The organism is Pseudomonas monteilii NBRC 103158 = DSM 14164 (assembly GCF_000730605.1).
GTDB lineage: Bacteria > Pseudomonadota > Gammaproteobacteria > Pseudomonadales > Pseudomonadaceae > Aquipseudomonas > Aquipseudomonas monteilii.
Map to the genome: position 1 here is coordinate 1 of NZ_BBIS01000036.1, position 55,081 is coordinate 55,081.

The window sequence follows — 55,081 nt, forward strand, 5'->3', positions numbered from 1 at the left end:
GGGGTCTACGGCGTTTATGCCTGCTGGATCAGAAGTCCTTGCACAGGCGCAAGGCGTCGTAGATCGCCGCATGCACGTTGCGCTGGGCCACGCAGTCGCCGATGCGGTACAGCAGGTAGCCTTCGCCCGGCTGGCTGAGGATCGGCTGTGGCTTGATGGCGAACAGCGCCTCCACGTCGATCTGGCCTTTGTTGCGCGAACCTTCCTTCAGGGCGTAATACAGCTGCTCGTCAGGGCGCACGCCGTTCTCCACCACCACCTGGTCGACCACCCGCTCTTCCTTGGCGCCGGTGTATTCGTTCTCCAGCACCGCCACCAGCTTGTCGCCTTCGCGGTAGACCTTTTCCAGCATCATGTCGCCGGTCATGATCACTTCTTTGGGGTACATGCTGCGGTAGTAGGTCGGGAAGGTAGTACCGCCCATGGCCACGCCCGGCTTGATGTCGTCGGTGACGATTTCCACCTGGCTGCCCTTGTCAGCGATGAAGTCGGCCACCGACATGCCGGTGAATTCGCAGATGGTGTCGTACACCAGCACGTTCTTGCCCGGCGCAACCTTGCCGTCGAGCACGTCCCAGCTGCTGACCACTAGCCCTTCGGCAGCGCCCCAGTGTTCGTTCTGCTCCAGGAACGAGTGCCCACCCACTGCCAGTACGATCACGTCCGGGCGCAGGTCCTGGATGGTGGCCACGTCAGCGGCAGTGCCCAGGCGCAGGTCGACTTTCAAACGCGCCAGCTCCAACTGGTACCAGCGGGTGATACCGGCAATCTGGTCACGCTGCGGTGCCTTGGCGGCGATGGTGATCTGCCCGCCAATCTGGTCTTTCTTCTCGAACAGGGTCACGTCGTGGCCACGTTCGGCCGCTACGCGGGCAGCTTCCATACCGGCAGGGCCCGCGCCAACCACCACCACCTTGCGCTTCACGCCGGTGGTTTTCTCGATGATGTGCGGCACGCCCATGTATTCACGGGAGGTCGCGGCGTTCTGGATGCACAGTACATCCAGGCCCTGGTACTGGCGGTCGATGCAGTAGTTGGCACCGACGCACTGCTTGATCTGGTCAATCTGGCCCATCTTGATCTTGGCGATCAGGTGCGGGTCGGCCATGTGCGCACGGGTCATGCCCACCATGTCCACATAACCGCCTTCAAGGATGCGCGTGGCCTGGTTCGGGTCCTTGATATTCTGCGCGTGCAGCACCGGGACCTTGACCACTTCCTTGATGCCGGCCGCCAGGTGCAGGAACGGCTCCGGCGGGTAGCTCATGTTGGGGATAACGTTGGCCAGGGTGTTGTGGGTGTCGCAACCCGAGCCGACCACGCCGATGAAGTCGAGCATGCCGGTGGCGTCGTAGTACGCGGCGATCTGCTTCATGTCTTCGTGGCTGAGGCCATCGGGGTGGAACTCGTCACCGCAGATACGCATGCCCACGCAGAAGTCGTCACCGACCTCGGCACGCACGGCTTTGAGCACTTCCAGGCCGAACTTCATGCGGCCTTCGAAGGTGCCGCCCCATTCGTCGGTACGCTTGTTGACCCGTGGGCTCCAGAACTGGTCGATCATGTGCTGGTGCACCGCCGACAGTTCCACGCCGTCCAGGCCGCCCTCTTTGGCGCGACGTGCCGCTTGCGCGTAGTTGCCGATCACCCGCCAGATCTCTTCCACCTCGATGGTTTTGCAGGTGGCGCGATGCACGGGTTCACGGATACCCGACGGCGACATCAGGGTCGGCCAGTTGAAGCCGTCCCAACGCGAGCGACGGCCCATGTGGGTAATCTGGATCATGATCTTGGCGCCATGCTTGTGCATGGCGTCGGCCAGGTTCTGGAAGTGCGGGATGATGCGGTCGGTCGACAGGTTGACCGACGCCCACCATTCCTGCGGGCTGTCGATGGCCACGACGGACGAACCACCGCAGATCGCCAGGCCGATGCCGCCCTTGGCCTTTTCTTCGTAGTACTTCACGTAGCGGTCGGTCGTCATGCCGCCGTCAGTGGCGTAGACCTCAGCGTGCGCGGTGCTGAGCACGCGGTTGCGGATGGTCAGTTTGCCGATCTGGATCGGCTGGAACATTGCTTCGAATGCCATGACGCTATCTCCGGCTTACAACGGCTTGGTAACGAACAGGCCATCTTCGTGGCCTTCTTCCGACCCGCCGTAGACCTGCTCGGCCACGGTGCGGATCTTGCTGCCGCGGGCAGCGAGAATCTGGTCCATGGCGCCGGCGAACCAGCCGGTGAACATGTAGTCGACTTTGCGGCCGCATTTGCCATACACGTATACGAACGCCGAGTGCTTGAGCTTGACGCTGCAGGTGCCTTTGTCCAGGTCGATGTCCTGGATTTCGAACAGGCCCCAGCCACGCTGGCTCAGGCGCTTCATGTAGTGCTCGAACACCGCCACGCCTTCCAGGCCATGGCATTCAGCTTCTTTTTCACACCAGTGCCAGGCAGACTTGTAGCCGGCCTTGTAGAGGATTTCGGCGTAGGCATCGGCGCCCAGCACTTCCTCGATACCCATGTGGTTGTTGACGAAGAAATGGCGCGGCACGTACAGCATCGGCAAGGCGTCACTGGTCCAGACACCGGTCTCGCTGTCGACTTCGATTGGCAATTGCGGGGCGATCTTGGCCATGGAAACTCAACTCCATAAAATTTTTATGTGGGTGCCCCGGCGTTGCTGGCAGGGGCTATCAGGCTTGGAGAGCGGCTTACTCGCCCCAGACGTCCTTGAGGACGTTGACCCAGTTCTCGCCCATGATCTTGCGTACCACGCGCTCGGAGTGGCCGCGCTTGAGCAGGGTTTCGGTGAGGTTGGGGAACTCGCCGACAGTGCGGATGCCGAGCGGGTTGATGATCTTGCCGAAGTTGGTCAGGCGACGGGCGTAGCCCTTGTCGTGGGTCAGGTACTCGAAGAAGTCCTGCCCGTGGCCTTGGGTGAAGTCGGTACCGATACCGATGGCGTCTTCACCCACGATGTTCATGGTGTACTCGATGGCTTCGGCGTAGTCGTCGATGGTGGAGTCGATGCCCTTGGCCAGGAACGGCGCGAACATGGTCACGCCAACGAAGCCGCCGTGGTCGGCGATGAACTTCAGCTCTTCGTCCGACTTGTTGCGCGGGTGCTCCTTCAGGCCTGAGGGCAGGCAGTGGGAGTAGCACACCGGCTTTTTCGATTCGAGGATGACTTCTTCAGAGGTTTTGGAACCCACGTGGGACAGGTCGCACATGATGCCGACGCGGTTCATTTCCGCCACGATCTCGCGGCCGAAGCCCGACAGGCCGCCGTCACGCTCGTAGCAGCCGGTGCCTACCAGGTTCTGGGTGTTGTAGCACATCTGCACGATGCCCACGCCCAGCTGCTTGAACACATCCACGTAGGCGATCTGGTCTTCGAAGGCATGGGCGTTCTGGAAGCCGAAGAGGATGCCGGTCTTGCCCAGTTCCTTGGCCTTGCGGATGTCGGCGGTGGTGCGCACCGGCATCACCAGGTCGCTGTTGTCGCGGATCAGCTTCTGGCTGGCAGCGATATTGTCGACGGTTGCCTTGAAGCCTTCCCAGACCGACACCGTGCAGTTGGCCGCAGTCAGCCCGCCTTTGCGCATGTCTTCGAACAGCTCGCGGTTCCACTTGGCAATGATCAGGCCGTCGATGACGATGCTGTCGGCGTGAAGTTCGGCTGGGCTCATCAGGCTGTCCCCTTTTATTGAGTTGGGCTGCGCCAAACCTTCTGCCGGCGCTTTGGGGCCAGCATATGCCTGTGCCCAATGACGCCCCGATGCAAAAACGACAGGGGGTTTGCCGAAAGCGTCAATGCGCGACAACACGCCCTCTGGCATGCGGCGTGGCGATGAGAGACAGTCTCGATAGCGACGTTTCTGGCCGTTTTATGAACATTTCGTCAGAGAGCTACCGCCTTGCCTTCGGCTGAGCGAGAATCCTTGCGATTCGTCAGCCTGTTGAGGAGAAAACGGATGAAATCATTGGCATGGCTGGTACTGCTGGCTGTCGTATCGGGCGCCCAGGCCGGCGAGGAAGAAAGCACCCCGTGCGACAACGTCGAGACCGACCAGCAGACCTACGCGTGCGCTGCGTTCAACAAGCAGACTGCCGAGCGTGAGCTGAAGTCCGCTTACGATGACTTGATCCAGCGTATTCGCGACCAATATGCCGATGAGGGCGACCAGGCTACCGCTCTGGTCGGGCGTATGGATGCGGCCGAGAAGCTGTGGACACAGCTGCGCGATGCGGATTGCAAGGTTGAGACCTACGCCGAGAAGCCCGGTAGCAAGGCGTTCGAGGCGGCGTGGGATACCTGCGTGGCGCAGCGTAGTGATGACCGCTCGGAGTACTTGCAGTCCATTGGCCAACAGTAGTCCTGGACCGGCCTCTTCGCGGGACAAGCCCGCTCCCACAGGTGCTGCGTATCCGTTGGGACCACACCTTTCTGTGGGAGCGGGCTTGTCCCGCGAAGACGCCAGCACAGACAAACATCAAACTGCCCTGGCCAACCTGTCCTCCCGCGGACAACGCTGGTACCGCGCCCTATAGCAGCGGGTAAAGTACGAAGCCGACTCAAACCCGCACGCCACCCCCACCTCCAGCACACTCATGTCGGTCTGGCGCAACAATTGCCGCGCCTTGTCCAGGCGCAGTCGCAAATAGAACCCACTGGGCGTGTCGTCCAGATGCACGCGAAACAACCGCTCCAGCTGCCGCCGGGTCACCTGCACCGCCTCAGCCAGCACTTGGGTATTGAGCGGCTGTTCGGTGTTGCGCTCCATTTCACCAATCACTTTCACCAGTTTCTTGTTGCTGATGCCATAGCGGCTGGCGATCTGCATGCGCTGGTGGTCCTGTCGCTGACGGATACGCCCGAGCACGAACTGCTCCGACACCTGCACTGCCAGCTCACTGCCGTGGGCCTGGGCAATCAGATCGAGCATCAGGTCGATCGAGGCCGTACCGCCAGCACACGTAATGCGCCGACGGTCGATCTCGAACAACTCCTGGGTCGCCTGCAAGCTTGGATAGTTTTCCTTGAACGCCTCCAACGCCTCCCAGTGCACGGTGGCGCGGTGACCGTCGAGCAGCCCGGCTTCAGCCAGCACCACGGCGCCGGTATCAATACCGCCCAGGGTTACCCCGTCATGGTCCAGGCGGCGTAGCGCCTGCTGTAGTACTGGCCCATAGCATGCCAGGGGGTCGAAGCCTGCCACTATCAGCAAGATGCCGACAGGCTCGCCCGCTGCCAACGCTGCATCGGCATTCACCGACATGCCATTGCTCGCCTGCACCGCGCCGCCATCCAGGCTCAAGACCTGCCAGCGATACGACGGCCCCTTGAAGCGGTTGGCCACCCGCAGGGGTTCCAGGGCACTGATGAATCCCATGGCCGAAAAGCCGGGTAACAGCAGGAAATGAATGTTTTGCAGCATTGCATGCTCCACGGCAAAGGTGGTCGCCTCCGTGCAAATGTTGGTCGCCAGGGTGCGATTTTTCACCCCTTCAGCAGCGTAGCGTGTTCACACGGCCCAGAGAGGTCGAAACCCCATAACAATATGCACTGCCGATGGAGAGCCACCATGCACAGCTTGATCCGCCGCAGCCTGTTGACCCTTGCCCTGAGCAGCATCGCCACCTCCCCGCTTTACGCCGCCGAACCTGCGGCCTGCAAGAACATCCGCCTGGGCGTGGTCAACTGGACCGACGTCATCGCCACCAGCGCCATGGCCCAGGTGCTGCTCGATGGCCTGGGCTACCAGACCAAACAGACCAGTGCCTCGCAGCAGATCATCTTCGCCGGCATCCGCGACAAACGCCTGGACATGTTCCTGGGTTACTGGAACCCGATCATGACCCAGACCATCACGCCGTTCATCGACGCCAACCAGGTCAAGGTACTGGAGAAACCAAGCCTGGAGGATGCCCGCGCCACCCTGGCCGTGCCGAAATACCTCTACGACAAGGGTTTGAAGACCTTCGCCGACATCCATAAGTTCGAGAAAGAGCTGGGCGGCAAGATCTATGGCATCGAACCGGGCTCCGGCGCCAACACCCAGATCAAGGCAATGATCACCAAGAACCAATTCGAACTTGGCAAGTTCCAGCTGGTCGAGTCCAGCGAGGCTGGCATGCTCGCCGCTGTCGACCGCGCCGTGCGGCGCAAGGAAGCCGTGGTGTTCTTCGGCTGGGCGCCGCACCCGATGAACGTGAACATCGACATGGCCTACCTGGGCGACAGCCAAGACGCGCTCGGCCCGGACGAAGGCCGCGCGACGGTATGGACGGTGACCGCGCCGGACTACGCCGAACGCTGCCCCAACGCCCACCGCCTGCTGGCCAACCTGAAGTTCAGCGCCGAAGACGAGAGCCGCATGATGCAGCCGCTGCTCGACCACAAGGACGCGCTGGAATCGGCCCGCCAGTGGCTGAAAGACCATCCCGAGGACAAGGCCCGCTGGCTGGAAGGTGTGACCACCCTCGATGGCAAGCCGGCTGCGGACAACCTCAAGCTCACTGCCAACTGACTGGGCCCTTTCGCGGGCGCGCCCGCTCCCACAGGTACAGCTCCACACTCAGGATCACATTGATCCTGTGGGAGCGGGCATGCCCGCGAAAAGCCAAACACAGACACCACAAGGAACACACCATGAACCACGACGTCATCATCACCTGCGCCCTCACCGGCGCTGGCGACACCGCCTCGAAAAGCCACCTGGTCCCGGTCACCCCCAAACAGATCGCCGAAGCCGCCGTAGAGGCTGCCAAAGCCGGCGCCACCGTCGTCCACTGCCACGTCCGCGACCCGCAAACCGGCCGTTTCAGCCGCGACGTGGCGCTGTACCGCGAAGTCATGGAACGCATCCGCGAAGCCGACGTAGACATCATCGTCAACCTCACCGCCGGGATGGGTGGCGACCTGGAAATCGGCCCTGGCGAAACGCCGCTGGAGTTCGGCCCAGGCACCGACCTGATCGGCCCGCTGGAGCGCCTGGCCCATGTCGAGGCGCTGCTGCCGGAAATCTGCACCCTCGACTGCGGCACGCTCAACTTCGGTGACGGCAACTCAATCTACGTTTCCACCCCCGCGCAACTGCGCGCTGGCGCCAAGCGCATCACCGAACTGGGCGTTAAAGCCGAACTGGAAATCTTCGACACCGGCCACCTGTGGTTCGCCAAGCAGATGATGAAAGAAGGCCTGCTTGAAGACCCCCTTTTCCAGCTGTGCCTCGGCATCCCGTGGGGCGCGCCGGCCGACACCACCACCATGAAGGCGATGGTCGACAACCTGCCCGCCAACGTCACCTGGGCCGGCTTCGGCATCGGCCGCATGCAGATGCCGATGGCGGCGCAAGCCGTGCTGCTGGGCGGCAACGTGCGCGTGGGCCTTGAAGACAACCTGTACCTGGACCGTGGCGTGCTGGCCAGCAACGGCCAGTTGGTCGAACGCGCGAGCGAGATCATCACCCGCATGGGTGGCCGTGTACTCACCCCGGCAGAAGGCCGGGAAAAAATGAACCTCAAGCGCCGCTGATCCCTTCAGGAGACCGATATGCCCTTCATCACCGAGATCAAGACCTTCGCCGCTCTGGGTAGCGGCGTAATCGGCAGCGGCTGGGTTGCCCGCGCCCTCGCCCACGGCCTGGACGTGGTCGCCTGGGACCCGGCGCCGGGTGCCGAGCAAGCACTGCGCAAGCGCATCGCCAACGCTTGGCCGGCACTGGAAAAACAGGGGCTTGCGCCAGGCGCGACGCAGGACCGCTTGAAGTTCGTTGCCACCATCGAGGAATGTGTCCGCGACGCCGATTTCATCCAGGAAAGCGCGCCAGAGCGGCTGGACCTCAAGCTCGACCTGCACGCGAAAATCAGCGCTGCCGCGAAGCCTGATGCCATCATCGGCTCCAGCACTTCAGGCCTGCTGCCCAGCGAATTCTACGAGTCGGCTACCCACCCCGAGCGCTGCGTGGTCGGCCACCCGTTCAACCCGGTGTACCTGCTGCCGCTGGTCGAGATCGTCGGCGGCAACCGTACCGCGCCTGAAGCCATCGAGGCGGCAAAGACCATCTACACCACTCTTGGCATGCGCCCGCTACATGTGCGCAAGGAAGTCCCCGGCTTCATTGCCGATCGCCTGCTGGAAGCGCTGTGGCGCGAGGCCCTGCACCTGGTCAACGACGGCGTGGCCACTACCGGGGAAATCGACGACGCGATCCGCTTTGGCGCGGGCCTTCGCTGGTCGTTCATGGGCACCTTCCTCACCTACACCCTCGCGGGTGGCGACGCCGGTATGCGCCACTTCATGTCGCAGTTCGGCCCGGCGCTGAAGCTGCCCTGGACATACCTGCCGGCACCGGAGCTGACCGACAAGCTGATCGACGACGTGGTCGACGGCACCTCGGAGCAGTTGGGCGACCGCAGCATCGCCGCGCTGGAACGCTATCGTGATGACACCCTGCTGGCGGTGCTGGAAGCGGTGAAGACCAGCAAGACCAACCACGGCATGTCGTTCAGCGATTGAGGAGGTAACGATGCCCGCATTGATCACTTACCGCACCCAGATCCAGGAAGATTGGGTCGATTACAACGGGCATCTGCGCGATGCCTTTTACCTACTGATCTTCAGCTATGCCACCGATGCGCTGATGGAGCGCATCGGCCTGGATGCTGATAGCCGTGGGCAAAGCGGCCACTCGCTGTTCACCCTGGAGGCGCATATCAACTACCTGCACGAAGTGAAGCTAGGGACTGAGGTGTGGGTGCAGACGCAGATCATCGGTTTTGATCGCAAGCGTCTGCAGGTGTACCACAGCCTGCACCGGGCAGGGTTCGATGAGGCGCTGGCAGCCAGTGAGCAGATGCTGTTGCATGTGGATTTGGCAGGGCCGACGTCGGCGCCGTTCAGCGAGAACAGCACGGGGTTACTACAGGGGCTAGTGGACGAACAACGTCAACTTCAAGCGCCCGTTTATGTAGGCCGCGTGATCGGCCTTGCAAAAAAATAACCCCGGAAAGCCGTGAGCATCCGGGGCCAAGAGCGAGCAACATCCACTGTGCATGAATGAGGGTGACCAAACCCTCGGTTGCTGTAGATGGCTTGAGTGTGCGCAGTTCCCGCCAGGTGGATTTAGCCGTAAACGACCTGTTCTTAGCCAAAGCAGCCATGCCGGCATCTTGTTGTTGCGGGCATGTCGCGGGCGTCACAGAATCGGTCGTAAATCACAGCAGCACTCTCTTAGCGATAAAAGGGACAACAGCCATGATGCATGCGGATTTGATTGATCAGGACGACCTCGCCGGCCACCTGCGCGCACGCGGGTTCGAGATTCCGGCGGGCGCCAGTGCCGAGCAGGCTTGCGAAGCGGTGGTGCGTGGGCTGACCGAGCCTAATGCTCGGGCGCTGAAGGGGATGGTGGAGCAGATGTATACAGGTAGCGCGACCATCCTTCCGGCGGTACGCCAGGCGATCGACAAACAGCTGTTACCCGCGCTGGCGCAATTCAACAAACGCGCTTAACTGATTTTCCTGTACTGGCCTCTTCGCGGGCAAGCCCGCTCCCACAAGTACTGCACCGGATTCAAAAGCGGTGCGATACCTGTGGTAGCGGGCTTGCCCGCGAAGGGGCCCGCGCTGTTTCAGAGCCTTACACTGGCAAACGTCGACTCGTTGCGCGCCTGGCTCAGAGCGGCCATAGGCCCACTGTGCGGCGACAGTGTCATGGCCTGCGGGATCGGCATCATCGCCACCTGCTGCGCAGTGTTGGAGCCCACGCGCTCGTCACGCGGCGGAATGCCGAAGTACTCGCGGTAGCACTTGGAGAAGTGTGGCGTGGACACAAAACCGCATACCGACGCCACCTCGATGATCGACATCGGCGTTTGCTTGAGCAATTGCCGTGCACGAATCAGGCGCAGTTTCAGGTAGTAGCGCGATGGCGAGCAATGCAGGTACTTCTGGAACAACCGCTCAAGCTGCCGACGCGAAACCGACACGTATACCGCCAGTTCGTCCAGGTCGATCGGCTCTTCGAGGTTGGCCTCCATGAGCGCGACGATTTCCTGCAGCTTCGGCTGATTGGTGCCGAGCATGTGCTTGAGCGGCACGCGCTGATGATCCTGTTCGTTGCGGATGCGCTCGTAGACGAACATCTCGGAAATCGCCGCCGACAGTTCACGGCCATGGTCGCGGCTGATCAGGTGCAACATCATGTCCAGCGGCGCGGTACCGCCAGAGCTGGTGAAGCGGTTGCGGTCGAGGGTGAACAGGCGGGTGCTCATGTTTACGCGTGGGAAGGCTTCCTGCATTGCCGCCAGGCACTCCCAGTGCACGCTGCAATCGAAGCCGTCGAGCAGACCGGCACAGGCCAGTGCCCAGCTGCCGGTGCACACCGCACCAAGACGGCGCGACTGGCGAGCCTGAGCTTGCAGCCAGGTAACGTGCTCACGGGTGACCGAACGCTGAATACCAACCCCCCCGCAGACAATCACGGTGTCGATGGGCGGCGCATTGCTGATTGCAGCATCCGGAGTGATCTGCAAGCCATCGCTGGCCCACACCTGGCCGCCGTCGACGGTCAGGGTATGCCAGCGGTAAAGCTCTCGGCCGGACAGCTGGTTGGCCATACGCAGCGGCTCAACGGCTGATGCCAGTGAAATCAGGGTGAAATTGTCCAATAGAAGAAACCCGATGGACTGGGGTGTTGTGCGGTTCTGGGTTGGGTTCCCGGAGGTGTACGACGTCATCGCGATTTCTCCTCACACAAATGCAGGGTGTGCCTCAGGCGGGCACTGATTTCTTGTTATGGCCCCGGTTCATGTGCTGGGGCTTGGTTGCCAATCTCAACGCAAACGCCGTGCCTGAAATTGAACGGCTGTCCAAAAAAACCTGAAAACGACGCCTTTGTTCGGCAAATCAGGTGCTTTGGTCGAGTTGGCTGGGTGTTCGCAAATGGGCGTGCTAGGCGCCGTGCGTGTAACGGCTGAGCAATTTGGTGACAAGCGCAGTGTAAGTTGCCCAGAAACGACACTCTTGAGTGTCACCGACAATCCAGGCACTGATAACGACACCCGACGATCGGTAGGCGTCGCTTGCACCATTAGGGAGCATAGGTGATCAAGTTGCACCTGCATCAACCTCAAGGGCCCCTTCGCGGGCGTGCCCGCGAAGGGGTCCTTGAGGGCGGATCAAGCAATCAGCATTCGATGGCGCTGACCGCCAGGCCACCGCGCGAGGTCTCTTTGTACTTGTCGTGCATGTCGGCCCCGGTATCACGCATGGTGCGGATCACCTGGTCGAGGGAGATGAAGTGTTCGCCGTCACCGCGCAGGGCCATCTGCACCGCGTTGATGGCTTTTACCGCCGCAATCGCGTTGCGCTCGATGCACGGCACCTGTACCAACCCGCCGACCGGGTCGCAGGTCAGGCCAAGGTTGTGCTCCAGGGCGATTTCAGCGGCGTTTTCCACCTGTGGCGGTGTGGCGCCAAGCACTTCGGCCAAGCCAGCAGCGGCCATGGCGCAAGCGGAGCCAACCTCGCCCTGGCAACCGACTTCGGCACCGGAAATCGACGCGTTCTTCTTGCACAAGATGCCCACAGCGGCCGCCGCGAGGAAGTACTCCACCACGTTGGACTCGTTTACCGCGTCGCTAAAGCGCATGTAGTAATGCAACACCGCCGGGATAATGCCGGCCGCGCCGTTGGTAGGTGCGGTGACCATGCGCCCGCCGGCGGCGTTTTCTTCATTGACCGCCAGAGCGAACAGGTTGACCCACTCCATGGCGCTCATGGTCGAGCCGATCACATTGGGCTTGCCGACTTCCTGCAGGCTGCGGTGCAGCTTGGCGGCGCGGCGGCGCACGTTCAGCCCGCCGGGCAGCGTGCCTTCGTATTTGAGGCCGTTGTTGACGCATTCCTGCATGGCTTCCCAGAGCTTGTGCAGGCCGGCACGGATCTCTTCCTCACTGCGCCAGACCTTCTCGTTGGCCATCATCAATTGCGACACGCTGAGGTCGTTTTGCTTGCACAGACGCAGCAGCTCGGCGGCGCTGTTGAAATCGTACGGCAGCACCGTCTGGTCGGCGTCCAGCACGCCACTGGCGGCCTGGGCGGCATCGACCACGAAGCCGCCACCCACCGAGTAATAGGTATCGCGGTGCAGCTCGCCCTGCTCGCCTTCGGCAATCAAGGTCATGGCGTTGGGGTGGTACGGCAGGTTCTCGTCCAGCAGCAGCATGTCGCGAGCCCAGACAAACTCGATGGGCAGGCGGCTATCAAGCTGCAGGGTGTTGGTTTCACGCAGGTCGGCGATACGCGGCACGATCTGGGTGGGGTCGATGGCGTCAGGCCATTCGCCCATCAGGCCCATGATGGTGGCGTTGTCGGTGCCATGCCCGATACCGGTGGCCGACAGCGAGCCGTACAGGCGCACTTCGATCCGCTTGACACGCTCCAGCTCGCCGCGCTCGCGCAGGCCCTGGACGAACAGGGCGCCAGCACGCATGGGGCCGACGGTGTGGGAGCTGGAAGGCCCGACACCGATCTTGAACAGGTCGAACACGCTGATGGCCATTGTCGAATCACCTCTTGATGGGCTTGTCTCTGCGCGCCATGCGCAGGGCGGGGCAGCTGCTAGGCTCAAACAGCGGGCCGCCTTGAATGCCAGCATCATCGGGCTTTTAACGCCACCCTCGCCGTCTGCAACCGACGTACTTTTGTCCAGCAGCGCCGCGCGTTTTTTACAGGGAGAGCAGCGCTCACCTCGCCGTTTTCCGGCGGCCTGGTGACGTAAAAATGCGGCTGAGGGGGTGGAAAAATCCATAAGCGACATCGCCCATACTGGATACGACCCGTTCCGTACTGGTTACGACCCCACCAGTAGGCGATTGCCCGGCGCTGGAGGATTATCGAAAGCGACTCGTAAAGCACGGCCACGCATCCTGCCCTCTGCAGGCCTGGTCGACCGGACCCTGAGAAAGCCCGGCGACCCACGCGAACCCGAAGACAAAATCACAGGAGTCCATCCATGAAAGGTTCACCCTCGCTGTTGCTGGTTGCGTTGCTGTCCGCACCGTTGCTGGCCCAGGCCGCCGAGCCCGAACAGTGCCGGACGGTACGTTTCTCCGATGTCGGCTGGACCGACATCACGGTCACGACCGCCACCACCAGCGTTGTGCTTGAAGCACTGGGTTACAAGACCCACACCACCATGATCTCGGTACCGGTGACCTACAAGTCGCTGGCCACCGGCAAGGACCTGGACGTGTTTCTCGGCAACTGGATGCCGACCATGGAGAACGACATCAAGCAGTACCGCGACGCTGGCACAGTAGAAACCGTGCGCGCCAACCTGGAAAACGCCAAGTACACCCTGGCGGTACCCCAGGCGCTGTACGACAAGGGGCTGAAGGATTTCAGCGACATTGCCAAGTTCAAGAAGGAACTGGACGGCAAGATCTACGGCATCGAGCCCGGCAACGATGGCAACCGCACCATCCAGAGCATGATCGACAAGAACGCCTTCGGCCTGAAGGACGCCGGTTTCAAGATCGTGCAGTCGAGCGAGGCCGGCATGCTGTCGCAGGTCGACCGCGCACAGAAGCGCGGCGAGGCGCTGGTGTTCCTGGGCTGGGAACCACACCCGATGAACACCCGCTTCAAGATGCAGTACCTGACCGGCGGGGACGAGTTCTTCGGCCCCGACTTCGGCAAGGCGACCGTGTTGACCAACACCCGCAAGGGCTATGCGCAGGAGTGCAGCAACGTCGGCCAGCTGTTGAAGAACCTGTCGTTCGAGCTCAAGGATGAAAGCACCATGATGGGCTATGTCCTGGACGACAAGATGAAACCCGATGCCGCCGCCAGGAAATGGCTCAAGGACAACCCGGGCAAGCTGGATGCCTGGCTGGCCGGCGTAACCACCGTGGATGGCAAACCGGGCCTTGAGGCAGCCAAGGCCAAGCTCGCGCAATAACGTACTACGCAATAGCGCTACCTCGGGGCAGGACCGTGCCTGCCCCGGGTTGATTTCAATCTATGCAGGTGGAAGCTCGCTATCATGCTTATCGATCAGAAAATACCCCTGGGGCAGTACATCGCCTCATTTGTCGAGTGGTTGACCCAGAACGGCGCCAACTATTTCGATGCTATCGCCCAAGGCCTGGAATTCATGATCCATGGCGTCACCAGTGCCCTGACCTGGTTCAACCCATTCGTACTCATCGCCCTGTTCGCCGCCCTGGCGCACCTGATCCAGCGCAAATGGGCGCTGACCGTGTTCGTTGCCCTGTCGTTCCTGCTGATCCTCAACCTGGGTTACTGGCAGGAAACCATGGAAACCCTGGCGCAGGTTACCTTCGCCACGGTGGTATGCGTGGTCATCGGCGTGCCGCTGGGCATCCTTGCCGCGCACAAACCGATGTTCTATACCGCCATGCGCCCGGTGCTGGACCTGATGCAGACGGTGCCGACCTTCGTTTACCTGATCCCTACCCTGACCCTGTTCGGCCTGGGCGTAGTGCCGGGGCTGATCTCTACCGTGGTGTTCGCCATCGCAGCGCCTATTCGCCTGACCTACCTGGGCATCTGCGACGTACCACAAGAGCTGATGGACGCGGGTAAAGCGTTCGGCTGCTCGCGCCGCCAGTTGCTCACCCGTATCGAACTGCCGCACGCCATGCCAAGCATCGCTGCCGGCGTCACCCAGTGCATCATGCTGTCGCTGTCGATGGTGGTGATTGCCGCCCTGGTCGGCGCGGACGGCTTGGGCAAACCTGTGGTCAACGCACTGAACACCGCCGATATCTCCTTGGGCTTCGAAGCGGGCCTGGCGATCGTGCTGCTGGCGATCATGCTCGACCGTATCTGCAAGCAACCGGAACTGCCGGTAAGGGGTGAGGCATGAGCATTATTCGTTTCGAAGACGTCGACGTCATCTTTTCCAACAAGCCACGCGAAGCGCTGTCGCTGCTGGACCAGGGCAAGACCCGCGAGCAGATCCTCAAGCAGACCGGCCTGGTGGTGGGCGTCGAAAAGGCCAACCTGGACATCAACAAGGGTGAGATCTGCGTGCTGATGGGCCTGTCCGGTTCGGGCAAGTCGAGCCTGCTGCGCTGCATCAACGGCCTGAACACCGTCAGCCGCGGCAAGCTGTTTGTCGAGCACGAAGGCAAGCACATCGACATTGCCCACTGCACCCCGGCCGAACTGAAGATGATGCGCACCAAGCGCATTGCCATGGTGTTCCAGAAATTCGCCCTGATGCCCTGGCTGACGGTGCGCGAGAACATCAGCTTTGGCCTGGAAATGCAGGGCCGCCCGGAAAAGGAACGGCGCAAACTGGTCGACGAGAAGCTGGAGCTGGTGGGCCTGACCCAATGGCGCAACAAGAAGCCGGACGAGTTGTCTGGCGGCATGCAGCAGCGTGTGGGGCTGGCCCGGGCGCTGGCGATGGATGCCGACATCCTGCTGATGGACGAACCGTTCTCGGCCCTCGACCCGCTGATCCGCCAAGGCCTGCAGGACGAACTGCTGACCCTGCAGAGCAAGCTGAACAAAACCATCGTGTTCGTCAGCCACGACCTGGACGAAGCGCTGAAGCTGGGCACCCGCATCGCCATCATGAAAGACGGGCGGATCATCCAGTACAGCAAGCCGGAAGAAATCGTGCTCAACCCGGCCGACGAGTACGTGCGCACCTTCGTTGCCCACACCAACCCGCTGAACGTGCTGTGTGGCCGCAGCCTGATGCGCAGCCTGGACAACTGCAAGCGGGTCAATGGTTCGGTGTGCCTGGACCCGGGTATCGATTCGTGGCTGGACCTGGGCGAAGGTGGCGCGCTGAAGCGTGCACGCCAGGGCCAGAACGGGCTGGACATGCAGAACTGGGCACCGGGGCAGGATGTGGAGCTACTGCAGCGCAGGCCTACCGTGGTGCACGCCGACATCGGCATGCGCGAGGCGCTGCAGATTCGTTATCAGACGGGCAACAAGCTGGTGTTGCAGGATAACGACCGGGTGGTCGGGATTCTTGGGGATACCGAGCTTTACCACGCGTTGCTTGGCAAGAATCACGGGTGATGCAATTGGGGCCGCGTTGCGGCCCCAATCACTGGATCAGCGAACGACGATGCCGCGCGAAGCCATATAAGCCTTGGCCTCAGGCACCGTGTACTCGCCAAAGTGGAAGATACTGGCCGCCAGCACCGCACTGGCATGCCCTTCCAGAATGCCGTCCGCCAGGTGCTGCAGGTTACCCACACCACCCGAAGCAATCACCGGAATACCCAGCGCATCGCTGATAGCACGGGTAACGCCCAGGTCAAAGCCGTTCTTCATGCCGTCCTGGTCCATGCTGGTCAGCAGGATCTCGCCAGCCCCCAGGCCTTCCATCTTCTTCGCCCACTCGACTGCATCCAGCCCGGTCGGCTTGCGCCCGCCGTGGGTGAAGATTTCCCAGCGCGGTGCTTCACCCGGCCCGGACACCTTCTTCGCGTCGATCGCGACAACGATGCACTGCGAACCGAAACGGTCCGCCGCCTCGCCCACGAACTCCGGGTTGAACACCGCCGCCGTGTTGATCGATACCTTGTCGGCACCGGCATTGAGCAGGTTGCGGATGTCCTGTACGGTGCGCACGCCACCGCCCACGGTCAGCGGTATGAACACCTGGCTGGCCATGCGCTCGACGGTATGCAAGGTGGTGTCGCGGCCATCGACGCTGGCGGTGATGTCGAGGAAGGTGATTTCGTCGGCACCCTGCTCGTCGTAGCGACGGGCGATTTCCACCGGGTCGCCGGCATCACGGATGTTCTCGAACTTGACGCCCTTGACCACCCGGCCGTTGTCCACGTCCAGGCAAGGGATGATGCGCTTGGCCAGTGCCATGGTTCAGTCCTCAGCCTTGGTAGTTGTCGCAGAAGGCCTGAGCCTCGGCGACATCGAGGGTGCCTTCGTAGATGGCACGGCCGGTGATGGCGCCGATAATGCCGGGGGCCTTGGCGTCCAGCAGGGCCTTGATGTCCCCCAGGTTGTGGATGCCGCCCGAGGCGATTACCGGAATGCGGGTGGCTTCGGCCAGTGCCTTGGTGAACGGCACGTTGCAGCCCTGCATCATCCCGTCCTTGGCGATGTCGGTGTAGACGATCGACGACACGCCATCCGCCTCGAAACGCTTGGCCAGGTCGATAACCTGTACCGCGCTGACTTCGGCCCAGCCATCGGTGGCAACGAAGCCGTCTTTGGCATCCAGGCCAACGATGACCTTGCCCGGGAAGGCCTTGCACGCTTCGGCCACAAACTCAGGCTCTTTGACCGCCTTGGTGCCGATGATGACGTAGCTGACGCCCGCCTTGACGTAGTGCTCGATGGTTTCCAGCGAGCGGATGCCGCCGCCGATCTGGATCGGCAGGGTCGGGTAGCGCTTGGCGATGGCGGTGACCACTTCACCGTTGACCGGCTGGCCTTCGAAGGCGCCGTTGAGGTCGACCAGGTGCAGGCGGCGGCAGCCACCCTCGACCCACTTGGCGGCCATGCTCACCGGGTCGTCGGAAAATACCGTGGAGTCTTCCATGCGGCCCTGGCGCAGGCGCACGCAGGCACCGTCCTTCAGATCGATAGCGGGGATAATCAGCATCTTGGGAACCTGTCTGTTCTTGGGGTTTCAGGGCTTTTCGAGCGCCCACAGATCACTTTCGATGCTCTCGAACCGCTCCTTGAGGTGCAGCTGAACATCGGCAATCGCCCTGTTGTAGTAATGGGGTGCAATTTCTTTGCTGAACAGCTCGAGGACCTCGGCCACCTCGAACGACCCCAGCTGCAGCTCGAAACGGTCTTCGAGGAAGCGCTTGAGCGTGTCGAGCGCATCGCGCTCCTGCTCGGGGGCCAGGGTAATGACCGGGGCCTTGGTCTTCGACCTGCTCATTTACCAGCGCCCGTCCCAGGCGACGAAGTTCTGCAGCAACTGCAGGCCATGGGTATGGCTCTTCTCCGGGTGGAACTGCACGGCAAAGCGCGAGCCATCGGCCAGCGCAGCGGCGAAATCGACACCGTAATGGCCGCGACCGACCACCTGGCCCGGCTTGCCGGCATTGATGTAGTAGCTGTGCACGAAGTAGAAGCGCGCGCGGTCGGGGATGTCGTGCCACAGCGGGTGATCGATGGTCTGGCCCACTTCGTTCCAGCCCATGTGCGGCACCTTCAGGTGCTCGCCGTCTTCTTTCAGGTCTTTGCCGAAGAAGCGCACCTGGCCAGGGAACAGGCCGATGCAGTCGACACCGTCGTTCTCTTCGCTGTGCTCAAGCAATGCCTGCATACCGACGCAGATACCGAGGAACGGACGGTCCTGGCTCACTTCACGCACCAGGCTGTCGAAGCCCAGGCGGCGGATTTCGGCCATGCAGTCGCGGATCGCGCCTACACCCGGGAACACCACGCGGTCAGCTTCACGGATGACCGCAGCGTCGCTGGTGACCAGCACCTTGCCGGCGCCGACGTGCTCAAGCGCCTTGGCCACCGAGTGCAGGTTGCCCATGCCATAGTCGATTACGGCTACCGTCTGCATTTACAGGCACCCTTTGGTCGACGGCATTTGCCCGGCCATGCGCTCGTCGAGGGTCACGGCCATACGCAGGGCGCGGCCGAAAGCTTTGAACACGGTTTCGATCTGGTGGTGGGTGTTGTGGCCACGCAGGTTGTCGATGTGCAGGGTGACCAGGGCGTGGTTGACGAAGCCCTGGAAGAACTCCTGGAACAGGTCGACATCGAAGCCACCGACGCTGGCACGGGTGTACGGCACATGCATCTGCAGGCCTGGGCGGCCGGAGAAGTCGATGACCACGCGCGACAGTGCTTCGTCCAGCGGCACGTAGGCGTGGCCGTAGCGGAAGATGCCTTTCTTGTCACCGATGGCCTGGGCGAATGCCATGCCCAGGGTGATACCGACGTCTTCGACGGTATGGTGATCGTCGATATGCGTGTCACCCTTGCACTCGATATCCAGATCGATCAGCCCATGGCGGGCGATCTGGTCCAGCATGTGTTCAAGGAAAGGCACGCCGATATCGAATCGGGCCTTGCCACTGCCATCGAGGTTGATCGAGCACTTGACCTGGGTTTCCAGGGTATTGCGCTCGACGGAAGCCTTACGTTCGACCATCACCAGCTCCGCAAAATCATTGGGCGAAAAGGGCTCCATTATAGGCCCAGAACGCGCCAGCTTGAAACGCGGATGACATATGGCAAAACGAGGAATTACAAGGGCTGGATGCTGCTACAAGTCTATACAAGCCAGTAATCGGGGCTGCTTTGCAACCCCGATGTCCGGGATCAGTGGAACAGCGCCGCCGTTTTCTGCAAGGTTACCCACACCCCCCAGGCCAACGGCACAACCACCACCGCCCAGGCCAGCAGCACCAGCGGCAGGCTGCCCGGTGCGGCTTTCCACTCCAGCGACCGCGCACCGTCGGCCCCTTTGTCATGGCTCAACGCTCGCTCGGCCGCCAGTTCGGCATCGCTCATGAAGTGCTTGTCGGCGACCGGCCGCACCAGCATGTTGCAGATAAAGCCCAGCACCAGCAGGCCGGCGAGGATGTACAAGGTCATGTCGTAGGCCGCCGCACGCTCTACCCCTGCCGCCAGTTGGTATTCGCGCAGGTAGGTGATCAACACTGGCCCCAATACCCCCGCCGCCGCCCAGGCGGTCAGCAGGCGACCATGAATGGCCCCGACCATCTGCGTACCGAACAGGTCGGCCAGGTACGCCGGCACCGTGGCAAAACCACCGCCATACATTGAAAGGATGATGCAGAACGCCGCCACGAACAGCGCAACGTTACCCAGGTGCCCCATGTTCGGCACCAGGCTGTACAGGCCCACACCCAGGGCGAAGAAGGCGAAGTAGGTGTTCTTGCGGCCGATGTAGTCGGAGAACGACGCCCAGAAGAACCGCCCGCCGATGTTGAACAGGCTCAACAGGCCGGTAAAGCCGGCAGCAATCGCGGCGATCTGCGCCAACTGAGCCGCATTCAGCTCACTGAACGTCAGCTCGTTGCCCAGCAACTTGCCCGCGAACACTTCCTGCAGCAGTGGCGATGCCATGCCGAGAATGCCGATGCCGGCCGACACGTTCAGGCACAGCACCAGCCAGATCAAGGCGAATTGTGGGGTTTTCCAGGCCACGCTGACGTGCACATGGCGGTCGGTGACCATGGCATTGCCGGCTTTTTTGGCCGGAGCGACCCAGCCTTCGGGCTTCCAGCCAGTCGGCGGCACGCGGTACGCCAGGGCGCCAGCGGTCATGAACACAAAGTAGATCGCCGCCATGGCGACGAAGCTCTGCCATACGCCCACTTCGTGCTCATTGCCAAAGTGCCCCATCAGCGCAGTGGCCAGTGGCGCACCCACCATGGCTCCGCCGCCAAAGCCCATGATCGCCATGCCGGTGGCCATGCCGCGTTTGTCAGGGAACCATTTGATCAGCGTCGACACGGGGGAGATATAGCCCAGCCCCAGGCCGATACCGCCGATTACACCGGAGCCCAGCCACATCAGCCACAGCTGGTGGGTTTTCACGCCAATGGCCGAGATCAGCATGCCGCCGCACCAGCACAGCGCCGAGACCAGGCCGGCCTTGCGCGGGCCGGCGTGCTCCAGCCAGCCGCCCAGCACGGCCGCCGAGCAACCCAGGAAAACAAAGAACAGGGTGTAGATCCAGCTCAGCATCGAGATCGGCCAGTCGCATTCGGCGCTGAACATACGGGCCATGAAGCCCATGTCCGCTGCACAGGCGATAGGAGCGGTGATGCCGAGGGCTTGCGAAAGGGGCAACCAGAACACCGAGAAACCATAGGCCATGCCGATGCACAGGTGAATGGCCAAGGCGGCTGGCGGGACCAGCCAGCGGTTGAAGCCCGGGCGGGCGATGATGCGTTCCTTCGACAGGAAGCCAGGCGCACTGGCCACAGAGCCGGTTGCGACGGTACTGGTCATGGATCTGATCCTTTTTATAGGGAGGGTGCTCGCAAAGCGGCGCAAGGGTAGCAGAGCCAAGTAGCGTGAAAGCAGTCTGATATCGTTAATTTTTGCCCGGCTGAAACGGTCATGTTTTGCTTGTGGAAAGCCGTACCATCTGCTGTAACCGTAAGAAATGCCCTGTATCTCTGGTCGAATACGCAGGGACAACCACTGCGGCGTTATACTCTGCCGCCTGAATTTCACTAACGGACTACAAGGACTCGCCCATGAAAGCGTTCGGCAAAATCCTGGGACTGGGGCTTCTCGGGTTGCTGCTGATCATCGTGGCGCTGGGCTTCGCCCTGACCCACCTCTTTGATCCCAACGACTACAAAGACGAGATTCGCCAGCTGGCACGCGACAAGGCTAACGTCGAACTGACACTCGACGGGGATATCGGCTGGAGCCTGTTCCCGTGGCTAGGCCTGGAGCTGCATGAGGCCAGCATTGCCACCCTGGCCAAACCCAAGGAACCGTTCGCCGACCTGCAAATGCTCGGCCTGTCCGTGCGTGTGCTGCCGCTGCTGCGCCGCGAAGTGCAGATGAGCGACGTACGCGTCGAGGGCCTGAACCTGACCCTGGCCCGTGACGAACACGGCCACGGCAACTGGGAAGACATCGGCAAACCGCTGCCCGCGCAAAACGGCACCCCAGCCGATGCACAGGCCAATGCCACCGTTCAGGCACCCGCTGAACAGAAGCCGGCACCTGCCGAAGGCAACGAGCGTGCCGTCAAGCTGGACATCGACAGCCTGACCGTGAACAACGCCCGCGTGCAGTACACCGATGCCAAGACCGGCCAAAGCTATAGCGCCGAAAGCATCCAGCTAAGCACGGGCCCGGTCCACGAAGGCGCCAACATTCCGCTCAAGGCCAGCGCCTTCATCAGCGCCAGCGAGCCGAACATCAAAGCCCGCACCGAACTGGCCGGCGAGCTGCGCTTCGACCGCAAGCTCAAGCGCTACAACTTCGAAGACATGCGCCTGTCGGGCGAAACCTCGGGTGAACCCACCGGCGGCAAGACCGTGACATTCGCCGCCCAAGGCCAGCTGCTGGTCGACCTGGCTGCCAATGTCGCCTCCTGGAACGGCCTGAAAGTCTCGGCCAACCAGCTACGCGCCCTGGGCGAGCTGAACCTGCGTGACCTGGACAAGGCGCCACAACTGAGCGGCGGCCTTTCCATTGCCCAGTTCAACCTGCGCACCTTCCTCGACAGCATTGGCCGACCGCTGCCGGCTACCAACGATCCGGCGGCCTTCGCCAAGCTGGAGCTGGTCACCCGCCTGCAGGGCACGCCCAACAGCCTGGCGCTGGAAGACCTGGCCGTAAAGCTGGACGACAGCACCTTCAGCGGCCGCGTGGCCGTGGAAGACTTCGCCAAGCAGGCCCTGCGCCTGCAGCTCAAGGGCGATGCCTTTGACGCCGACCGCTACTTCCCCGCCAAGAGCGAAGAAGCCAAGGGCGCCACCGCTGCGCGCCAGGCCGAGGTCAAGCAGCAAGAGGCCAGCGCCGTAGCCGGTGCGGGTACCACGCCACTGCCAAATGCCCCGACCCAAGTGGCCTGGAGCGACGACAAGTTGCTGCCCGTCGACCGCCTGCGGGCCCTGGACCTGCAGGCCGACCTGGCCTTCAGTTCGCTGACCCTGGACAAACTGCCGATCGAAGACGCCCAGCTCAAGGCCATCGGCCAGGGCGGCCTGCTGACCCTGCAAACCCTGCGCGGCGAGCTGTACAACGGCACCTTCGAAGCCAAGGGCACGGTCGACGTACGCCCTGCCGTCCCGCAACTGGGTGTGAACACCAACATCCAGCGGGTGCCGGTGGAACACTTCATCAAGACCGAAGGCAAGGAGCAGGCACCCCCTGTGAAGGGCCTGCTGACCCTGACCAGTGATCTGACCGCCACCGGCAACAGCCAGAAGGCACTGGTCGACACCCTTAATGGCAGCGCAAACTTCACCATCAACGATGGCGTGCTGGTCAACGCCAACCTGGAGCAGCAGCTGTGCCAGGCCATCGCCACGCTCAACCGCAAGACCCTGAGCGGCGAGCCACGGGGCAAGGACACCCCGTTCCAGGAGCTGCGCGGCAGCCTGGTGGTGCGCAATGGCGTCGCCAGCAACCCCGACCTCAAGGCACGCATCCCGGGCCTGACCGTGAACGGTAACGGCGACCTCGACCTGCGGGTGCTGGGCATGGACTACAACCTGGGTGTGATCGTCGAAGGCGACCAGCGCGCCATGCCGGACCCAGCCTGCCAGGTCAACGAACGCTACGTTGGCGTTGAAGTGCCGCTGCGCTGCCGTGGCCCGCTGGAACTTGGCGCCAAGGCCTGTCGCCTGGACCAGAACGGCCTGGGCAAAGTCGCGGCCAAGCTGGCCGGCAACCGCCTGAAAGACAAGATTGACGAAAAGCTTGATGAAAAACTCGGAGACAAAGTGAGCCCGGAAGTGAAAGACGCGCTCAAGGGGCTGTTCAAGCGATGAGCCCCGAGCAGTTCTCCAGCGCTGTGCTGGATTGGTATGACGAGCACGGCCGGCACGACCTGCCCTGGCAACAGGGCATCACCCCGTACCGGGTGTGGGTGTCGGAAATCATGTTGCAGCAGACCCAGGTCAGCACCGTGCTCAACTACTTCGACCGCTTCATGCAGGCCCTGCCGACCGTGCAGGCCTTGGCCGAAGCGCCGGAGGACGAAGTGCTGCACCTGTGGACAGGGCTGGGCTATTACACCCGTGCACGCAACCTGCAAAAGGCCGCCAGGATCGTCGTCGAGCAACACGGCGGCGAATTCCCACGCAGTGTCGAGCAGCTCACCGAGCTGCCCGGCATCGGCCGCTCCACCGCAGGCGCTATCGCCAGCATCAGCCTGGGCATCCGCGCGCCAATCCTGGACGGCAACGTCAAGCGCGTACTGGCCCGCTACACCGCCCAGGCGGGCTACCCCGGCGAACCCAAGGTGGCCAACCAGCTGTGGGCCACGGCCGAGCGCTTTACCCCGCACCAACGCGCCAACCACTACACCCAGGCGATGATGGACATGGGCGCCACGCTGTGCACGCGCAGCAAGCCCAGCTGCCTGATCTGCCCGCTGCAGCGCGGCTGCGAAGCGCACCTACACGGTGAAGAAACCCGCTACCCCGAGCCCAAGCCGCGCAAGGCACTGCCGCAGCGGCGCACGCTGATGCCACTGCTGGCCAACCACGAAGGCGCCATCCTGCTGTACCGCCGCCCCTCCAGCGGGCTGTGGGGGGGGTTGTGGAGCCTGCCGGAACTGGACGACATCACCCAGCTCGATGACCTGGCCTACCAGCATGGCCTGCGCCTGGCTGACAGCCGCGCCATGGACGGCCTGACCCACACCTTCAGCCACTTTCAGCTGGCCATCGAGCCCTGGCTGGTGCGCGTCGACTCGGTCGGCCAGCACATGGCCGAGGCCGACTGGCTCTGGTATAACCTCGCCACCCCGCCGCGCCTTGGCCTTGCCGCCCCGGTGAAAAAGCTGCTTAAACGCGCGGCCGACGAACTGATTGCAGGAGACGCCCGATGACCCGCACCGTGATGTGCCGCAAGTACCAAGAAGAACTGCCAGGCCTGGAACGCCCGCCCTACCCAGGCGCCAAGGGCCAGGACATCTTCGAACACATCTCGCAGAAGGCCTGGGCCGACTGGCAGAAGCACCAGACCATGCTGATCAACGAAAAGCGCCTGAACATGATGAACGCCGAGGACCGCAAATTCCTCCAGGCCGAGATGGACAAGTTTTTCGCCGGCGAAGAATACGCGCAGGCGGAAGGCTACGTTCCACCGGCTGAATGACCCCAAAAATCGTAAGCGACGGAATTAATTTAAAATTTTTTCAAAAAGTCGTTGACGAGCGGTCCGGAAATCTATTTAATTCACCTCGTCGCCCAGATAGCTCAGTCGGTAGAGCAGAGGATTGAAAATCCTCGTGTCGGCGGTTCGACTCCGTCTCTGGGCACCACCTTCAAGCTTCTGGTGGTTGCAAAGTTACCCGAAGCGACAACAAGAAACCCGCCTAGTGCGGGTTTTTTGTTGTCTACAATTTCTGCTCATTGACCAGCATCAAATAGCCAGCATTCGCCCACCTTCAGAATCAGAGACGGACATCCGAATCGATCAGCAAGGACCTCCATGAGCGAAGAATCCCCCCTCCTGCTCCCCGCCCCTAGCGAACCCGCCACCAATCCAGTCCGCACCCGGCGCCCACGCCAGCGCAAGCCGGAACCGACGATCACCACCATCAGCCAGCAACCCGCCGCACTGGAAGTGGCCACCGCCCCCAAAGGCAGCAACGAAGACAGCACCTCGGCGCGCCTGCCGGCGAGCTACCCCTACCGCACCCGCCTGCGACGCCAGGACTACGAAAAAGCCAAGCATGCGCTGCAGATCGAGTTGCTGAAGGTACAAAGCTGGGTGAAGGAAACCGGCCAGCGCGTGGTGATCCTGTTCGAAGGGCGCGATGCCGCAGGCAAGGGTGGCACCATCAAGCGTTTCATGGAGCACCTCAACCCCCGTGGCGCCCGCATCGTCGCACTGGAGAAACCTTCCGAGCAGGAACAGGGCCAGTGGTATTTCCAGCGCTACATCCAGCACCTGCCCACCGCAGGTGAAATGGTGTTCTTCGATCGTTCCTGGTACAACCGCGCCGGGGTCGAGAAGGTGATGGAATTCTGCACACCGCTGCAGTACCTGGAGTTCATGCGCCAAGCCCCGGACCTGGAGCGCATGCTGTGCAACAGCGGCATCCTGCTGTTCAAGTACTGGTTTTCGGTAAACCGCGAAGAGCAACTGCGCCGCTTCATTTCGCGCCGTGACGACCCGCTCAAACACTGGAAGCTGTCGCCCATCGATATCAAGTCACTAGACAAGTGGGATGATTACACCGGCGCCAAGGAAGCGATGTTCTTCCATACCGACACCGCCGATGCACCGTGGACAGTGATCAAGTCCGATGACAAGAAGCGTGCACGGATCAACTGCATCCGCCACTTTCTGCATGCACTGGACTATCCAGGTAAAAACCCTCACGTAGCACATGCTCCCGACCCGCTGCTGGTTGGCCGGGCCTCGCGAGGTTTCGAAGAAGACGAGGGAGCTCAGCCAGCAGCCTGAAGCTCAAGATGCCATCGGCAGCCACCCGCAGCCCGGAAAAGGGCTGCGGGCTGCCGCTTACGCGACGGAGCGAAGGTGCTCGAAAGCGTCCTCGGTCATGTGCCCCATGTAGGCGATTGCGTGCAACTGAAGCTCACCGTGCTTTTCGCCATCCTCGATACATGCAATCAAGTCAGCCTTCGTGATCAGCTGTTGATTGCACTTGGCGAACACAGTCGGAAAGTAAAGATCTCCCTCTTCGTCATAGCCGTAAAGGGTTACGAGATAGTAATGTTTCATGGCTCTTCCTCTCAGCGCACACTTGCGCATTTTCCAAACGCCGACATGGCGTAGGACTGGGCTACAGCGAGAGAGAAGCTATAGCGCGCACCTGGCCGACATAATCTGGATGAGGATCCATGTCAGATCCCGCCAGCCTGCGCAGCGCTACCACACAGCTTGGGTTTCTCGGGTAATTGCGCTTCAATAGCGCACTTTCAGACAACCCCAGGACTTGCCCCATGGCCACCCCTACCAAGCAACAGAAACGCGCCAAGCGCGCCGCCAGCAAGGCCAAGCAAAACCGCATGGTACGCAGCGGCCAGGCGGTCAAGGCCAGTGCCGGTGACAGCGCCAGCGTCGAGCAGGTGTACAAGAAGGCCATGGAATCGGGCAGCTACGACACCATGTTCAACAAGATGAAGGAAGCCCAGGAGGGCGGCCTGGTACCGATGATTTCGGTGTTCCTGGTAGACCCGCTGCTGGCCCTGGTGCTCAAGGGACACAAGGAAGAACACGCCACCGACTACATCGTGCTGGTGTTCAACGCCTACCGCAAATGGCTGGACGGCGCTGATGAAGAGGCCACCATGGCCTGGCTGGAGAGCGATGAGTTCCAGGAGGCTTATATCGCCGCTTCCGAGCTGGTGGCCAAGCAGCAGCAACAGCAGAAACAGTTTGGCTGACAGAGCCATGTAACCTGCCCGCGAAAGGGCCGGCACAGGCAACAAAAAAGGCCGCGCCCTTCACAGGGCGCGGCCTTTTCGTTACAGCCAGCGCAAATCAGTTATCCAGCGCCACCCGCCCGGCAGCTTCACGCTTGCGGTGCACCAGCAAGCCAGCCGCTACCACACCAATGCTCAGCAGCGCAGTCGCGATGATCTCCGCACGGTGGTCTTCACGCAGCGCCATCACCACCAGAATGGCAACGATGAAGGCAATGGTCGCCCAGGTCAGGCCCGGGAACAGCCACATCTTGAAGGTAATTTTCTCGCCGCGGGCTTCACGCTGGGCACGCATGCGCAGTTGCGACACGGCAATCACCAGGTACACCAGCAGCGCAATGGCACCCGAGCTGGCCAGCAGGAACTCGAACACCTGGGCCGGTGCCACGAAGTTGGCGAACACACAGAGGAACGCTGCGGCAGTGGACAGCAATACCGCCACATGCGGGGTCGCCGACTTGGTGGTGCGCTGGGCAATGGCCGGGGCGTCGCCACGCTTGCTCAGCGAGAACAGCATGCGCGAAGACGTGTACAGCGCCGAGTTCAGGCAGCTGGTAACGGCAATCAGCACGACGATGTCGACGATCAGCTTGGCATTCGGCACGCCAATGCGGCTCAGCACGGTCTGATAGGAGCCCGTTTCAGCCAAGGCCGGGTCGTTCCACGGCACCAGGGCCACCACCAGGAAAATAGACACCAGGTAGAACAGGCAGATACGCCAGATCACCGAGTTGGTGGCGCGGCTGATCTGCTTGCCCGGGTCCTTCGACTCGGCAGCGGCGATGGTGACAATTTCAGTACCCATGAACGAGAACATGGTGGTCAGCATGGCTGCCAGCACCGCGCCCAAGCCGTTGGGCATGAAGCCTTGGGTATCGAACAGGTGGCTGGCACCGCTCACCTGGCTGCTTGGCACGAAGCCGAACATGGCAGCACAACCTACGGCGATGAAGCCGATGATCGCCAGCACCTTGAGCAGGGCGAACCAGAACTCGAACTCGCCGTAGTTCTTCACGCTGCACAGGTTGGTCAGGGTCAGCGCCAAGGTAATGATGAGGGAAAACGCCCACAGGTCGACCGCAGGGAACCAGGCGTGCAGGATGGCGGCGGCGGCGTTGGCCTCCAGCGGAATCACCAGCACCCAGAACCACCAGTACAGCCAGCCAATGGTGAAACCGGCCCAACGCCCGATGGCGCGGTCGGCGTATGTAGAGAACGAACCGGTGTCTGGCGAAGCGACCGCCATTTCACCCAGCATGCGCATCACCAGCACAACCAGCGTACCGGCAGCGGCGTAAGCCAGCAGCACGGCCGGGCCGGCCGCTGCGATGGCGTGGCCGGAGCCTACGAACAGGCCGGCACCGATGACGCCAGCGATGGACAGCATGGTGACATGCCGTTGTTTGAGCCCCTGAGCGAGGTCATTGGAATTGTTACCGCTCATTGAAACTACCTTTGTAAGGAGTGGACCACTCCGACTGCGGGTACGGAGCGCGCCAAGGGTTGACCTAGGCGTCGCTGCAATCGGCGGTTTCCTACTGGCAATAAGCGCGCCATGTGCTGAATGCATTCGTCAGAAAATTCCGCAGGCCTTTTAGGACACGGTTTGGAGGGCTTTCGGCCACACCTTGACCGAAAGGGCGCCAAATCATCGGATTACTGAAATACCCACTTACAAACGCACCAAAGGTGCTCCTCGGTAACACCTGTGCACCGCCGCAATGCAAAAAAGTGCAACCCTCAGGTACAACCTGATCAACGCATGACGCCTTCGCGGGTAAACCCGCGTCTGCTAGCTGAAGGTAGGGTTTACCCCTTGAATGGGCCAAAACCGCTTCCATGAGCGGGCCAAAGCTGGCACCATCGCGCCTTTTTTCATCAAGGCTCTGGTGCTGGGCGACACCTTCGCGGACATCTGCGCGACGTTACGCTGTAGCGATGCGACAAACTGCCCCACCAGTGCCCACAGTCCCCGGCGACCCTGTTGGCCGTCATAATGCCGCTATGCTAGCTTGGCGCACGCCAGGAAGGCCGCCAACAGCTGGGAACGCACCCGAACACATGAGGACCGCACATGGCTCAGGCCACGCCCGCGCTGGAAATCCGCAATCTGCACAAACGCTACGGCGAGCAGGAAATTCTCAAGGGCATTTCGCTGACCGCACGCGACGGTGACGTGATCTCCATCCTGGGGTCGTCCGGCTCCGGCAAGTCCACCTTGCTGCGCTGCATCAACCTACTCGAGAACCCACACCAGGGCGAAATCCTGGTTGCCGGCGAAGCCCTCAAGCTCAAGGCCGCCAAGAACGGCGACCTGATCGCAGCCGACAATCGCCAGATCAACCGCCTGCGTAGCGAAATCGGCTTTGTCTTCCAGAACTTCAACCTGTGGCCGCACATGTCGATCCTCGACAACATCATCGAGGCGCCACGCCGCGTGCTCGGCCAAAGCAAGGCCGAGGCCATCGAGGCCGCCGAAGCGCTGCTGAACAAGGTTGGCATCTACGACAAACGCCACAGCTACCCCGCCCAGCTTTCCGGTGGCCAGCAACAGCGCGCCGCCATTGCCCGTACCCTGGCCATGAAGCCCAAGGTCATCCTGTTCGACGAGCCAACCTCGGCACTCGATCCGGAAATGGTCCAGGAAGTGCTTAACGTTATCCGCGCACTGGCCGAAGAAGGCCGTACCATGCTGCTGGTAACGCACGAGATGAGCTTTGCCCGCCATGTGTCCAGTGAAGTCGTCTTCCTGCACCAGGGCCTGGTAGAAGAGCAGGGATCGCCGCAACAGGTCTTCGAAAACCCGACCTCGGCGCGTTGCAAGCAATTCATGTCCAGCCACCGCTAACGGAGCAATACATGCACACTTACAAGAAGTTCCTCCTGGCAGCTGCTGCCACGCTGGTGATGTCGGCAAACGCCATGGCCGCAGAAAAACTGCGCATGGGCATCGAAGCCGCCTACCCACCGTTCAACAACAAGGACGCCAGCGGTAACGTGGTCGGCTTCGATAAAGACATCGGCGACGCCCTGTGCGCCAAGATGAAAGTCGAGTGCTCGGTCGTCACCTCCGACTGGGACGGCATCATCCCGGCCCTGAACGCCAAGAAGTTCGACTTCCTGGTGTCGTCGCTGTCGATCACCGACGAGCGCAAGCAGGCCGTGGACTTCACCGAGCCGTACTACTCCAACAAGCTGCAGTTCATTGCGCCGAAGAATGTCGACTTCAAGACTGACAAAGAGTCGTTGAAGGGCAAGGTCATCGGCACCCAGCGCGCCACCCTGGCCGGTACCTACCTGGAAGACAACTTCAAAGGCGTCGACATCAAGCTGTACGACACCCAGGAAAACGCCTACCTGGACCTGGTGTCCGGCCGCATCGACGGCATCCTGGCCGACAAGTACGTGCAATACGAGTGGCTGAAGAGCAAAGACGGCTCGAACTTCGAGTTCAAGGGCGAGCCAGTGATGGACAGCGACAAGATCGGCATTGCCGTGCGCAAAGGTGACACCAAGCTGCGCGACGACCTGAACAAAGCCCTGGCCGAAATCAAGGCCGACGGCACGTACAAGAAGATCAACGACAAGTACTTCCCGTTCAGCATCGAATGACCCGCCCCGACCGGCGCGCACCCGTGGCGCGCCAGTCCCTAATATGACCTGCCCATGAATATCGACCTGCACGGATTCGGTCCGGCCATGATGGCCGGCACCCTGATGACCGTAAAACTGGCGCTTTGCGCCTTGCTGCTGGGGCTGGTGCTGGGCCTGCTCGGCGCCCTGGCCAAAACCTCCTCGGTCAAGCCACTGCAATGGCTTGGCGGTTTCTACTCGACCCTGGTTCGTGGCGTGCCCGAACTGCTGTGGGTTCTGCTTATTTATTTCGGCACCGTCGGGTTGATGAACGCCCTCGGCGAGGCCTTGAACCTGCCAGGCCTTGAGCTGAGTGCCTTCGCGGCGGGCGTGATCGCCCTCGGCCTGTGTTTCGGCGCCTACGCCACCGAAGTGTTCCGTGGCGCCATCCTGGCAATCCCCAAGGGCCACCGTGAAGCCGGCCTGGCGCTGGGCCTGTCCAAGGGCCGCATCCTCTCGCGGATCATTTTGCCGCAGATGTGGCGCATCGCCCTGCCCGGCCTTGGCAACCTGTTCATGATCCTGATGAAGGACACCGCGCTGGTGTCGGTGATCGGCCTGGAAGAAATCATGCGCCACGCGCAAATCGGCGTGACCGTGACCAAAGAGCCGTTCACCTTCTACATGGTGGCGGCCTGCATCTACCTGAGCCTGACCGTCATCGCCATGACCGGCATGCACTTCATGGAAAAACGCGCCGCTCGCGGCTTTGCGAGGGCCGAATAATGAATTGGGAAGTCATCTTCAAATGGCTGCCACGCCTGGCCGAGGGCGCGGTCCTGACCCTGGAGCTGGTGGCCATTGCGGTGGTTGCCGGTTTGATCCTGGCCATCCCGCTGGGCATCGCCCGCTCCTCGCGCCACTGGTACGTGCGCGCTGTGCCGTTCAGCTACATCTTCTTCTTCCGCGGCACGCCGCTGCTGGTGCAGCTGTTCCTGGTCTACTACGGCCTGGCGCAGTTCGATGCCGTGCGTTCGAGTTCGCTGTGGCCGTACCTGCGCGATCCGTTCTGGTGCACGGTGCTGACCATGACCCTGCACACCGCCGCCTACATCGCCGAGATCCTGCGCGGCGCGCTGCAATCGATCCCCAAAGGTGAGATAGAAGCGGCACGGGCGCTGGGCATGTCGCGTGGCAAGGCACTGTTCTACATCATGCTGCCGCGTGCTGCGCGCATCGGCCTGCCGGCGTACAGCAACGAAGTGATCCTGATGCTCAAGGCCAGTGCCCTGGCCAGTACCGTAACCCTGCTGGAACTGACCGGCATGGCCCGTACCATCATCGCCCGCACCTACCTGCCGGTGGAGATCTTCTTTGCCGCAGGCGTGTTCTACTTGGTGATCTCGTTCTTGCTGGTGCAAGGTTTCAAGCTGCTGGAACGTTGGTTGCGCGTCGACGCCTGCCAGGGTCGCTGAGACCTTACTGGCCATTTCGCGGGTAAACCGGCTCCCACAGGTACATCACAGGCCTTGAAACCTGTGCTAATCCTGTGGGAGCGGGTTCACCCGCGAAGAGGCCCTCAAACCCAACCCAAATCCTCCCATGCCCAGCTACCTCCACAGCCACCACCTAAGCACCCGCTTCCAGGCCCTCGACCAGTTCCTGATCGAGCACCAACAGCTGTGGAAACCCCGCCCCTTCACCACCCTGCGCCTGGACTGGGAAACCACCCACCCCGAGCTGGCCACCCACCTGCGCCAATGCTCGCTGGCCGACGCCGAAACCGATAGCGCAGCTGATGCCTTGCCCGCCCCGTTCCCACAACTGGCCCAGCAAGCCCAACAGCTCACCGCCCTCGGCAGCCTCCCGCAAACCGACCTGCCCCCCGCCGCCCACCGCCTGGACGTCGCAGTCCCCGGCCGCAAATGGCAGCAGATCGAAGCCTTCGCCAGCCACCTGGCCTTCCACCACCAGCCCCGCCACTGGCTGGACTGGTGCTCCGGCAAAGGCCACCTCGGCCGCCGCCTGTTGCAACCCGGCCAGCAGCTGACCTGCCTGGAGTACGATGCCGAACTGGTCGCCGCCGGCCAGGCCCTGAGCGCGCACCACCACTTGCCAGCGCAGCATGTGCATCAGGATGTGATGGCCAGCGACAGCGCGTGCCACCTGGCGGGTGAAAAAAGCGTGGTTGCCCTGCACGCCTGCGGCGACCTGCATGTACGCCTGATGCAACTGGCCAGCCAGCAAGGTTGCCGGCAATTGGCGATAGCCCCTTGCTGCTACAACCGCATTGCAGTGCAGCACTACCAGCCGTTATCCACAGCCGCGCAAGCGTCCGGCCTGCAGCTGTCGCTGGACGATCTGGGCCTGCCCCTGAGTGAAACCGTTACCGCCGGGGCTCGCGTGCGGCGCCAACGTGACACCTCGATGGCCCGGCGCCTGGGCTTCGATCTGCTACAACGCCAGCAGCGCCAGCGCGACGAATACCTGCCTACACCGTCGCTGCCGGTAGCCTGGCTGGAAAAGCCCTTCGAGCAGTACTGCCGCGACCTGGCCGAACTTAAGCAACTGCCCCTGAATGGCAACCCGGACTGGGCCGCTCTGGAAGCCGCCGGCTGGCAACGCCTGGCCGAAGTACGCAATCTGGAGCGCGTGCGCAACCTGTTCCGTCGGCCATTGGAGGTGTGGCTGGTGCTCGATCGCGCCCTGTTCCTCGAAGAACAAGGCTTTGAGGTGCGCCTGGGCCTTTTCTGCGACTACCCGCTGACGCCGCGCAACCTGCTTATCCTCGCGGAACGCGACCGTTAGCCGCAGCACAACCTGTGGATAAGTCTGTGAACAAGCTTTTGATTACCTGTTGGATCCAAGCGCTATTTCAAGCGCTTGGCTTATTCCTGCTTATGCGTCAAGCCCAGTAAAAACAGGCGTTTGCGCAAAGACCGGCGGCGTATGGATCCGGCATGCCTTTCGCGCAAGTCGCCAATGCCACTTGTGCATAAACATTTCTTGTGGTTTGCGCAAGAGGCGTCTGCGGGGTCATTTGTGGGAGCGGCCTTGCGTCGCGAAAGGGCTGCAAAGCAGCCCCGGCGATCTTTCATTTCAATGCGATTTACTCTTGGCGATCTCGATATCGTTCATCAGCGCCTTGGCCATATCGCACAAGTAATCAGCCGCCCCCAGGAGCTTATGGTCATCCTCCATATCCCCCTCGCGCACCAGGTGCTTGATGTAGCCCATCAGGATCGAAACATGCTCATAGGCCGCATCGACCGGGATGCCGGGCTGTACGCGTAGTAGGTTGAGGGAGGGGTTACCGGCTGCGAGGAAGGTTTCCACGCCTGCGGTGGTGATTGGCTTGGGGCTGCTGGGATCAGTATTGATCGTTTTCAATTTTCAAACTCCCTAGTTCAGAGGAGTTGCCGTGTTCATTCTTTCCCACGGAACAAAGGCGGCAACCGTGCACGAGGTGAGAAACCGAGTGAACATAGGAAGCCCGGCCAGACCAAGGTCTGCACGCGCACGGTCGCCATTACGCAGCCGATACGTTCAAAGTCGGGTTCTCACACCCGGTCGCCAGAGCGACCCGAAAACGGTATCCGTGAGCCACTTCCCCGACAACAGCGATACTTCGGCGGCGCGCGTAGGATACTTCCTAAGCAGCCAAACCCTGAAGCGCCTGGCCCCATGGTTCAGAATTACCTTACACAGATTGCAGCCGCTTACGCGGCCCTTGCGGGAACGGGCTCACCCGCGAAAAGGCCCTGACAGGCAACACAAGGCTAATACCCCGCCCTCGCAACCGTGTATGATCCCTCCCCCAAATCCTTAAAAAGTGACGTCGCGCGCTGCCCGCCAGCCCCGCGACCTTCTGGCGTTGCGCCAGAACCGACAGTGGACCAACGGACCTGACCATCGTGACCCAAGCCAAACCCCTCGCCTTGCTAACCCTCGCCCTGGCCCTGACCGGCTGCGCCAGCGGCACCGCGCCCCACGCCAACAGCAACCTGGGCTGGAACCACCCCGGCATGCAACTGGGCGGCGACAACGGCCTGCCCCTGCGCACCGAAAGCCCCTGCCGCAAGCGCGGCTGCGACAACGACAAGCTGTTCTTCAACCCGGGTAAAAGCGAGCCGAGCGTTACCACGATCCACCGCGGCTGGTAGGAAAATTCTCCTTTTGGGCCGGTGACTTAGGTCTTTTGCGAACATTCGCAACGAAGTGGTTTACAGGCGCCAAACGATCGTTATAATGACGCCCCATTGCCGGTATAGCTCAGATGGTAGAGCAACTGACTTGTAATCAGTAGGCCCCGGGTTCGATTCCTGGTGCCGGCACCATATAAATCAACGACTTAGGCTCACCTCACGGTGGGCCTTTTTCGTTTTCGGGCCATTCACTTCTGAATTTTCCCCGTTCGTTCCCCGTTTCGTCCCCCACCCCCTTCAGGAGCTACCCTCCCGAATGAGACTGCTCAGTGCTCAGTGCTCAGTGCTCAGTGCTCAGTGCTCAGTGCTCAGTGCTCAGTGCTCAGTGCTCAGTGCTCAGTGCAAGATGGTAGGCGCAGCGCAGCAGAAAAGTGGCGATGCGAGGGGGGTTGTGTATAGCCATTGTTTAAGCGATGCCCAGAGGGTGGTGTATAGCCGGGCACCACCACCCCGGAACGGTGGGGTGGCGCTTCACCATCCAACGATCGTGGCTGGTCGCCGGCGGGTGTTGCGATCTGACAGCAACCCCTTGCTCAAGCAGATACCGGAAAATTTGCCGGGATCTACAGCCCCATCTGCCTGATGATCCTGCGCGGCTCCACTCCATCGCGAAGCGCCCGGTTGGCGTCCATGGTCATCTGGTCAAGCGCCTTGCTCTCGAATGCCTCGGCCATGGCGGCGGCCTTCCTGACGATCAGTAGCGCCAGCTCAGGCGGGAAGGTGATCGGTTCTGGGTCGGGTAGGTAGTCGCAGTCGATAACGGACATGGGGCGGCCCTCGATGTGGTGGCGCCTGATTATCTGATAACTGCCCAGCATCCGGGTAGTTTGCACCAGGTCGCCCCGCCACCTGTTCCTGCCTGCTGCCAGGCCTGCTTGGTTCTCGCGGACGGCGGCGGTCGTACTTGCCTGGCTCTGTACCGCGTCGAGAGCCGCTCCACCGTGTCGGTTTCCACACAGTGGAGCGCGTCGAGTCGATCGATATTGGTAGTTTCGTTGTGGTGGTGACCATGGCCCGCGGCGCAGGGGCGAGTCACCTCGGCCCCCCTTCACTGGCCCGGTATGTCAGGTTTTGTCAGGTTCCAGACCGCCCGATTTTCCCTTGACGAGTACGCCCGGGAATTCTTGACGGCCTCCGCTCCCACAGGTCAGTCGCGTCTAGCGCCAGCTCTTGTACAGCAAGGCTTACAGCCAATCTTGCTCAAGCGCCAGCGGCCCAATCCGTCAAGACTGGTCAAGAATTTCCGTCTAGAGCGGGTCTAGAATGCGGGCCATTCTGGACGGCGCGAACGGACGTAGCTCAATCGAGAGCCCTAGGCTCCAAGCGTGCCGCTGGCTTCCCGGCATTCTGCCTGCTGGTGCTGGCGCTGATCCGTCCAGAGCCTGTCCAGAATTCGGGCCTCGGCATTAGACGGTAGTGCCCGTGCCAACCCATCACGCATAGGCCCAGGCCAAGCCCGTCGAGCGCATCAGGGCGGCGGTGCTGGTCGACCACCGTCTAGTGCTGGTCTAGTTTCTTCTGACGATTCTGGACGACCATGTGGCCGGAGCAGGCCACGACAAGATCGGCGGCCCAGGTGCCACGACCCATAGCGCCAGCACCACCACGCAAAGCCTGCGCCGATCCGTCCAAAGCGGTCCAAAATCCGTCAGGGGTCTGTCAGGGGTACGACCCTCGACTTTGACGGCCTCCAGCACCGGGAAGACCTCAGACGCCCGGCCACAGGGCTACTGCTATCCGTCTGGCCCACGCTCCGTCAAAGCGTGATCAAACAAGCGCCCAGCACCGCCGACAATGTGAGACGGCGCCGGCCACCAGCTTTACCGGCACGGCCTTTACCGGCAGGCCCTGGCGCATTGCCTTAAACGCCCATGCCATGCTGGTTCCGTCTCATACCTGTCTCACATTCGGGCCCGGTAAAGCTTGGTGATGTTTTACGCTTGCGCGGCGATCTTCCGCTTGGAATTCGTCTGGAAACGGTTGCCTGAAATTGGGGACTGATAAATATCCTCATCGAGGAATCTTAGTAACGCCTTAAGACTCTTCTTGTCCCCTGGGAAGACGAGCTTCATTTGCCCGGCTTCATCATAAACACCTATATCAATGTCAAACCCAGCAGCTGCAATACGCAGATCCTGTGGCGTGCAAGCATCGAGAATACCTTCCTGATTAATGAAGGTGACCTTCTTGCGTATCCAGTTATCGATATTGGCATCAAGCCAACTGGAATCAAAGCCATGAAACTTATCAGGATTGAAGAAGTTTTCTACCTCTTCCTTAGTGCTTTCATGATAATAGGCATCCATATCGAAAAGCCGCCGAGCATTGTGAAGGCTAACGAATCGAAGTTCGGTAGGCGAGTTCTCAGCAACCCCTTGAGTGAGTATTGCGGTGGGCTTGTTGTCTAAGGCGATACCTATCCCATCTAGTCGGCGGAATGTATTCTTGTCATAAAAAATTGAGAACCTTCCTGTGGCTATTGCTTGACGCTTATCGAAAGCTTGGACGACTACTGTTGTAAATCCATTTTCAGTGAAGCCTCCAAACAGACCTTTGATTACACCCAGCCCTTGCTCTGAGGGCTGCCAAGTGTCTGCGTTTTCTGGCTCCCGTACAGCGGCGATCAGTCCGTCCAGATCATCGAAGCCATCTATCAGAAGTACCTCATCGTCATCAGGTCGGTAGCGCGCATCAAAGGCAACGTCGGTTTTGTTGCTAATGAATGCTTGAGCCTGTCGGCGAAGCTCCGCCTCGATATCGGTTTGAAGCTCGCCACTCGTAACAACTCTAAGGATACGCGGCGTTGTTCCTAGCAAAACAAAAAGATCCATCCTTTGGCTCCTAAGATGACTCAAGCACTGTGTGCGACGTTATGTAACTTACTTTCCCAATATCTGCTGGCTTACTAATGACTTTCTTCGTAACAAGCAGAAGGTTCCCACCATTATTTAGCTGGACCTCATAGAACTTATACCCGCAGATTGCCAGCACCGGATTCGCGTAGAAGGACTTAGACACCCAAATGAACACAAAAAACATCAGCGCAAAAAAAGCGAAAGTAAAGGGCTCAAGAAAGTACTTCCCCCCACCTAGCACCGGCAACATGTACGCCACAAAGTATCCCGAAATTTCTTTGTCGGCGGGTTTTATAGAAACGGCGGTGACGGTAGTTTTGTTGAGTTTTGCGGCTGAAGATATAATTATCTGATGACAAACCGCACAGAGCGACAACGAACAAAATAGTACAAACAATGACCACAGCTTCTGGTCATGGCTTTGATAAAGCAAGAACGAGAGCGTTAAACCGATTGGCGCAATCGTTGTCACTACGAGCGCGAATTTCATGAGGATGCTAAGCATGATCAGCCCTTCCACCGCCGTGCGCGAGCGCGCCAGCGACTCTGTTGGATAGAGCTAGCATAGTAAAGCCTTTTACTGGATATACATACAGCATAGAGCTATCCCTCGCCCCTTTCGCCCCAATACTGTTACCTGCTAAGGCAGGATGTCAAATTGCCATGCTGTGCTCAGGCCCGCGCATAGCGCAGTTGCTGACTATGGGGCGAACATGACCTCAGCGCATCCACCCACCCAGCGGCACGCTTTTACGCATTGGAACCTGAGAAAACCTGAGATCGGATCAGCTGGCGCTGGGCGGCGGGCATTGTGGTTTTCATGTGGTCTTTCGATTCAGGGCGCACCGGACCGGTTGCCACTGACTAGGCTGCAATACCGTGGAAACCAGAGTGGAAACCAGCGCCTGGAAACCTCAACATTTCTCAACAGGCAGGCCGCCCAGGTTCGCACGGAAGGTTCGCGCATAGGGGGCTGCGAACCTGTAGCGCGAACCACCGGTGCGAACTGACCCAGTATCAACGCCAGAATGCGTACCAGCAGTGCGTACCTGGCTGCGCACCACAGCAGGATCACGCACCGCGCTTGCGTGAAGATCGTGCGTGACGGACTGCGCGAAACGGGCCAGGTATCCAGCAGGATCAATCCAACTCGTGGATACCAGGGTGGATACCGGCTGATCTGTTCCGCGCCGGCGACCTGGCCAGACGTTGACGATGTTGACATCAGAACGGCCCGGCGCCGCCATCCGAGCGCCTGCCCTGTTAGCAAATGTTAGTCCCTGGCCGGGGCTGGCCAGTCCTCGATGCGACCGGCTAACGATCAATCCTTCACTTGATACCGCATTCAGCTAGCGCCTTGTTGAGCGACTGGTCGAGGGCGTATTCACCGGTGGTGCTGGCAGCCTGGTTCAGGCCCAGTGTCCGATAGATCAGCACTTTCCCGGTCTTCATCTGCGACAGGATCTGCTGGGCCTTCTCCCCGGTGGCGGCAGTGAAGGGTGACATAGCTTGAGCCGAAGCCTGCAAGGCAGTCTTGTAGGTCTTCTCCAGCATTTCTTGCTGCTTCGCGTCCCCACCATAGGCCTGCATGGCTTTCAACTGCCCCTCGGGAACATAGTCGACTGGCGTTTCACCTGTTGCGATGGTCCAAGCTGGATTTTGGTCGATCCTGATTTGCACATCCCCTACTGGAATCTTGAAGCGTCCACCGCTCCGAATTCCTACTCGCAACTCTCCATTCGCCGATTCGATGTATGGGTAGTAGTGGTTGGAAACGGTATACACGCCTCCGCCGGTGTAGAAGCTGCCCACGGTAACGCCACAGGTAGATTTGTCGGTGAACTGGTCGGTGTCACGGACTGTAATCCACTCGACTGATGGCCGTTGACCAGTTGCGCAACCGCTCAACGCAAGCGCGAGCAGCAAAATGGCAGGTGCTTTCAATTTCACGTTCCTTGTTCAGAGCAGGGTGTGCGGCCAATTGCCAGCGGGCAATATAACAGGCAACTGCCTGGCGCGCGCCAGGTCGGCGAGACAGACGATATGGTCCCAGTGAGACGGTTTGGTCTGTCTCGCGCCACGATTTCGTGAGGTCGCATTTCGTGGCGCGGGCTTTTGCTGGCGCTCACAGCCGGACCGTATGCCTAGCCACCAGACCGTCCCATTGGCAGAATGCCACGACCCTACCCGCCAGCGAGAAATGGACTTTATGAGAAAGGCACTTGCCCTCCTGCCCCTGTGCTTGATCCTGACGGCCTGCGACAAGGTATCGTCGGCCCTCGGCATTGGTTCGCCATCCCAGGCGCCAGCAGCAACTGTCGGCTACGACTTCGAGATCAACAACACATCACCTGACCAAGCCCTGAAGACGTGGTGGCGCTACCTGGACACAGAATCTGCCATTGGATTGGCGCGCTGCGAGGCTTATACCAGAGAGCACGCTGGCGACTTTGACGTGGCAAAGGTGGCCACGGGTGAAGTGGAACAGTCGGTGAAGAGCCGTAACTCGGTCTGTTCTACATCGGTCTATGACCGAGAGATCTTGGAGGTCAAACAGGAAACCGAAACTAGGGCAGTCGCGCTAGTCAAGATCATCAATGCCACCCCATCCAGCGCCAGCCGAACGATCGAGGATGAGAAGCGGCGCAATCGTGGCGAGCGTTTCAGATACCTGATTGAGAATACTGGGGGTGGATGGAAGGTATCTCAGGTGTATCAGTACGATGACACCAGCCGCTACACCGGTGGGTCTGATTGGCCGAAGCAGTACACGCCGCATGTTGAGACTTACCAGACCTATGTCTTCGGAAACCAGTGACTCAGCACTAGCGACTGAGCGCACACGTCCCCGAGCTTAGAGAAGCCGCCCCTCCAGGCGGCTTTTTCATTCCTGATCAGCTCGGCGGTGACCAGGCCTTGCTGCCGGGGGCCATGACCGTTTTCATCATCCGCTCAAGGGATGGTGCGGCACCTATACGCCCCATCTGTATGTAGTGAGCGGGGTTCTGCTCAAAGCCCGGCAACAGGGCGGCTGTCGCCAGTGTGACCGCCTCCATCATCTCCTCCAGCAGAGCCCGCACGGCCTGGGCGTCTGGCTGAGCCGGCATCATCAGCATGAACTGATTGGTGATCGTGTCGCTGACCGCAGTAACCAGCCGTGCGCGTTCGTCATTGTTCATCATCGTCTCCCTTGGATAGCTCGCCACGTTGCGCCGCCACTCGTGAGGGTCTTCCGCTCATTTGCGGCGATCTCCGAGCGGATCAGATTGACGATCTGGGGGCCCAGTCGGCGCCCCAGTTCTGCGTCACCCGACACCTCTGCGGTTCCATCTCTACTGATCTTGATATTCACCACTGGCGCAATACCACCGCCCCCTGCGCCCCCGCCGCCAGCTCCGGCTATTTGCTGAGGCACTGCCATCGGCGTGATCGAATTGGTCCCGAGCGGGGTAATGCTCCCGCCCTCGTTGCCCATCATCAAATAGGTGCGCCCGTCCTGATTGAGCAGCTCAGGCCCCAGCTCGTTGACCTCGTACAGAGAGTTTGGCGCCACTGGACCACCAGAAGCGCGACCACCAGAAACAAACCCTCCCTCACTGAACCCGCTACGGCTGACGGTGGTGCCGCCCCCGCCGAACACCGACCCAGCGAACGAGCCGATCACACTTCCAGCCAGCCCGGCCAGGGCCTGGCGCGCAGCAATGCGGGCGATATCTGCCAGCACTGCCTTGGTGAAGTCAGCGAAGGACGCCTTGCCCGTCATGGTGAACTGAACAAGAGCATCTTCCATCCCTTGGAACGTCCCCGTGACGACGGTCTGCGCCTGGCCGGCGAAGTCCCTTGCGCTGTCCAAGTAGTTCTGGAAGCCAGAGCTGACCCCGCTGCGCCATTCGCCTTGGGCGGCAGTCATCTTGTCGTAATTCGACACCACGGTGTCACGGTACTTGTTCTCTGCCGCCTCAAGGTCGGTCAAATCCCTCCGGTAGTCTTCAGCACTGTACTTGTCTGGCGCTGTACGACGCCGATCAAGGAGGGTGTCACGCTTGCGGTTGAACTCATCCGTCACGCCATCCAGATCGCGCTGTAGCCCTGCCTGCCGATCACCTAGACCCAAGCTCGCAGCCGCTCGATCACCTGCCGTTACCAGCGCCTGGCGCTCTCGTTCGAGTTGATCGACGAATGCCTTGGACGCAGCAATCTGCTGCTCTTGGCGACCTCGTTCGCTTGTGGCCAATACCGCCAGCTCTGAATCGGCCTCACGCTGGGCGCGAACCATTTCGGAGCGCGCTTTGGCGATCCGCTGGTCAAGCTGAATGCGCTGCTCACCGGTCGTAGAGGCGCGCCCTTTGGCCTGCTCAAGCGCCTGGATTTCCTCCATGTAGGCGCCTGTCACGTCATCTCGCTGGCGCTTGGCCAAGGCCACCCGCTGGGCGTACACCGCCTCCTGCGAAATCACGCCAGCCTTCTGGATCGCGTTCAGTTCCTTCGCGTACCCGCGATAGTCGGAAAGGATTGTGGCCAAGGCGTTTCGGGAGTCGCTCACCTCCGTCATGTTCACCGGTGTGCTTCTTCCCGGGGTCGGCTTGTATTTGTCGCGTTCCTGCTGCTTCAGCGTTTCGACCTGGGCGTCAGTAACCGTCAGTCCGTCAGCACGCGCCTTGGCCACAGCCCGGTCGACCTCCTCCAGCGCCTTCTTGAGCTTTTCCGCCTTTGGGGCGGTTTTATCGAGCTCGTCCTGAATCCACTTGTAGGCTATCTGTCCTTCCGTGCTCACCACACCAGCAGCAGGCTTCGAGAGGCCTTCTATTTCGGCCAGCGAAGCTCGCCACTCCTTCAGCTTTTGAGGGTCATAGTTCCCCTCGGTACGAAGGTCCTTACGGATGTTCTCCATGGACTGGATTCGCAAGCGCAGCCGATCCGCGGTGTCATCCAGGGTCGGCTCACGCCAAACGCCTTTGATTCCATCCCACATCCGGCTGGCCGCCGTGCCGATTTCATCGAACAGCTTCGGCAGGCCGCTCATTTCCTCCCTGATGAGTTGTGCGCGCCGGGTCATGGTTTCCCCGAACTGCTCGGTGATCAGCTTCACCGCCTCGGTTTTCTCGCCCTGATCGACGAGTGCGCGGGCCTGCGCCAGGGTGGCAGCAGTCAGCCAGTGGTACCGCCTGTTCAGCTCCTCGGCGGCCTTCACCGGGTCATCCGCGATCTTGCGGAAATCTGCCAGCGTCTCGTCCACCGCACGCCCCGTCGCCTTCTCCATCTCTAGCGCCGTAGTGGCAACAATCTTGAAGCTCTCGCCGGCGAGGTCGCCTGCGCCAGCGATCTGCGCCAGCACGGACGCGGCAGCGCCAGTGGTGCCCACTGTGTTGCTGATCTGCCTGGCCAACTCCGTCAGCTTCGCCCCTGATGTGCCGGCGTAGTTGCCTGTGAGGATAATGGCCTGATTGAACGCATCCTGCTCCCTGCCGGCCTGGTAGTAGGCCACACCGAGAACACCTACAGCCGCAGCCGCCGCATTGAACGGTGTCACCAGGCCGGCGACATAGCCGCCCATCGCACGGGCAGCGGCGCCTGCCCCACCGAACGAGTCTTTGACCTGGGAGCCCTGTTGAAGCAGCACGCTCAGCGGAGATTGGCCGGCTTGTAGGCTGATCACCACGTCCGAGAACTGCGCCGGCAGCATCCGCATTGCCGCGGCGGTCTGCTTCGCGCTCATTCCGGTTCTGCCCAGGGCGGTATCCACGCCGCCCAAGGCAGTGCGTGCCTGGTCCAGCTTCGTCTTGTATTCGGCAAAGGTATCCGCATCGAGCGCGCCGGAGGACCGGTACCCCTGTAGCTTGCGCTCCATATCATCCAGACGCCCCAGGGCAGCCACTGTCGGGTCAATCTTGCCCAACAGTTCACCCAGCGCCTTGCTCTCGTCGCGCTGTGCTGTCGCTGTCGCCTTGGACGCAGCCGCCAGACGATCCTCGTTGGCCAGAATCGCCTGCGCTCTGCTGGCGATGGCGGCCTGCCGACTGGCCCTGTCCGACAGCACCGTGTTTGCCTGGCGGGTGATATCGACAGTCTGCTGAGTGGCTCGGTTTAGCGTCTGGACGTACTCGCTGGCCTCCAGCGAGGCCTTTGCCATACCAAGCAGGCGGGCCTGCTGTTCCTCCGCGCTATCTGCAGATCGGCGCGCAGCTTGCGCGGCTGCGTCATTTGCAGTCGACAGCATGGTCTGGGCTTGGCCAGCCTTCTCAGCGCCGGCGCGCATGGCCGCCATGTTGGCCGCCGCGCCGCTGAACGCCGTGGACGCTGTGGTAACCGCATGCCCCACAGTGATCATCTGCTGCGCCAGTTGGGCTTGCTTCTGGTTGAGCTGCTGAAGCTCAACCACGATCTGGCGGGTGTCACCCTGCAGACTGCCCAGCGCGGACTCCCAGGCGCGGCCAGTGCGCCCAGCCGACTCCTCGCTGCGCTTACCGGCATCTACCAGCTTGTCTAGATCGGTGGCTGCCTGGGTGGCGTCAGCGCTGTCTATCCGTATTCCAAGTTCGGCAATGGTCGTCATAAACCCTCCTACACCTTGTCTTCCGCAACGATTGAGGCAGAGATGATCGCCCCGCCCCAGCGCCGTTCGCCGATGCAGATCGGGACAGGGTTGCCGCTGGCGGTGGTGTTTCGAGCGCTGCCGAAGGCGTAACTTGGCAGGTTCTCTGGCGCTCCGCTTTGGGACAGACCTTTAGCCTGGGGGCTAAGCATCTGGATGACTCCCCCGATAGCCATAGCAACGCCGGTCTGAACCATCCAAGGCTGCTGAGCAACTACACCAACCACGATCAAAACCGCTGCCAGCACAGTCTGCAGAACACCGCCGCGTTTACTGCCGGCGATGACAGGCACGATGCGTACCTCTCTAGCCCCTCCGCGGTCGAACTCATCCGCCCCAACGTTCTTCCGGTTCCTGAAAATCGCAAACCTCATGCCTAGGGCCTCAAGTCGCTTGATCTCCCGTTCAAAGCCTTCCAGCGTTGCCTTCAAGGCACGGAACACCTCCCAGGTGTTTTGGCTGTCCAGCAGGTAATCCTTCTTGCGGAAGAACTTCCGAATCAGCGGGCCCGACAAGTACACAGTGGTCATCTCTGGGGTACTACGAACAATAGCGGCCATCGTTATTTCTCCTCTGCGCCAGCGGCGCTTGATTTGGGAACATCGGCGCCGATCAGCTCGGCAAGGATCATGCGAGCAGCCATCGCATCCTCTCGGATGGCCTTTTCTCGTCGTGGATCAGGGTTCCAGGCTGCGCAGTGAAAGGTCACCTCGGCACGGGCGCACTTGCGCTCTGGTGTTGCTTGCCAAAGCTCCGTCGCTATCCTTGCCTCGTCCTCGGTGAAGTAAGGGCCGTCGAAGTCTTTACGCCCTCCCTTCACAATGTCGCTCACGTTCCAGACCTTGTAGCCAGCCACCATTGTTGGGTGCTCTTCAAAGTCCGTGATCTTGCTTGCCTCAGCAAAACGCTCTCGGTGGGTGGGTCGTGGAATTGGTTCTGTCATGCGTACCTCTGGCGCCGCTGGCGCTTATTGTGGGCAGGTGCCCGATGGTGATTAATCGGGCTGGTCACCCGATCAGGTTGCAAAGAATTGCCTCTGACTCCGCCATGTCGTCGCGTTGGCTGGCGACCAGGTAGCGGAACACCACCAGGGCCTCGGCCTTGTCGCGGGGCCGGATCTGCGCCAGCAGGCCGAACACAAACCAGTCCCGTGCCGTCGCCTCGGGCGGCCCGTCGCTGGCATCTCGGTCTACGGCGTTGCGCAGCCGGTAGAGCTGGTCCCAGTAGTCCAACTCGTAGAGGCAATCCGCCAACGTGTGAGGCAGCAGCTCAGGGTGGGCGTTGAACCGGTCGGCTACCTGGCCCTTGTCGAAGTCACCGAATTGGCCGGTAGCCAGCAGCCCGCGCAGCGCATCGATACAGAACGATTCCGCCTCGGTGTCGGCCAGCAGGGCATCACCGAAGCGAGCGGTACCCTCCAGCCTCAGTCGGTGTTGCTCTATGGCCCGAGTGGCCAGCGCATCCAGGTCAGCGAAGCCGAACGACGACATGGCGGCGAATGGGTGGCCGGGGTTGGTGGCCACCAGGTAATCCCGGTACCGCTTCTCCAGCACATCGAGCGGCGTCCTGATCTTCTTGGCGCCCTCCATGGCCCGCTCAATCAGGGCGATCTGGCCGGTGCTGATGATCGAGCGCAGCCAGAGCACCGCATCCACCTCCTTGTCCCCGGTGACCACCTCCTGCGGCGGTAGCTCGGGCACGCTCGGCAGGGTCTCGGTGCTGGCGTTGATCGGCGGCAGGGTGAACATGGCGCGGTGCTGCTCGTTGTCGCGGAACGCACCGGAGCGTGAAACCAGGGTCTTCACCGTTCCCAGCGGCAGGCCGGTGATCTCGGCCACCTCACGCAGCGAGTGGCGACGGCGCAGGTCCAGCACCAGACGCCGCTGATCGTCTGAAACCCGGTGTCTCATTTTTTCGGCTGAATCAGCCTGTTTCAGCATGACCATGGCTTACACCACCCTCAGCTTGGGTGACAGCTTCGGCCCGAATGGCGCCCCAGGTGCGAAGGGGTCAGGCAGCACCCCATCGGGACAATCCCTGATGAAGTCCGCCATGGCCGCATGGCAGGCGTTGAACAGCGGCGCGTCATTCCACTCCTGTGCCCGGCGTTCTGCGCTGTCCTCCAGCGCATGGGTGAACACCAGGCCTTCCAGGTTGGTGACGCCCTCCCGCCTGGCCTGCTCGCGCTCCACCGTGTTCACGCTCAGCAGGTCACACAGGCGTTCGAAACCCAGGGCGCTGGCTAGCCCGTCATGGTCGAACAGCAGTGACTGGCCAAATCCCGCCAGCGCCACCACGGCCTTGTCGCGTTCATCTGATCGGTGCGTCTGCGCCCGCTGTTCCAGATCGGCAATGGCCTGGCGGGTGAACGGCAGGAACGCTTTCAGCTTGCCCGCCTGGCGGCGCATGGCACGTCGCTCGGCGTGGATCGAATCGAGGTTGCTGCTGATGTTGCGGCAGATGCGCCGGGTGGTGATGAGTTGCGTGCTGGCGCTGATACCCGGTTTTGAGGCGATATCGCACAGGCGCATGGTCGGTGTGAGCGTCATGGGTGGGCCTCCATGGGCGTGTTGTCGTAGGTGGCGCGCAGCTCGGTACCGATCAGGCAATGGCGGCCGGCAGGCGCATAGCAGCCCCGGCAGGTCATGACGTGGCTGATGTACTGGTCGCGGGCCTGGCGCCATTCAGGCGTGGCGTTGGCGGCGTTGGCGTAGGGGCTGGACGGCAATGGCGCAGGCTCGACCAGCACCAGGCGCGGACGATCCGGGGCGCGTTTCGCTATGGGCGGTTTGCCAGCTCCAGCAACGTTCGGCGGCATGTGATTGAGCAGATCGGCAAGGAGGCTCATGGCGTCACCATGCCCTGATAGCTGCTAATCAAATGTTCCTGTGAATTCAAAAAGTGTGGGAACAGTGGGAACGGTGGGAACGCCCCAGTAAATTCGCGGCCTTTAGGGGTGTTTTTCTGTTCCCAGTTTGTTCCCACGCGGATTTTTGTGGGAACTGTGATAACCAAACAGAGCGGATGAGCACCGCGCTTATATTGGAAAGCGATTGTGTGTTCCCACTTGTTCCCACTCGTTTTATTGGGTGGGAACAGCTGTAAGCCCCGGTCCTGCTGGCTGTTCCCACTGTTCCCACTGTTCCCACCGAATCTAGGTTCCTGTGGATATGGGCAATCCCGGCTAGTGGCGTTGGTGGTCATACGGCACCACCTTCACTGTCCAGGGCCTCGGGGTCGATCACATACAGCCAAGGTGAACCGCCACCAGGCACGCGGTACTTTTTGGCGTGTCGTTTCCGATCAGCCCCGCGCTCGGCAATCGCGCTGGCGCCATCCAGCGCTTTGACGATGCGGCTCAACCCGTACCCATGCGCGGCCTCGATCAGTGCCGACTTGTTGAACAGGTACAGCTGCTTGCCCCCGGACACCTTCCAGTACCCCGCCCGGTTGAACACCTTGGCGTCGGGCGTCTGGTCATTCACGTCCGAAAACCGGCTGCTGCCGTGCTTGTCGATGAAGTCGAGGATGCCCGCCAATATCTGGCGGTCTTCGGCATTGCCGCTGCCCACCCGGCTCAGCCACTCGCCGTACAGCAACTGGCAGTCGGCCAGAGCGGTGCCCGGCGTCCAGGGCAGCAGGCCGTAGGCGATGGCCATTTCGCCCGCCAGCGCGATCACCGCGAAGCGATCGGCCACCCGCCCGGCCTGGGCGTTGTCCTCGACGAACTGGGCGCGGATACCGGCGAAGTCCTCCAGCAGGCCGGGGCGGTCATCGCTGGCCAGCAGCTTCTCCACGAAGGCTGGCCCGATATGGCCATGGTTCGCTCCTACGGCCACCGTGAGCTGGCGATGGAAGTCGGCGCCCTCCAGGCCGTGCAATTCATCGAAGGCTCGGTGCGTGCGGGTACCGGCGTTCACATCCACCATGCGCAGCTCAGCGCCAGCATGGGCGGCGTTACCGCTGATGGCTGCGTGCTCGGATAGGGAACGCTCGCCGCTGGAAAGCGCCAGCAGGCGCCAGCTCAGTTTGCCGCGGGCTTCCCGGTCGCGGGTCATGGTGCCCTTGCCCTGGCCGTTGGCGAGGGAGTAAGCCATTTCCTGGACGCGCTTGGGGTCGGCCCGCTTGATCTCGTCCAGGGGCAGCATGGTGTCGTTACGGCTGGACGCCTCGATCTCCAGGCCGCCCTTGGTCATGTCCCACGACGCGGCGAATATGCCGGGGTCACCCCATACCGACGAACCGATCAGTTGCGCCAGCGACTTGCCACTGGAGCTGTCGCCCACCAGGTGAACACCGCCACCCAGCACGCCCACCAGGCTCAGCAGTGGGCCAGCGAGGGCGCAGCCGATGGCCAGGGTGAGCACCGGGTTGCCCTCGCACTTGGCCGCCACTTCGACCTTCCAGCCGTCCAGGCTCCCCCGCACGCTGAACAGGTTCTGCCCCTTGGCGCTGGCCTGGTAGCGCACCTTGTCGCTGCCAATGGTGCGCCCAGGCAGTACAAAGGCGCCCGACTCATGCCAGCCGGGGCGGCAGGTGGTGGCGAACACCTCTGCAGGGCGCTGGTCCAGCAGGTACTCCATGAACTGGCCGCGCTTCTTCAGGGCGATGATGACGCCCATGCCGAACAGCGTCCGCCTGGCGTCCTCGCCGCTCCCACCGAACACCTCCATGGGAATGATCCACTCCTTGGGGCCGCTGTCGGTGAACAGGCGCAGAAACCGACCCTCACTGCCGTCATCGCTATTGGTGGTGCGTGCGGCGACGGTCACCGGCGTGGCGATCCACTCGTCAGTGATCGGGCGGTCGGCCTTGTCGTCGTCGCTGTCGTCGTCGCCGGCGTTGCGCTTGAAGGTGTGCCAATAGACGCCGGGCTTGAGCCTGCGGCCCTTCTCGTTGGTCACCCAGTGCTCATACACACCCCAGCACGGGCGATCAGGCTCGACCTTGGGCGCCTCGGGGCGCAGGTTGATGGCGTTGTTATCAGGCGGGCGCATGGCGGCACCTCCAGGCGGCGAGGTCGTTGAAGTCGGAAAGGGTCAGCGGCACGCCGGCGGGCCACTCGGGGAAGGTCACCAGGCCGCCGCATGCGACAGCAGCTTCATGGGCGGCGGTGCGCCCGGGGTTGCCCTTGCCTTCGGCCTCGGTCTGGCGGTCGTCGTCGCCGGCGATGATGATTTCCGTGTCGGGATAGTCAGCCCGTAGCGCCAGCGCCACCGCCTTCAGGTTCCCGGCATTCATCGCGCAGGCGATCGTGTAGCCGCTTGCGTGGAGCGTGGCGCCCGTCGCCCAGCCTTCGCAGATGCAAAGTGGCCTGCCCGGCGTGATGCGTCCCAGTGGCGAATAGGCGCCTTTGATCCGGCCGCCATACAGGAAGCGCTTGTCGCCGTCCGAGGCAATTCGTTGCAGGTTCACCAGCACACCGCCGGCGTACAGCGGGATCAGCAGGTCGTCACCGCGCTGGCGCAGGCCGTGGGCACGAATGCCCTTGGCGACCAGGTAGGGGTGGCCCGGATCAGCGCGGCGAGCATCACGCCACCAGCGTTGTGCCAGGCCAGCCGCTTTGAGCTGTCGGCGCTGGCGTTCGGCCTCCCGCTGGCGCCGGGCTTGCTCGATGCGCTGGCGCACCTGCTCAGCTTCGCGGGCGTCCACCGGTTCACGGCTACACCAGGTGTTGGTGCCGCCCGTCTTCCAGCTCCCGAACGCGCCCGAGGCAATGCCATCAGCAAACAGGCAGTACCAGCCATTGAGCGTGCCGGGCTTGTCGCCGGGAACGTGGAAGCGGTGAATGTCGCCATCGTCCAGGGGGAGCCATTCGAGCAGCCCGTAGGCCGACTGGAGCGCGTCACGGAAAAGGATCGTCACGTCGGTCATGCGGCCCCCTCATCGAAGAACGCGATGACCTGCTCAGCGCTCAGGTCATAACGCTCGCCGGCCTCCACGCGGCTGGTCGAGGCATCCACCAGCATGAAGCCACCGCCGTTGTCGGCGGTCAGGCTCCGCTTGCGGCTTTTGGTGGCCAGGAAGCCGTGGCGAGCAGCCACACGCCGGGCCCGGGCCTCCAGCTTCTCGGGTGACGCGCTGTCCACGGGCTGAGCCATTTGTTGAAGGTGAGTCATGCGGCCCCCTGCGGTGGCGTGAAACGCTTGGCCAGCCATTCCAGTTGATTGGTCAGGCGCTCCAGCTCGGGGCCGTGACGACCCGCGTCACCCTCGGCAACGCGCAGCTCCAGGAAGCCCACCAGGGTTTCCACCAGCAGCGTGTAGCTGGCGCTGTCGATGTAGGCGCCAGCAGTCGGCGGGCCTCCGGCACCTTTGCGGCGAATGGGCGTGACCTTACTCATGGCCCACTCCCTGGCGATCAGCGCCAGCAAAGGCCCGGCAGACCTGGCCGTTGTTCACCGCATGCCAGTAGGTCAGATCGTCCAGCGATTCGACGAGGCAGGCCGTCACCATCGCCTCAGCACTACGCAAAACTACGCGCCCACACTCGGCATCGGCCTCGCTCAGAAACGGCCCCAGCAAGGCCCGTTCAGCCTTCGGATGGCTCACGTAAAACAGCTCGGTGGCTTTCTTCGGGCAAGCCGATCCCGTCAGCGCAGCGATGCGCTGTTGAAAACTGGTCATTTTTAACCCCTCAGTCTGGAGTCGCGGCGATGAACGCGGCGGTGGTTTCGGGTGTGCTCAATCAGCGCCGGGGAGACGTGCGGCCCGACGAATGCGGCCAGTTCCTCGGTTTTCAGCATCGAGGCAGGCACACAAGCGTACTGGCCGCCCGGCAATGCCCTGGGCTTTCTGCGCTTACGGGGGAGGTGCCTTTGCAACAGATCCAGGTCATCGGCCATTACCTCCTGCATGCGTTTACCCGTCTCGCTCAGCGGCAGTGGCTCGCCAGGCCGCACCTGCTCCCACGCATAACGGTCTGCCAGCATCTCGTTCACGCGGTACATCATCTTGTGGCACTGGTCACCTACCACCTGATCGGGAGCGAGGATCAAGTCCCAGAGCGAGAAGTTGTCGAGGTGGTGGCCAATCTCGTGATGCAAGATGAATGGATAAATCTCGCTGTCATCCAGCGCCGACCAGTCGATTTCCGGACGAGTAGCGCTGCGGAAACGGCCCGCATTGATGCTGGTAGCCAGCTTGATAGCAACCCGCTCGTCACACTGGGCTTGATCGCTCAATGCGTCACGAACGATCGGCTGCGCCCAGCAGCTGTATTCCCCCCAGCTGCCACCAAGCTCAGTGAAGGTGGCGATCGTCAAAGCCAGGCCGCTCTCCTTGGCCATCTCGGCGAAACCACGGTATTGCGTGCGGGTGATGCGCAGGGTGGTATCGGTCTTCACAGATCACCCCCTTGCTCAGCAATCATGCCGTCCAGCATTTCGGCCCAGGCCATGGCGGTGTGCTGCGCCATCACGGCAGTGACACGGGCGACGATGAGAGGAGTGGTGGGCGAGGCAATCACGGCAAGGGCCAGGCTCAACAGTACAAGGATGCCTTGCACATCGCGCAGGTCGTCTTGGGTGTCGTCAGCCATGTGGATGATGGAGGTCATACGATCACCTCATCATCCATTCCGGCGCGCTCGCCTACAACGCCATACGAGGCTCCCAGGTGGCGATGAGCCCAGCAGAAATTACGGCTGAAAATTCGGACCTGTTCCAGGTGCCGTGCAATGTCGCACATCGGCCCTTCCGTATGGCTCGAACACATGGGGTAGAGCAGTTCGTAAAGCTTGTTGAATTCATCCCTGGCAAAGTTCATCGAGCACATGGCGCGGGCGTCGAGCACCGCCTCAGACAGCACCTCGCCTTCAAGGGTCGCAACGCTTAGTAAGTGGTTCATTGGGCACCGCCTTGCGCTTCCAGGGCGCGTGCTTTTGCCATGGCGGCGTTGTAGCGCTTGAGGCGCGTAGAGAGACTGGAGTCAGCGTGAAGGGCTGCGATCGCCATTGCGCGGTGCGCAGCGGCACGAAGTCGAGACGGATTGAGGGCGTGTTGCATGTGTGTAGCTCCAACTTGAGATGTGGAGCTGCCACGAACCGTCGCCAAACGATTATGGGTGGCAGCCGTACGCAGGTTGGCGAACCGGGCAAGTTGGCACCCGGCAGACCCGAAGGTCTCCCACGTACGGCCACCATAAAGCAGCATTGCAAGCACAAAAAAAGCGCCAGCAATGGTCATGGGGCGCTTGTGCGCCAACTTGAAGTTCAGGTCGCCAAACCTGACCGCTGAATTTGCAGCGGCAGCCGGACGATACATGCGGGCGGGAGTGGATGCAACCCCCTGTTTCAGATTGGACAACGGCAGCGCTGGGCGGATGACGAGCGTCATTGGTGATCGCCCTCCAAGTCGAGCGGGAGCTTCAGTTGCTCACGCAAATGAGCCACATGCTGATACGCGCCTGGCTTGTCGTAGCGCCAGTGCGCCAAGCGACGGCCGCATTCGCTGACCTGCTGCTGGCGATCTTCCAGAGCCTGGCGGGCATACCCGTACCGTGCCTCGCGGAAAGCCATGATGAGGTCGGCTTTCAGACCAACCACGCGGTCACTGTTGCGGGACAGCGCCAGCAGGAAAAACGCTTGGTCCTCATTCAGTAGGGCGAAGCGCTCCGGCCTACCACCAGCAGTGCCGGCCAAGGGTTTCTCCGTTTGAAACGGAACAACCCCAAACTCTTCGAACTTGGCCAGGTAGCGCTCGATCAGTGCCATGGAGTTCTTGTGCTTGTTGTTCACCTGTTCGGCCAGCAGGCGACTATCCACGCGTGGCTCACCGTTGTACTGGGTCAGGGTAATGGGGGGCTTCTCGTTGGCAGGCTCTGCCGGTGGTAAGTTCGTCTTTTTCATGCGGCCACCCGCTGGCGCTGCTTCAAGGGCGAGCACAGCATCTCCAACACGGCGCTGGCGCGGCGGCGTTCGCCGGCAGGAAGGGTGTACCGGGTCACAGTGCAAGGCTCGCCCCAGTGATTCGGCACGCGCTCGAGCTGGCGCTGGAACTTCAGCCCATAGCCGTTGGCCAAGCTGCTGATGGTCGAGTGCAAGCAGTGGTCGCCCAGGCGCTCGGCCTCAAAGCGTTGCAAGCTGCCGTCATTCAGCATGTAGGCCAGTACCCGGGCGATCTTGCTCGGCGGCTTGCTGGTGGTAATATCGCCATCCGACTGGCTGCGTTTCTCTTCGGGGATCGTGGCCTTTTTCATTTAGGCCACCTCGCTTTCAGGGCTGGCGCCGAGGCTGATCGCTACAGCACGCCAAGTGACCCAGACACTGAGCACCAAAACTTTTAAGGGTACAGGAAGGGATAGAGCCGCTTTTTCTAGGCCAGCCGATCCCTGCTCTGCGCTCACGCAGAGTTGATTGGTCATCATGGGTTAAGCCTCCTGGCTACGCAGGAAAGACTCCACAGACTCAGGCTCCCAACGGACAGAGCGACCGAAACGGATAGGGGTGGGGAAGCCGGGGGTTTTGGACCAGCGCCACCAAGTGGAGCGGCTGACTTGGTACTTGGCGCATAGCTGAGCAGCGGTAGCGCGTGTGCCGGGGATCGGCAGGCGGGGTGCTTCGGTACAGCTATTTGCGGTTTGAGTCATGGATAGGTACCTCTAGCTTTAGACGTACCGAGGTTGCGGACATAGCCGAAGGCCCATGGTTTACTGAGTAAAAACCCAGTTGCACATTACTCCTTCCGGTACTACAGTCCGCCGCGAAGCCCGTCGAAATGCTTCGCCCTCGGGATTGTGTGCTGGCCTAGCTGGTATGCAAGAGACGTTTGCCGCGCCTCTTCCCGAAAGCCCTCCTACATTTGCCGTGTAGGGGGGCTTTTCTTTGCCCAGAGTTCAGCTTTGACCGTTTGCCCAAACGCTACCATTTTTCTATCTATACGATGGTAAGACGTTGCAGGTGCGTTCGCATATTAGCGTCAAGATTTAGGGGTAGCAACCGGGAAAATGCGAGATACCTGTGAATAAATTTTCCGCTGCCTCGTTTTGCATCTGGCGCAAGTAACTCTCGATGCTTCTCTCTATGTACCACCAAGTACCACTAAATCCCCCACGAGCACTCTGGAGCACTCTGGAGCACCCAAATCACACGAACGTTCACGGGTACCATCGTCAGCGTGACCATTCGTCAGAAAGCCTGAAACCCCCATTTTACTGGGCCCTGAGCAGGGTCTTTTGAGGGCCTCATGCGGGACTGCGTAGAAAATTCCGCCAGCCTGGCCAGATCCCAGTGGCGGTACGAAAACCGACTTCCTTGTTCCACTGGAAGATTGAAATCGACTCCGCGCCACAAAAACGTGAATTACGATTTCGTGGCGCGCACATTCTTTTCCCACATACAGAACAGCCCAGCCGGCAATTAACAACGCCGCGTATTACTCTACGTTGCTTATTTACGGTTATTCGCTGTTATTCCCTGTTATGCACTGTTTCTAGCTGTTTTCGGCAGGTATTTGGAAGTGGAAATGGCGGCAGGCCGCGTCAACCAGGGAATCGTAGACGGACTGAATCGAGTGGGCTCGCGCGGCCAGGAGACTACCCACCCAAGCGCTGTCTATGCCCTGGGCAGGCCGAAAGCTAAAAGGATGGTTTTGAAAGCGAGGGTCGTCAGTCTTTAGCGGCTAAATTAGGACCGCGGCCCCAGTAACTGAGGGGCCAGCCAAGAAGATCCTTACGACTTCGGCCCCGCTGCCTTCTTTTTTCGACGCGACATTGAAAGCACATTGCCGCCAC

Annotated in this window: 60 protein-coding genes and 2 tRNA genes (1 of these 62 cut by a window edge); 23 read left to right on the forward strand and 39 right to left on the reverse strand. The window is 61.4% G+C overall.

Annotation, left to right across the window (positions count from 1 at the left end; all coding sequences use genetic code 11):
- Positions 1-28: 28 nt before the first annotated feature.
- The 3 genes from dgcA to PM2_RS18355 all read right to left on the reverse strand — a co-directional run bounded on the left by dgcA (position 29) and on the right by PM2_RS18355 (position 3,689).
- On the reverse strand, positions 29-2,089 hold the full coding sequence (gene dgcA / locus PM2_RS18345) for a dimethylglycine demethylation protein DgcA (protein ID WP_019096852.1): 2,061 nt from the start codon (positions 2,087-2,089) through the stop codon (positions 29-31).
- A gap of 15 nt (positions 2,090-2,104) precedes the next feature.
- Positions 2,105-2,635 (reverse strand): DUF5943 domain-containing protein, encoded by a 531-nt coding sequence (locus tag PM2_RS18350; RefSeq protein WP_003255698.1) that lies wholly within the window; start codon positions 2,633-2,635, stop codon positions 2,105-2,107.
- A gap of 76 nt (positions 2,636-2,711) precedes the next feature.
- Positions 2,712-3,689, reverse strand: coding sequence for a dipeptidase (locus tag PM2_RS18355; RefSeq protein ID WP_003257506.1), 978 nt, complete (start codon positions 3,687-3,689; stop codon positions 2,712-2,714).
- Positions 3,690-3,974: 285 nt separating this feature from the next.
- Between PM2_RS18355 and PM2_RS18360 the strand changes: the two genes are divergently transcribed.
- Entirely contained in the window at positions 3,975-4,376 is a 402-nt protein-coding gene (locus PM2_RS18360; RefSeq protein ID WP_016714512.1) for a lysozyme inhibitor LprI family protein, read from the forward strand.
- A gap of 117 nt (positions 4,377-4,493) precedes the next feature.
- Here the strand turns inward: PM2_RS18360 and PM2_RS18365 are convergent, their stop codons facing one another.
- Entirely contained in the window at positions 4,494-5,438 is a 945-nt protein-coding gene (locus tag PM2_RS18365) for a GlxA family transcriptional regulator (protein ID WP_016714511.1), read from the reverse strand.
- 147 nt (positions 5,439-5,585) lie between these two features.
- Here PM2_RS18365 and choX point away from each other — a divergent pair, with 147 nt between their 5' ends.
- The 5 genes from choX to PM2_RS18390 all read left to right on the forward strand — a co-directional run bounded on the left by choX (position 5,586) and on the right by PM2_RS18390 (position 9,517).
- A complete protein-coding gene (gene choX, locus PM2_RS18370; protein WP_016714510.1) occupies positions 5,586-6,530 on the forward strand; it encodes a choline ABC transporter substrate-binding protein in 945 nt (314 codons plus the stop codon).
- A 122-nt stretch (positions 6,531-6,652) separates the two neighbouring features.
- Positions 6,653-7,537: a 3-dehydrocarnitine:acetyl-CoA trimethylamine transferase CdhC gene (cdhC, locus tag PM2_RS18375; protein ID WP_016714509.1), complete on the forward strand. Its 885-nt coding sequence runs from the start codon at positions 6,653-6,655 to the stop codon at positions 7,535-7,537.
- An 18-nt stretch (positions 7,538-7,555) separates the two neighbouring features.
- Positions 7,556-8,521 (forward strand): L-carnitine dehydrogenase, encoded by a 966-nt coding sequence (locus PM2_RS18380; protein WP_016714508.1) that lies wholly within the window; start codon positions 7,556-7,558, stop codon positions 8,519-8,521.
- A gap of 10 nt (positions 8,522-8,531) precedes the next feature.
- On the forward strand, positions 8,532-9,005 hold the full coding sequence (locus tag PM2_RS18385; RefSeq protein WP_016714507.1) for a thioesterase family protein: 474 nt from the start codon (positions 8,532-8,534) through the stop codon (positions 9,003-9,005).
- Between the two features lie 254 nt (positions 9,006-9,259).
- Complete coding sequence (locus PM2_RS18390) at positions 9,260-9,517, forward strand: hypothetical protein (RefSeq protein ID WP_012270100.1); 258 nt, start codon at positions 9,260-9,262, stop codon at positions 9,515-9,517.
- Between the two features lie 119 nt (positions 9,518-9,636).
- Here the strand turns inward: PM2_RS18390 and gbdR are convergent, their stop codons facing one another.
- Both gbdR and PM2_RS18400 read right to left on the reverse strand, forming a co-directional pair.
- Positions 9,637-10,743, reverse strand: a complete 1,107-nt coding sequence (gbdR, locus tag PM2_RS18395; protein WP_016714506.1) for a choline metabolism transcriptional regulator GbdR — start codon at positions 10,741-10,743, stop codon at positions 9,637-9,639.
- Between the two features lie 449 nt (positions 10,744-11,192).
- The gene (locus PM2_RS18400) at positions 11,193-12,569 is read right to left on the reverse strand and encodes an L-serine ammonia-lyase (RefSeq protein ID WP_016714505.1); all 1,377 of its coding nucleotides are present in this window, start codon (positions 12,567-12,569) and stop codon (positions 11,193-11,195) included.
- 453 nt (positions 12,570-13,022) lie between these two features.
- Here PM2_RS18400 and PM2_RS18405 point away from each other — a divergent pair, with 453 nt between their 5' ends.
- From PM2_RS18405 to choV, 3 genes are all read left to right on the forward strand, one after another.
- A complete protein-coding gene (locus tag PM2_RS18405) occupies positions 13,023-13,970 on the forward strand; it encodes a choline ABC transporter substrate-binding protein (RefSeq protein ID WP_016714504.1) in 948 nt (315 codons plus the stop codon).
- 81 nt (positions 13,971-14,051) lie between these two features.
- Positions 14,052-14,900: a choline ABC transporter permease subunit gene (gene choW, locus PM2_RS18410; protein WP_174244689.1), complete on the forward strand. Its 849-nt coding sequence runs from the start codon at positions 14,052-14,054 to the stop codon at positions 14,898-14,900.
- Complete coding sequence (gene choV, locus PM2_RS18415) at positions 14,897-16,075, forward strand: choline ABC transporter ATP-binding protein (RefSeq protein WP_016714502.1); 1,179 nt, start codon at positions 14,897-14,899, stop codon at positions 16,073-16,075. Before choW ends, choV begins: the two co-directional genes overlap by 4 nt.
- Positions 16,076-16,111: 36 nt before the next feature.
- Here the strand turns inward: choV and hisF are convergent, their stop codons facing one another.
- The 6 genes from hisF to PM2_RS18445 all read right to left on the reverse strand — a co-directional run bounded on the left by hisF (position 16,112) and on the right by PM2_RS18445 (position 20,983).
- Complete coding sequence (gene hisF / locus PM2_RS18420) at positions 16,112-16,882, reverse strand: imidazole glycerol phosphate synthase subunit HisF (protein WP_003255729.1); 771 nt, start codon at positions 16,880-16,882, stop codon at positions 16,112-16,114.
- Between the two features lie 10 nt (positions 16,883-16,892).
- Entirely contained in the window at positions 16,893-17,630 is a 738-nt protein-coding gene (gene hisA / locus PM2_RS18425; protein WP_016714501.1) for a 1-(5-phosphoribosyl)-5-[(5-phosphoribosylamino)methylideneamino]imidazole-4-carboxamide isomerase, read from the reverse strand.
- Between the two features lie 27 nt (positions 17,631-17,657).
- The gene (locus PM2_RS18430; RefSeq protein WP_016714500.1) at positions 17,658-17,918 is read right to left on the reverse strand and encodes a DUF2164 domain-containing protein; all 261 of its coding nucleotides are present in this window, start codon (positions 17,916-17,918) and stop codon (positions 17,658-17,660) included.
- Positions 17,919-18,557, reverse strand: coding sequence for an imidazole glycerol phosphate synthase subunit HisH (gene hisH / locus PM2_RS18435; RefSeq protein ID WP_016714499.1), 639 nt, complete (start codon positions 18,555-18,557; stop codon positions 17,919-17,921).
- On the reverse strand, positions 18,558-19,151 hold the full coding sequence (gene hisB / locus PM2_RS18440; protein ID WP_009682881.1) for an imidazoleglycerol-phosphate dehydratase HisB: 594 nt from the start codon (positions 19,149-19,151) through the stop codon (positions 18,558-18,560).
- Positions 19,152-19,321: 170 nt separating this feature from the next.
- Positions 19,322-20,983, reverse strand: coding sequence for an OFA family MFS transporter (locus tag PM2_RS18445; RefSeq protein WP_016714498.1), 1,662 nt, complete (start codon positions 20,981-20,983; stop codon positions 19,322-19,324).
- A gap of 251 nt (positions 20,984-21,234) precedes the next feature.
- On the opposite strand from PM2_RS18445, the gene PM2_RS18450 reads away from it, so the two are divergent.
- From PM2_RS18450 to ppk2, 5 genes are all read left to right on the forward strand, one after another.
- Positions 21,235-23,493, forward strand: a complete 2,259-nt coding sequence (locus PM2_RS18450) for an AsmA family protein (RefSeq protein ID WP_028699081.1) — start codon at positions 21,235-21,237, stop codon at positions 23,491-23,493.
- Entirely contained in the window at positions 23,490-24,557 is a 1,068-nt protein-coding gene (gene mutY / locus PM2_RS18455; RefSeq protein ID WP_016714496.1) for an A/G-specific adenine glycosylase, read from the forward strand. Before PM2_RS18450 ends, mutY begins: the two co-directional genes overlap by 4 nt.
- The gene (locus PM2_RS18460; RefSeq protein ID WP_003255742.1) at positions 24,554-24,826 is read left to right on the forward strand and encodes an oxidative damage protection protein; all 273 of its coding nucleotides are present in this window, start codon (positions 24,554-24,556) and stop codon (positions 24,824-24,826) included. The genes mutY and PM2_RS18460 overlap by 4 nt, the downstream gene beginning before the upstream one ends.
- A gap of 90 nt (positions 24,827-24,916) precedes the next feature.
- Positions 24,917-24,992 (forward strand) — tRNA-Phe (locus PM2_RS18465).
- Positions 24,993-25,162: 170 nt separating this feature from the next.
- Entirely contained in the window at positions 25,163-26,143 is a 981-nt protein-coding gene (ppk2, locus tag PM2_RS18470) for a polyphosphate kinase 2 (protein WP_016714495.1), read from the forward strand.
- A 57-nt stretch (positions 26,144-26,200) separates the two neighbouring features.
- Here the strand turns inward: ppk2 and PM2_RS18475 are convergent, their stop codons facing one another.
- Positions 26,201-26,422: a hypothetical protein gene (locus tag PM2_RS18475; protein ID WP_016714494.1), complete on the reverse strand. Its 222-nt coding sequence runs from the start codon at positions 26,420-26,422 to the stop codon at positions 26,201-26,203.
- Positions 26,423-26,643: 221 nt separating this feature from the next.
- Between PM2_RS18475 and PM2_RS18480 the strand changes: the two genes are divergently transcribed.
- Positions 26,644-27,087: a hypothetical protein gene (locus tag PM2_RS18480; RefSeq protein ID WP_016714493.1), complete on the forward strand. Its 444-nt coding sequence runs from the start codon at positions 26,644-26,646 to the stop codon at positions 27,085-27,087.
- Positions 27,088-27,184: 97 nt separating this feature from the next.
- On the opposite strand, the gene gabP is transcribed toward PM2_RS18480, so the two are convergent.
- Positions 27,185-28,570 (reverse strand): GABA permease, encoded by a 1,386-nt coding sequence (gene gabP / locus PM2_RS18485; RefSeq protein ID WP_019096869.1) that lies wholly within the window; start codon positions 28,568-28,570, stop codon positions 27,185-27,187.
- A gap of 630 nt (positions 28,571-29,200) precedes the next feature.
- On the opposite strand from gabP, the gene PM2_RS18490 reads away from it, so the two are divergent.
- The 5 genes from PM2_RS18490 to PM2_RS18510 all read left to right on the forward strand — a co-directional run bounded on the left by PM2_RS18490 (position 29,201) and on the right by PM2_RS18510 (position 33,507).
- Positions 29,201-29,974 carry an ABC transporter ATP-binding protein gene (locus PM2_RS18490; RefSeq protein WP_003255746.1) on the forward strand — a complete coding sequence of 258 codons (774 nt, stop codon included), beginning with the start codon at positions 29,201-29,203 and terminating at the stop codon, positions 29,972-29,974.
- An 11-nt stretch (positions 29,975-29,985) separates the two neighbouring features.
- A complete protein-coding gene (locus tag PM2_RS18495) occupies positions 29,986-30,738 on the forward strand; it encodes an ABC transporter substrate-binding protein (protein ID WP_011953233.1) in 753 nt (250 codons plus the stop codon).
- Positions 30,739-30,792: 54 nt separating this feature from the next.
- A complete protein-coding gene (locus PM2_RS18500) occupies positions 30,793-31,485 on the forward strand; it encodes an ABC transporter permease (RefSeq protein ID WP_016714491.1) in 693 nt (230 codons plus the stop codon).
- Positions 31,485-32,174 (forward strand): ABC transporter permease, encoded by a 690-nt coding sequence (locus PM2_RS18505; protein WP_016497592.1) that lies wholly within the window; start codon positions 31,485-31,487, stop codon positions 32,172-32,174. The genes PM2_RS18500 and PM2_RS18505 overlap by 1 nt, the downstream gene beginning before the upstream one ends.
- Positions 32,175-32,301: 127 nt before the next feature.
- Positions 32,302-33,507: a methyltransferase gene (locus PM2_RS18510; RefSeq protein WP_016714490.1), complete on the forward strand. Its 1,206-nt coding sequence runs from the start codon at positions 32,302-32,304 to the stop codon at positions 33,505-33,507.
- Between the two features lie 291 nt (positions 33,508-33,798).
- On the opposite strand, the gene PM2_RS18515 is transcribed toward PM2_RS18510, so the two are convergent.
- Positions 33,799-34,089, reverse strand: a complete 291-nt coding sequence (locus tag PM2_RS18515) for a DUF3077 domain-containing protein (RefSeq protein WP_028699082.1) — start codon at positions 34,087-34,089, stop codon at positions 33,799-33,801.
- Positions 34,090-34,613: 524 nt separating this feature from the next.
- Between PM2_RS18515 and PM2_RS18520 the strand changes: the two genes are divergently transcribed.
- Positions 34,614-34,862 (forward strand): hypothetical protein, encoded by a 249-nt coding sequence (locus PM2_RS18520; protein WP_016714488.1) that lies wholly within the window; start codon positions 34,614-34,616, stop codon positions 34,860-34,862.
- Positions 34,863-34,960: 98 nt separating this feature from the next.
- Positions 34,961-35,036: transfer RNA gene (locus tag PM2_RS18525), tRNA-Thr, on the forward strand.
- 431 nt (positions 35,037-35,467) lie between these two features.
- On the opposite strand, the gene PM2_RS18530 is transcribed toward PM2_RS18525, so the two are convergent.
- The 4 genes from PM2_RS18530 to PM2_RS18545 all read right to left on the reverse strand — a co-directional run bounded on the left by PM2_RS18530 (position 35,468) and on the right by PM2_RS18545 (position 39,709).
- The gene (locus tag PM2_RS18530; RefSeq protein WP_028699083.1) at positions 35,468-35,671 is read right to left on the reverse strand and encodes a hypothetical protein; all 204 of its coding nucleotides are present in this window, start codon (positions 35,669-35,671) and stop codon (positions 35,468-35,470) included.
- A gap of 1,167 nt (positions 35,672-36,838) precedes the next feature.
- A complete protein-coding gene (locus PM2_RS18535; RefSeq protein WP_028699084.1) occupies positions 36,839-37,735 on the reverse strand; it encodes a hypothetical protein in 897 nt (298 codons plus the stop codon).
- Positions 37,736-37,745: 10 nt separating this feature from the next.
- Positions 37,746-38,264, reverse strand: coding sequence for a KwaA family protein (locus tag PM2_RS18540; protein WP_028699085.1), 519 nt, complete (start codon positions 38,262-38,264; stop codon positions 37,746-37,748).
- An 824-nt stretch (positions 38,265-39,088) separates the two neighbouring features.
- Entirely contained in the window at positions 39,089-39,709 is a 621-nt protein-coding gene (locus tag PM2_RS18545; RefSeq protein WP_224457954.1) for a hypothetical protein, read from the reverse strand.
- A 259-nt stretch (positions 39,710-39,968) separates the two neighbouring features.
- On the opposite strand from PM2_RS18545, the gene PM2_RS18550 reads away from it, so the two are divergent.
- Positions 39,969-40,577 (forward strand): hypothetical protein, encoded by a 609-nt coding sequence (locus PM2_RS18550; RefSeq protein WP_154670324.1) that lies wholly within the window; start codon positions 39,969-39,971, stop codon positions 40,575-40,577.
- Positions 40,578-40,653: 76 nt separating this feature from the next.
- Here the strand turns inward: PM2_RS18550 and PM2_RS18555 are convergent, their stop codons facing one another.
- The 20 genes from PM2_RS18555 to PM2_RS18645 all read right to left on the reverse strand — a co-directional run.
- The gene (locus tag PM2_RS18555) at positions 40,654-40,938 is read right to left on the reverse strand and encodes a hypothetical protein (RefSeq protein ID WP_028699088.1); all 285 of its coding nucleotides are present in this window, start codon (positions 40,936-40,938) and stop codon (positions 40,654-40,656) included.
- Complete coding sequence (locus PM2_RS18560) at positions 40,938-44,312, reverse strand: phage tail tape measure protein (RefSeq protein ID WP_051564695.1); 3,375 nt, start codon at positions 44,310-44,312, stop codon at positions 40,938-40,940. The genes PM2_RS18555 and PM2_RS18560 overlap by 1 nt, the downstream gene beginning before the upstream one ends.
- Before the next feature lie 8 nt (positions 44,313-44,320).
- Positions 44,321-44,911: a tail assembly protein gene (locus tag PM2_RS18565; protein ID WP_028699089.1), complete on the reverse strand. Its 591-nt coding sequence runs from the start codon at positions 44,909-44,911 to the stop codon at positions 44,321-44,323.
- A gap of 2 nt (positions 44,912-44,913) precedes the next feature.
- Positions 44,914-45,294, reverse strand: a complete 381-nt coding sequence (locus PM2_RS18570) for a hypothetical protein (protein ID WP_028699090.1) — start codon at positions 45,292-45,294, stop codon at positions 44,914-44,916.
- Positions 45,295-45,358: 64 nt separating this feature from the next.
- Positions 45,359-46,297: a hypothetical protein gene (locus PM2_RS18575; protein WP_233425955.1), complete on the reverse strand. Its 939-nt coding sequence runs from the start codon at positions 46,295-46,297 to the stop codon at positions 45,359-45,361.
- A 3-nt stretch (positions 46,298-46,300) separates the two neighbouring features.
- Positions 46,301-46,900, reverse strand: a complete 600-nt coding sequence (locus PM2_RS18580; RefSeq protein WP_028699092.1) for a hypothetical protein — start codon at positions 46,898-46,900, stop codon at positions 46,301-46,303.
- Positions 46,897-47,199 carry a hypothetical protein gene (locus PM2_RS18585; protein WP_028699093.1) on the reverse strand — a complete coding sequence of 101 codons (303 nt, stop codon included), beginning with the start codon at positions 47,197-47,199 and terminating at the stop codon, positions 46,897-46,899. The genes PM2_RS18580 and PM2_RS18585 overlap by 4 nt, the downstream gene beginning before the upstream one ends.
- Before the next feature lie 352 nt (positions 47,200-47,551).
- The gene (locus PM2_RS18590; protein WP_028699094.1) at positions 47,552-49,348 is read right to left on the reverse strand and encodes a DUF927 domain-containing protein; all 1,797 of its coding nucleotides are present in this window, start codon (positions 49,346-49,348) and stop codon (positions 47,552-47,554) included.
- The gene (locus PM2_RS18595; protein ID WP_028699095.1) at positions 49,335-50,225 is read right to left on the reverse strand and encodes a toprim domain-containing protein; all 891 of its coding nucleotides are present in this window, start codon (positions 50,223-50,225) and stop codon (positions 49,335-49,337) included. The genes PM2_RS18590 and PM2_RS18595 overlap by 14 nt, the downstream gene beginning before the upstream one ends.
- On the reverse strand, positions 50,222-50,470 hold the full coding sequence (locus PM2_RS18600) for a hypothetical protein (protein WP_233425956.1): 249 nt from the start codon (positions 50,468-50,470) through the stop codon (positions 50,222-50,224). The genes PM2_RS18595 and PM2_RS18600 overlap by 4 nt, the downstream gene beginning before the upstream one ends.
- Positions 50,467-50,694 carry a hypothetical protein gene (locus PM2_RS18605; protein WP_028699097.1) on the reverse strand — a complete coding sequence of 76 codons (228 nt, stop codon included), beginning with the start codon at positions 50,692-50,694 and terminating at the stop codon, positions 50,467-50,469. The genes PM2_RS18600 and PM2_RS18605 overlap by 4 nt, the downstream gene beginning before the upstream one ends.
- Positions 50,687-50,977: a hypothetical protein gene (locus tag PM2_RS18610; protein ID WP_028699098.1), complete on the reverse strand. Its 291-nt coding sequence runs from the start codon at positions 50,975-50,977 to the stop codon at positions 50,687-50,689. Before PM2_RS18610 ends, PM2_RS18605 begins: the two co-directional genes overlap by 8 nt.
- 2 nt (positions 50,978-50,979) lie before the next feature.
- Complete coding sequence (locus PM2_RS18615; RefSeq protein ID WP_028699099.1) at positions 50,980-51,696, reverse strand: hypothetical protein; 717 nt, start codon at positions 51,694-51,696, stop codon at positions 50,980-50,982.
- Positions 51,693-51,908 (reverse strand): hypothetical protein, encoded by a 216-nt coding sequence (locus PM2_RS18620; RefSeq protein WP_028699100.1) that lies wholly within the window; start codon positions 51,906-51,908, stop codon positions 51,693-51,695. Before PM2_RS18620 ends, PM2_RS18615 begins: the two co-directional genes overlap by 4 nt.
- Entirely contained in the window at positions 51,905-52,198 is a 294-nt protein-coding gene (locus PM2_RS18625) for a hypothetical protein (protein ID WP_028699101.1), read from the reverse strand. The genes PM2_RS18620 and PM2_RS18625 overlap by 4 nt, the downstream gene beginning before the upstream one ends.
- Entirely contained in the window at positions 52,195-52,686 is a 492-nt protein-coding gene (locus PM2_RS18630; protein ID WP_033740330.1) for a hypothetical protein, read from the reverse strand. The genes PM2_RS18625 and PM2_RS18630 overlap by 4 nt, the downstream gene beginning before the upstream one ends.
- Positions 52,683-53,198: a Rha family transcriptional regulator gene (locus tag PM2_RS18635; protein WP_042132267.1), complete on the reverse strand. Its 516-nt coding sequence runs from the start codon at positions 53,196-53,198 to the stop codon at positions 52,683-52,685. Before PM2_RS18635 ends, PM2_RS18630 begins: the two co-directional genes overlap by 4 nt.
- The gene (locus PM2_RS18640; protein WP_028699103.1) at positions 53,195-53,548 is read right to left on the reverse strand and encodes a hypothetical protein; all 354 of its coding nucleotides are present in this window, start codon (positions 53,546-53,548) and stop codon (positions 53,195-53,197) included. The genes PM2_RS18635 and PM2_RS18640 overlap by 4 nt, the downstream gene beginning before the upstream one ends.
- Positions 53,549-53,716: a hypothetical protein gene (locus PM2_RS30780; protein WP_154670325.1), complete on the reverse strand. Its 168-nt coding sequence runs from the start codon at positions 53,714-53,716 to the stop codon at positions 53,549-53,551.
- Between the two features lie 1,303 nt (positions 53,717-55,019).
- Positions 55,020-55,081, reverse strand: the 3' end of a protein-coding gene (locus PM2_RS18645; RefSeq protein WP_051564696.1) for a tyrosine-type recombinase/integrase. Its footprint extends 1,387 nt past the window's final position; only the last 62 of its 1,449 coding nucleotides appear in the window; the start codon falls outside the window, past its right edge; its stop codon occupies positions 55,020-55,022.

Excerpts from the sequence above, each read along its gene's own strand:
- dgcA (WP_019096852.1), bottom strand. The coding sequence starts at position 2,089 with ATGGCATTCGAAGCAATGTTCCAGCCGATCCAGATCGGCAAACTGACC.
- PM2_RS18350 (WP_003255698.1), bottom strand. The coding sequence starts at position 2,635 with ATGGCCAAGATCGCCCCGCAATTGCCAATCGAAGTCGACAGCGAGACC.
- PM2_RS18355 (WP_003257506.1), bottom strand. The coding sequence starts at position 3,689 with ATGAGCCCAGCCGAACTTCACGCCGACAGCATCGTCATCGACGGCCTG.
- PM2_RS18360 (WP_016714512.1), top strand. The coding sequence starts at position 3,975 with ATGAAATCATTGGCATGGCTGGTACTGCTGGCTGTCGTATCGGGCGCC.
- PM2_RS18365 (WP_016714511.1), bottom strand. The coding sequence starts at position 5,438 with ATGCTGCAAAACATTCATTTCCTGCTGTTACCCGGCTTTTCGGCCATG.
- choX (WP_016714510.1), top strand. The coding sequence starts at position 5,586 with ATGCACAGCTTGATCCGCCGCAGCCTGTTGACCCTTGCCCTGAGCAGC.
- cdhC (WP_016714509.1), top strand. The coding sequence starts at position 6,653 with ATGAACCACGACGTCATCATCACCTGCGCCCTCACCGGCGCTGGCGAC.
- PM2_RS18380 (WP_016714508.1), top strand. The coding sequence starts at position 7,556 with ATGCCCTTCATCACCGAGATCAAGACCTTCGCCGCTCTGGGTAGCGGC.
- PM2_RS18385 (WP_016714507.1), top strand. The coding sequence starts at position 8,532 with ATGCCCGCATTGATCACTTACCGCACCCAGATCCAGGAAGATTGGGTC.
- PM2_RS18390 (WP_012270100.1), top strand. The coding sequence starts at position 9,260 with ATGATGCATGCGGATTTGATTGATCAGGACGACCTCGCCGGCCACCTG.
- gbdR (WP_016714506.1), bottom strand. The coding sequence starts at position 10,743 with ATGACGTCGTACACCTCCGGGAACCCAACCCAGAACCGCACAACACCC.
- PM2_RS18400 (WP_016714505.1), bottom strand. The coding sequence starts at position 12,569 with ATGGCCATCAGCGTGTTCGACCTGTTCAAGATCGGTGTCGGGCCTTCC.
- PM2_RS18405 (WP_016714504.1), top strand. The coding sequence starts at position 13,023 with ATGAAAGGTTCACCCTCGCTGTTGCTGGTTGCGTTGCTGTCCGCACCG.
- choV (WP_016714502.1), top strand. The coding sequence starts at position 14,897 with ATGAGCATTATTCGTTTCGAAGACGTCGACGTCATCTTTTCCAACAAG.
- hisF (WP_003255729.1), bottom strand. The coding sequence starts at position 16,882 with ATGGCACTGGCCAAGCGCATCATCCCTTGCCTGGACGTGGACAACGGC.
- hisA (WP_016714501.1), bottom strand. The coding sequence starts at position 17,630 with ATGCTGATTATCCCCGCTATCGATCTGAAGGACGGTGCCTGCGTGCGC.
- PM2_RS18430 (WP_016714500.1), bottom strand. The coding sequence starts at position 17,918 with ATGAGCAGGTCGAAGACCAAGGCCCCGGTCATTACCCTGGCCCCCGAG.
- hisH (WP_016714499.1), bottom strand. The coding sequence starts at position 18,557 with ATGCAGACGGTAGCCGTAATCGACTATGGCATGGGCAACCTGCACTCG.
- hisB (WP_009682881.1), bottom strand. The coding sequence starts at position 19,151 with ATGGTCGAACGTAAGGCTTCCGTCGAGCGCAATACCCTGGAAACCCAG.
- PM2_RS18445 (WP_016714498.1), bottom strand. The coding sequence starts at position 20,983 with ATGACCAGTACCGTCGCAACCGGCTCTGTGGCCAGTGCGCCTGGCTTC.
- PM2_RS18450 (WP_028699081.1), top strand. The coding sequence starts at position 21,235 with ATGAAAGCGTTCGGCAAAATCCTGGGACTGGGGCTTCTCGGGTTGCTG.
- mutY (WP_016714496.1), top strand. The coding sequence starts at position 23,490 with ATGAGCCCCGAGCAGTTCTCCAGCGCTGTGCTGGATTGGTATGACGAG.
- PM2_RS18460 (WP_003255742.1), top strand. The coding sequence starts at position 24,554 with ATGACCCGCACCGTGATGTGCCGCAAGTACCAAGAAGAACTGCCAGGC.
- ppk2 (WP_016714495.1), top strand. The coding sequence starts at position 25,163 with ATGAGCGAAGAATCCCCCCTCCTGCTCCCCGCCCCTAGCGAACCCGCC.
- PM2_RS18475 (WP_016714494.1), bottom strand. The coding sequence starts at position 26,422 with ATGAAACATTACTATCTCGTAACCCTTTACGGCTATGACGAAGAGGGA.
- PM2_RS18480 (WP_016714493.1), top strand. The coding sequence starts at position 26,644 with ATGGCCACCCCTACCAAGCAACAGAAACGCGCCAAGCGCGCCGCCAGC.
- gabP (WP_019096869.1), bottom strand. The coding sequence starts at position 28,570 with ATGAGCGGTAACAATTCCAATGACCTCGCTCAGGGGCTCAAACAACGG.
- PM2_RS18490 (WP_003255746.1), top strand. The coding sequence starts at position 29,201 with ATGGCTCAGGCCACGCCCGCGCTGGAAATCCGCAATCTGCACAAACGC.
- PM2_RS18495 (WP_011953233.1), top strand. The coding sequence starts at position 29,986 with ATGCACACTTACAAGAAGTTCCTCCTGGCAGCTGCTGCCACGCTGGTG.
- PM2_RS18500 (WP_016714491.1), top strand. The coding sequence starts at position 30,793 with ATGAATATCGACCTGCACGGATTCGGTCCGGCCATGATGGCCGGCACC.
- PM2_RS18505 (WP_016497592.1), top strand. The coding sequence starts at position 31,485 with ATGAATTGGGAAGTCATCTTCAAATGGCTGCCACGCCTGGCCGAGGGC.
- PM2_RS18510 (WP_016714490.1), top strand. The coding sequence starts at position 32,302 with ATGCCCAGCTACCTCCACAGCCACCACCTAAGCACCCGCTTCCAGGCC.
- PM2_RS18530 (WP_028699083.1), bottom strand. The coding sequence starts at position 35,671 with ATGTCCGTTATCGACTGCGACTACCTACCCGACCCAGAACCGATCACC.
- PM2_RS18535 (WP_028699084.1), bottom strand. The coding sequence starts at position 37,735 with ATGGATCTTTTTGTTTTGCTAGGAACAACGCCGCGTATCCTTAGAGTT.
- PM2_RS18540 (WP_028699085.1), bottom strand. The coding sequence starts at position 38,264 with ATGCTTAGCATCCTCATGAAATTCGCGCTCGTAGTGACAACGATTGCG.
- PM2_RS18550 (WP_154670324.1), top strand. The coding sequence starts at position 39,969 with ATGAGAAAGGCACTTGCCCTCCTGCCCCTGTGCTTGATCCTGACGGCC.
- PM2_RS18555 (WP_028699088.1), bottom strand. The coding sequence starts at position 40,938 with ATGAACAATGACGAACGCGCACGGCTGGTTACTGCGGTCAGCGACACG.
- PM2_RS18560 (WP_051564695.1), bottom strand. The coding sequence starts at position 44,312 with ATGACGACCATTGCCGAACTTGGAATACGGATAGACAGCGCTGACGCC.
- PM2_RS18565 (WP_028699089.1), bottom strand. The coding sequence starts at position 44,911 with ATGGCCGCTATTGTTCGTAGTACCCCAGAGATGACCACTGTGTACTTG.
- PM2_RS18570 (WP_028699090.1), bottom strand. The coding sequence starts at position 45,294 with ATGACAGAACCAATTCCACGACCCACCCACCGAGAGCGTTTTGCTGAG.
- PM2_RS18575 (WP_233425955.1), bottom strand. The coding sequence starts at position 46,297 with ATGGTCATGCTGAAACAGGCTGATTCAGCCGAAAAAATGAGACACCGG.
- PM2_RS18580 (WP_028699092.1), bottom strand. The coding sequence starts at position 46,900 with ATGACGCTCACACCGACCATGCGCCTGTGCGATATCGCCTCAAAACCG.
- PM2_RS18585 (WP_028699093.1), bottom strand. The coding sequence starts at position 47,199 with ATGAGCCTCCTTGCCGATCTGCTCAATCACATGCCGCCGAACGTTGCT.
- PM2_RS18590 (WP_028699094.1), bottom strand. The coding sequence starts at position 49,348 with ATGCGCCCGCCTGATAACAACGCCATCAACCTGCGCCCCGAGGCGCCC.
- PM2_RS18595 (WP_028699095.1), bottom strand. The coding sequence starts at position 50,225 with ATGACCGACGTGACGATCCTTTTCCGTGACGCGCTCCAGTCGGCCTAC.
- PM2_RS18600 (WP_233425956.1), bottom strand. The coding sequence starts at position 50,470 with ATGACTCACCTTCAACAAATGGCTCAGCCCGTGGACAGCGCGTCACCC.
- PM2_RS18605 (WP_028699097.1), bottom strand. The coding sequence starts at position 50,694 with ATGAGTAAGGTCACGCCCATTCGCCGCAAAGGTGCCGGAGGCCCGCCG.
- PM2_RS18610 (WP_028699098.1), bottom strand. The coding sequence starts at position 50,977 with ATGACCAGTTTTCAACAGCGCATCGCTGCGCTGACGGGATCGGCTTGC.
- PM2_RS18620 (WP_028699100.1), bottom strand. The coding sequence starts at position 51,908 with ATGACCTCCATCATCCACATGGCTGACGACACCCAAGACGACCTGCGC.
- PM2_RS18625 (WP_028699101.1), bottom strand. The coding sequence starts at position 52,198 with ATGAACCACTTACTAAGCGTTGCGACCCTTGAAGGCGAGGTGCTGTCT.
- PM2_RS18630 (WP_033740330.1), bottom strand. The coding sequence starts at position 52,686 with ATGACGCTCGTCATCCGCCCAGCGCTGCCGTTGTCCAATCTGAAACAG.
- PM2_RS18635 (WP_042132267.1), bottom strand. The coding sequence starts at position 53,198 with ATGAAAAAGACGAACTTACCACCGGCAGAGCCTGCCAACGAGAAGCCC.
- PM2_RS18640 (WP_028699103.1), bottom strand. The coding sequence starts at position 53,548 with ATGAAAAAGGCCACGATCCCCGAAGAGAAACGCAGCCAGTCGGATGGC.
- PM2_RS30780 (WP_154670325.1), bottom strand. The coding sequence starts at position 53,716 with ATGATGACCAATCAACTCTGCGTGAGCGCAGAGCAGGGATCGGCTGGC.